Source organism: Flagellimonas sp. CMM7, from assembly GCF_021390195.1.
Lineage (GTDB): Bacteria > Bacteroidota > Bacteroidia > Flavobacteriales > Flavobacteriaceae > Flagellimonas.
Genome location: NZ_CP090003.1, coordinates 3,664,180 through 3,721,850 on the forward strand (window position 1 = coordinate 3,664,180; position 57,671 = coordinate 3,721,850).

General features: G+C 36.8%; 55 protein-coding genes and 1 other RNA gene (2 of these 56 only partly in view). 21 read left to right on the forward strand and 35 right to left on the reverse strand.

Features of this window, described 5'->3' with window-relative positions; genetic code table 11:
- From LV704_RS16555 to LV704_RS16575, 5 genes are all read left to right on the forward strand, one after another.
- Positions 1-162, forward strand: the 3' end of a protein-coding gene (locus LV704_RS16555) for a glycosyltransferase family 2 protein (RefSeq protein WP_163422650.1). 846 nt of this gene lie to the left of the window's left edge; 162 of the gene's 1,008 nt are visible here — the last part of the coding sequence; its start codon lies beyond the left edge, outside the window; its stop codon occupies positions 160-162.
- A gap of 3 nt (positions 163-165) precedes the next feature.
- Complete coding sequence (locus LV704_RS16560; RefSeq protein ID WP_163422649.1) at positions 166-1,122, forward strand: CdaR family protein; 957 nt, start codon at positions 166-168, stop codon at positions 1,120-1,122.
- Positions 1,119-1,706: a dephospho-CoA kinase gene (coaE, locus tag LV704_RS16565; RefSeq protein ID WP_163422648.1), complete on the forward strand. Its 588-nt coding sequence runs from the start codon at positions 1,119-1,121 to the stop codon at positions 1,704-1,706. Before LV704_RS16560 ends, coaE begins: the two co-directional genes overlap by 4 nt.
- Before the next feature lie 77 nt (positions 1,707-1,783).
- Positions 1,784-3,367, forward strand: coding sequence for a sensor histidine kinase KdpD (locus LV704_RS16570; protein ID WP_163422647.1), 1,584 nt, complete (start codon positions 1,784-1,786; stop codon positions 3,365-3,367).
- Positions 3,368-3,373: 6 nt separating this feature from the next.
- Positions 3,374-4,090 carry a response regulator transcription factor gene (locus LV704_RS16575; protein WP_163422646.1) on the forward strand — a complete coding sequence of 239 codons (717 nt, stop codon included), beginning with the start codon at positions 3,374-3,376 and terminating at the stop codon, positions 4,088-4,090.
- 51 nt (positions 4,091-4,141) lie between these two features.
- Here LV704_RS16575 and LV704_RS16580 read toward each other — a convergent pair whose 3' ends face one another.
- Genes LV704_RS16580 through LV704_RS16620 form a run of 9 tightly spaced genes read right to left on the reverse strand, consistent with a single transcriptional unit; the run spans position 4,142 to position 12,884 of the window.
- A complete protein-coding gene (locus LV704_RS16580) occupies positions 4,142-5,479 on the reverse strand; it encodes a GntP family permease (protein ID WP_163422645.1) in 1,338 nt (445 codons plus the stop codon).
- A complete protein-coding gene (locus LV704_RS16585) occupies positions 5,476-5,970 on the reverse strand; it encodes a gluconokinase (RefSeq protein ID WP_163422644.1) in 495 nt (164 codons plus the stop codon). Before LV704_RS16585 ends, LV704_RS16580 begins: the two co-directional genes overlap by 4 nt.
- Positions 5,963-6,886 (reverse strand): tRNA (adenosine(37)-N6)-dimethylallyltransferase MiaA, encoded by a 924-nt coding sequence (miaA, locus tag LV704_RS16590; RefSeq protein ID WP_163422913.1) that lies wholly within the window; start codon positions 6,884-6,886, stop codon positions 5,963-5,965. Before miaA ends, LV704_RS16585 begins: the two co-directional genes overlap by 8 nt.
- On the reverse strand, positions 6,883-7,722 hold the full coding sequence (locus tag LV704_RS16595) for an ion transporter (protein ID WP_163422643.1): 840 nt from the start codon (positions 7,720-7,722) through the stop codon (positions 6,883-6,885). The genes miaA and LV704_RS16595 overlap by 4 nt, the downstream gene beginning before the upstream one ends.
- Positions 7,719-9,080: an exonuclease domain-containing protein gene (locus LV704_RS16600; protein WP_163422642.1), complete on the reverse strand. Its 1,362-nt coding sequence runs from the start codon at positions 9,078-9,080 to the stop codon at positions 7,719-7,721. The genes LV704_RS16595 and LV704_RS16600 overlap by 4 nt, the downstream gene beginning before the upstream one ends.
- Before the next feature lie 24 nt (positions 9,081-9,104).
- Complete coding sequence (locus LV704_RS16605) at positions 9,105-9,764, reverse strand: YggS family pyridoxal phosphate-dependent enzyme (RefSeq protein ID WP_163422641.1); 660 nt, start codon at positions 9,762-9,764, stop codon at positions 9,105-9,107.
- Between the two features lie 20 nt (positions 9,765-9,784).
- Complete coding sequence (locus LV704_RS16610; protein ID WP_163422640.1) at positions 9,785-11,020, reverse strand: DUF1015 domain-containing protein; 1,236 nt, start codon at positions 11,018-11,020, stop codon at positions 9,785-9,787.
- A gap of 6 nt (positions 11,021-11,026) precedes the next feature.
- Positions 11,027-11,914 carry a 3-hydroxyacyl-CoA dehydrogenase family protein gene (locus tag LV704_RS16615; protein WP_163422639.1) on the reverse strand — a complete coding sequence of 296 codons (888 nt, stop codon included), beginning with the start codon at positions 11,912-11,914 and terminating at the stop codon, positions 11,027-11,029.
- A gap of 4 nt (positions 11,915-11,918) precedes the next feature.
- Entirely contained in the window at positions 11,919-12,884 is a 966-nt protein-coding gene (locus LV704_RS16620; RefSeq protein WP_163422638.1) for a Gfo/Idh/MocA family protein, read from the reverse strand.
- A gap of 115 nt (positions 12,885-12,999) precedes the next feature.
- Between LV704_RS16620 and LV704_RS16625 the strand changes: the two genes are divergently transcribed.
- Positions 13,000-13,641 carry a protein-L-isoaspartate(D-aspartate) O-methyltransferase gene (locus LV704_RS16625; RefSeq protein ID WP_163422637.1) on the forward strand — a complete coding sequence of 214 codons (642 nt, stop codon included), beginning with the start codon at positions 13,000-13,002 and terminating at the stop codon, positions 13,639-13,641.
- 2 nt (positions 13,642-13,643) lie between these two features.
- On the opposite strand, the gene smpB is transcribed toward LV704_RS16625, so the two are convergent.
- Positions 13,644-14,105 carry an SsrA-binding protein SmpB gene (gene smpB, locus LV704_RS16630; RefSeq protein WP_163422636.1) on the reverse strand — a complete coding sequence of 154 codons (462 nt, stop codon included), beginning with the start codon at positions 14,103-14,105 and terminating at the stop codon, positions 13,644-13,646.
- A gap of 81 nt (positions 14,106-14,186) precedes the next feature.
- On the opposite strand from smpB, the gene LV704_RS16635 reads away from it, so the two are divergent.
- Positions 14,187-14,930 (forward strand): DUF6503 family protein, encoded by a 744-nt coding sequence (locus tag LV704_RS16635; protein WP_163422635.1) that lies wholly within the window; start codon positions 14,187-14,189, stop codon positions 14,928-14,930.
- On the opposite strand, the gene LV704_RS16640 is transcribed toward LV704_RS16635, so the two are convergent.
- Positions 14,927-15,460: a phosphoglycerate mutase family protein gene (locus LV704_RS16640; RefSeq protein ID WP_163422634.1), complete on the reverse strand. Its 534-nt coding sequence runs from the start codon at positions 15,458-15,460 to the stop codon at positions 14,927-14,929. The two genes, LV704_RS16635 and LV704_RS16640, sit on opposite strands and share 4 nt — an antisense overlap.
- A gap of 74 nt (positions 15,461-15,534) precedes the next feature.
- On the opposite strand from LV704_RS16640, the gene LV704_RS16645 reads away from it, so the two are divergent.
- The gene (locus LV704_RS16645) at positions 15,535-17,022 is read left to right on the forward strand and encodes a PorP/SprF family type IX secretion system membrane protein (protein WP_163422633.1); all 1,488 of its coding nucleotides are present in this window, start codon (positions 15,535-15,537) and stop codon (positions 17,020-17,022) included.
- A 9-nt stretch (positions 17,023-17,031) separates the two neighbouring features.
- On the opposite strand, the gene LV704_RS16650 is transcribed toward LV704_RS16645, so the two are convergent.
- Positions 17,032-17,628: a TetR/AcrR family transcriptional regulator gene (locus tag LV704_RS16650; protein ID WP_163422632.1), complete on the reverse strand. Its 597-nt coding sequence runs from the start codon at positions 17,626-17,628 to the stop codon at positions 17,032-17,034.
- Between the two features lie 121 nt (positions 17,629-17,749).
- Positions 17,750-20,350 carry an ATP-dependent chaperone ClpB gene (gene clpB, locus LV704_RS16655; protein WP_163422631.1) on the reverse strand — a complete coding sequence of 867 codons (2,601 nt, stop codon included), beginning with the start codon at positions 20,348-20,350 and terminating at the stop codon, positions 17,750-17,752.
- A 147-nt stretch (positions 20,351-20,497) separates the two neighbouring features.
- Here clpB and ytxJ point away from each other — a divergent pair, with 147 nt between their 5' ends.
- Positions 20,498-20,887 (forward strand): bacillithiol system redox-active protein YtxJ, encoded by a 390-nt coding sequence (gene ytxJ, locus LV704_RS16660; protein ID WP_163422630.1) that lies wholly within the window; start codon positions 20,498-20,500, stop codon positions 20,885-20,887.
- 90 nt (positions 20,888-20,977) lie between these two features.
- Here ytxJ and LV704_RS16665 read toward each other — a convergent pair whose 3' ends face one another.
- On the reverse strand, positions 20,978-22,183 hold the full coding sequence (locus LV704_RS16665; RefSeq protein ID WP_163422629.1) for a hypothetical protein: 1,206 nt from the start codon (positions 22,181-22,183) through the stop codon (positions 20,978-20,980).
- Between the two features lie 250 nt (positions 22,184-22,433).
- Between LV704_RS16665 and glyA the strand changes: the two genes are divergently transcribed.
- Complete coding sequence (gene glyA, locus LV704_RS16670) at positions 22,434-23,708, forward strand: serine hydroxymethyltransferase (protein ID WP_163422628.1); 1,275 nt, start codon at positions 22,434-22,436, stop codon at positions 23,706-23,708.
- A 45-nt stretch (positions 23,709-23,753) separates the two neighbouring features.
- On the opposite strand, the gene LV704_RS16675 is transcribed toward glyA, so the two are convergent.
- The 9 genes from LV704_RS16675 to LV704_RS16715 all read right to left on the reverse strand — a co-directional run bounded on the left by LV704_RS16675 (position 23,754) and on the right by LV704_RS16715 (position 31,909).
- Complete coding sequence (locus tag LV704_RS16675; protein ID WP_163422627.1) at positions 23,754-24,410, reverse strand: hypothetical protein; 657 nt, start codon at positions 24,408-24,410, stop codon at positions 23,754-23,756.
- Between the two features lie 176 nt (positions 24,411-24,586).
- Positions 24,587-25,255 carry a response regulator transcription factor gene (locus LV704_RS16680; RefSeq protein ID WP_163422626.1) on the reverse strand — a complete coding sequence of 223 codons (669 nt, stop codon included), beginning with the start codon at positions 25,253-25,255 and terminating at the stop codon, positions 24,587-24,589.
- A gap of 25 nt (positions 25,256-25,280) precedes the next feature.
- Complete coding sequence (locus tag LV704_RS16685) at positions 25,281-27,377, reverse strand: ATP-binding protein (RefSeq protein WP_163422625.1); 2,097 nt, start codon at positions 27,375-27,377, stop codon at positions 25,281-25,283.
- A 106-nt stretch (positions 27,378-27,483) separates the two neighbouring features.
- Entirely contained in the window at positions 27,484-27,663 is a 180-nt protein-coding gene (locus LV704_RS16690) for a hypothetical protein (protein WP_163422624.1), read from the reverse strand.
- 65 nt (positions 27,664-27,728) lie between these two features.
- Positions 27,729-27,887: a hypothetical protein gene (locus tag LV704_RS16695; protein ID WP_163422623.1), complete on the reverse strand. Its 159-nt coding sequence runs from the start codon at positions 27,885-27,887 to the stop codon at positions 27,729-27,731.
- Between the two features lie 139 nt (positions 27,888-28,026).
- A complete protein-coding gene (locus tag LV704_RS16700) occupies positions 28,027-28,761 on the reverse strand; it encodes a LytTR family DNA-binding domain-containing protein (protein WP_163422622.1) in 735 nt (244 codons plus the stop codon).
- A 129-nt stretch (positions 28,762-28,890) separates the two neighbouring features.
- Positions 28,891-30,420 (reverse strand): hypothetical protein, encoded by a 1,530-nt coding sequence (locus LV704_RS16705; RefSeq protein ID WP_233782071.1) that lies wholly within the window; start codon positions 30,418-30,420, stop codon positions 28,891-28,893.
- A gap of 23 nt (positions 30,421-30,443) precedes the next feature.
- Positions 30,444-30,839 carry a thioesterase family protein gene (locus LV704_RS16710; RefSeq protein ID WP_163422621.1) on the reverse strand — a complete coding sequence of 132 codons (396 nt, stop codon included), beginning with the start codon at positions 30,837-30,839 and terminating at the stop codon, positions 30,444-30,446.
- On the reverse strand, positions 30,839-31,909 hold the full coding sequence (locus LV704_RS16715) for a glutaminyl-peptide cyclotransferase (RefSeq protein ID WP_233782072.1): 1,071 nt from the start codon (positions 31,907-31,909) through the stop codon (positions 30,839-30,841). Before LV704_RS16715 ends, LV704_RS16710 begins: the two co-directional genes overlap by 1 nt.
- A gap of 75 nt (positions 31,910-31,984) precedes the next feature.
- On the opposite strand from LV704_RS16715, the gene ffs reads away from it, so the two are divergent.
- The 4 genes from ffs (at position 31,985) to fsa (ending at position 34,170) form a co-directional block, all read left to right on the forward strand.
- Positions 31,985-32,083, forward strand: an RNA gene (gene ffs / locus LV704_RS16720) — signal recognition particle sRNA small type.
- A 59-nt stretch (positions 32,084-32,142) separates the two neighbouring features.
- Positions 32,143-32,952: an SDR family oxidoreductase gene (locus LV704_RS16725; RefSeq protein WP_163422620.1), complete on the forward strand. Its 810-nt coding sequence runs from the start codon at positions 32,143-32,145 to the stop codon at positions 32,950-32,952.
- A gap of 33 nt (positions 32,953-32,985) precedes the next feature.
- The gene (locus LV704_RS16730) at positions 32,986-33,402 is read left to right on the forward strand and encodes a hypothetical protein (RefSeq protein WP_163422619.1); all 417 of its coding nucleotides are present in this window, start codon (positions 32,986-32,988) and stop codon (positions 33,400-33,402) included.
- Positions 33,403-33,513: 111 nt separating this feature from the next.
- Positions 33,514-34,170 (forward strand): fructose-6-phosphate aldolase, encoded by a 657-nt coding sequence (fsa, locus tag LV704_RS16735; RefSeq protein ID WP_109662770.1) that lies wholly within the window; start codon positions 33,514-33,516, stop codon positions 34,168-34,170.
- A gap of 58 nt (positions 34,171-34,228) precedes the next feature.
- On the opposite strand, the gene LV704_RS16740 is transcribed toward fsa, so the two are convergent.
- Positions 34,229-35,617 (reverse strand): transaldolase, encoded by a 1,389-nt coding sequence (locus LV704_RS16740; RefSeq protein WP_163422618.1) that lies wholly within the window; start codon positions 35,615-35,617, stop codon positions 34,229-34,231.
- A gap of 170 nt (positions 35,618-35,787) precedes the next feature.
- Here LV704_RS16740 and LV704_RS16745 point away from each other — a divergent pair, with 170 nt between their 5' ends.
- Positions 35,788-37,419, forward strand: coding sequence for an ABC-F family ATP-binding cassette domain-containing protein (locus LV704_RS16745; RefSeq protein WP_163422617.1), 1,632 nt, complete (start codon positions 35,788-35,790; stop codon positions 37,417-37,419).
- Between the two features lie 3 nt (positions 37,420-37,422).
- Here the strand turns inward: LV704_RS16745 and LV704_RS16750 are convergent, their stop codons facing one another.
- Positions 37,423-38,142: a hypothetical protein gene (locus LV704_RS16750; protein ID WP_163422616.1), complete on the reverse strand. Its 720-nt coding sequence runs from the start codon at positions 38,140-38,142 to the stop codon at positions 37,423-37,425.
- Between the two features lie 224 nt (positions 38,143-38,366).
- Here LV704_RS16750 and LV704_RS16755 point away from each other — a divergent pair, with 224 nt between their 5' ends.
- The gene (locus LV704_RS16755) at positions 38,367-38,906 is read left to right on the forward strand and encodes a fasciclin domain-containing protein (RefSeq protein WP_163422615.1); all 540 of its coding nucleotides are present in this window, start codon (positions 38,367-38,369) and stop codon (positions 38,904-38,906) included.
- Between the two features lie 3 nt (positions 38,907-38,909).
- On the opposite strand, the gene pheT is transcribed toward LV704_RS16755, so the two are convergent.
- Complete coding sequence (gene pheT, locus LV704_RS16760) at positions 38,910-41,333, reverse strand: phenylalanine--tRNA ligase subunit beta (protein ID WP_163422614.1); 2,424 nt, start codon at positions 41,331-41,333, stop codon at positions 38,910-38,912.
- Between the two features lie 127 nt (positions 41,334-41,460).
- On the opposite strand from pheT, the gene LV704_RS16765 reads away from it, so the two are divergent.
- The gene (locus tag LV704_RS16765; protein ID WP_163422613.1) at positions 41,461-42,699 is read left to right on the forward strand and encodes a peroxiredoxin; all 1,239 of its coding nucleotides are present in this window, start codon (positions 41,461-41,463) and stop codon (positions 42,697-42,699) included.
- Here the strand turns inward: LV704_RS16765 and leuB are convergent.
- Both leuB and LV704_RS16775 read right to left on the reverse strand, forming a co-directional pair.
- Positions 42,692-43,810 carry a 3-isopropylmalate dehydrogenase gene (gene leuB, locus LV704_RS16770; RefSeq protein WP_163422612.1) on the reverse strand — a complete coding sequence of 373 codons (1,119 nt, stop codon included), beginning with the start codon at positions 43,808-43,810 and terminating at the stop codon, positions 42,692-42,694. The genes LV704_RS16765 and leuB overlap by 8 nt on opposite strands.
- 35 nt (positions 43,811-43,845) lie before the next feature.
- Positions 43,846-45,018 (reverse strand): 2-isopropylmalate synthase, encoded by a 1,173-nt coding sequence (locus tag LV704_RS16775; protein WP_163422611.1) that lies wholly within the window; start codon positions 45,016-45,018, stop codon positions 43,846-43,848.
- A gap of 146 nt (positions 45,019-45,164) precedes the next feature.
- Between LV704_RS16775 and LV704_RS16780 the strand changes: the two genes are divergently transcribed.
- Positions 45,165-46,709 carry a hypothetical protein gene (locus tag LV704_RS16780; protein WP_163422610.1) on the forward strand — a complete coding sequence of 515 codons (1,545 nt, stop codon included), beginning with the start codon at positions 45,165-45,167 and terminating at the stop codon, positions 46,707-46,709.
- Here the strand turns inward: LV704_RS16780 and LV704_RS16785 are convergent.
- Both LV704_RS16785 and panB read right to left on the reverse strand, forming a co-directional pair.
- Positions 46,706-47,428, reverse strand: a complete 723-nt coding sequence (locus tag LV704_RS16785) for an RluA family pseudouridine synthase (protein WP_163422609.1) — start codon at positions 47,426-47,428, stop codon at positions 46,706-46,708. The two genes, LV704_RS16780 and LV704_RS16785, sit on opposite strands and share 4 nt — an antisense overlap.
- Positions 47,415-48,233 (reverse strand): 3-methyl-2-oxobutanoate hydroxymethyltransferase, encoded by an 819-nt coding sequence (gene panB, locus LV704_RS16790; RefSeq protein ID WP_163422608.1) that lies wholly within the window; start codon positions 48,231-48,233, stop codon positions 47,415-47,417. The genes LV704_RS16785 and panB overlap by 14 nt, the downstream gene beginning before the upstream one ends.
- 70 nt (positions 48,234-48,303) lie before the next feature.
- Here panB and LV704_RS16795 point away from each other — a divergent pair, with 70 nt between their 5' ends.
- Positions 48,304-48,780 carry a nuclear transport factor 2 family protein gene (locus LV704_RS16795; RefSeq protein WP_163422607.1) on the forward strand — a complete coding sequence of 159 codons (477 nt, stop codon included), beginning with the start codon at positions 48,304-48,306 and terminating at the stop codon, positions 48,778-48,780.
- A gap of 90 nt (positions 48,781-48,870) precedes the next feature.
- On the forward strand, positions 48,871-49,740 hold the full coding sequence (locus LV704_RS16800) for a hypothetical protein (protein WP_163422606.1): 870 nt from the start codon (positions 48,871-48,873) through the stop codon (positions 49,738-49,740).
- 152 nt (positions 49,741-49,892) lie between these two features.
- On the opposite strand, the gene LV704_RS16805 is transcribed toward LV704_RS16800, so the two are convergent.
- The 5 genes from LV704_RS16805 to LV704_RS16825 form a co-directional block, all read right to left on the reverse strand.
- The gene (locus LV704_RS16805) at positions 49,893-50,552 is read right to left on the reverse strand and encodes an SCO family protein (RefSeq protein ID WP_163422605.1); all 660 of its coding nucleotides are present in this window, start codon (positions 50,550-50,552) and stop codon (positions 49,893-49,895) included.
- 3 nt (positions 50,553-50,555) lie between these two features.
- Positions 50,556-52,286, reverse strand: coding sequence for a M48 family metallopeptidase (locus LV704_RS16810; RefSeq protein WP_163422604.1), 1,731 nt, complete (start codon positions 52,284-52,286; stop codon positions 50,556-50,558).
- Between the two features lie 42 nt (positions 52,287-52,328).
- On the reverse strand, positions 52,329-54,011 hold the full coding sequence (locus LV704_RS16815) for a lipopolysaccharide assembly protein LapB (protein WP_163422603.1): 1,683 nt from the start codon (positions 54,009-54,011) through the stop codon (positions 52,329-52,331).
- Positions 54,012-54,250: 239 nt separating this feature from the next.
- Positions 54,251-54,493, reverse strand: coding sequence for a VF530 family DNA-binding protein (locus LV704_RS16820; protein ID WP_163422602.1), 243 nt, complete (start codon positions 54,491-54,493; stop codon positions 54,251-54,253).
- Positions 54,494-54,521: 28 nt separating this feature from the next.
- Positions 54,522-55,946: an L-serine ammonia-lyase gene (locus LV704_RS16825; protein ID WP_163422601.1), complete on the reverse strand. Its 1,425-nt coding sequence runs from the start codon at positions 55,944-55,946 to the stop codon at positions 54,522-54,524.
- Positions 55,947-56,113: 167 nt separating this feature from the next.
- On the opposite strand from LV704_RS16825, the gene dnaK reads away from it, so the two are divergent.
- A protein-coding gene (dnaK, locus tag LV704_RS16830) for a molecular chaperone DnaK (RefSeq protein WP_163422600.1) crosses the window boundary here: on the forward strand, positions 56,114-57,671 show its 5' portion. The gene runs 362 nt beyond the window's last position; only the first 1,558 of its 1,920 coding nucleotides appear in the window; its start codon is at positions 56,114-56,116; its stop codon lies beyond the right edge, outside the window.

The window sequence follows — 57,671 nt, forward strand, 5'->3', positions numbered from 1 at the left end:
ATAAAAAATAAAAGCGTGAAAGTGGCTTTGTTGGCAATTTTTGCGGCATTAACACAGTTTACAGGATACGGGATAGGTTTTCTAAAATCCACAATCTTGGTTAATTTTAGCAATAAGGAACCTGAAATATTGTTTCCGAAATTGTTTTTTAAAAAAAAGTAGCAAGTGTTCAAAAAGGCATTTAGTGGACTTAATAAAAGGAAGGTAAAAGTATTTTTCCTCTTTTTGATATGTTCATTTCTTGCTTGGTTTTTGAGCAATTTGTCAGAGCCTTATGAATCCAGGGCCAACTTTAACTTGAACTATAAGAATTTACCGGACACTTTGTTATTGGGCAATAACGCTGTCAATTCCATTGAGGCGAAACTAAGGACCAGTGGGTTCAAGTTTCTCTATTACAACTTTGTAAATAAAAGGGTGGAGGTAGATTTATCTCAAGTAGTGATCGATAATGGAAACTATATTTTAACGGAAGATGCTTTAAAAAAACAAATGGAGCGTCAACTGTCTAAGAGCATCTCCTTGATTGATTTGGATAGGGATGAACTTATTGTAGATCTTTATCAAGTTGCAGCCAAGGAGGTCGCAATTAAAGCAAATTTAGACGTACAGTTTCAGCAGAATTATATTCTGGAAGGTGAACCAATTATTACACCAAATATGGTTTTGGTGAAGGGACCTAAAAGTGAAATAGACACGCTCAATACAATTTACACCTCAAAAATAGAGTTGGCAGACGTTTCTTCTGATTTTTCAAAGGACGTTTTACTGGTTTTTCCTAAAAACCTATCCAATAGTACCTTTTCAATTAATAGGGCTAATGTATCGGGAAAAGTGGTAAAATTTTCTGAGAGGGTTTTTGATGTTGAAATTCAAGTATTAAATTTCCCAAAAGGATACCAAGTCAATACATTTCCCAATTCTGTATCTGTACTTTGTAAAGCCACCATTGAACAGTTGAAATCGATAACGGTGGAAGATTTTGAGGTTATCGCGGATTACAAGCAGTTGAACGGTTCAAATAATAACATGTTGTTTTTAGAAATTACGCAGAAACCTGATAAGGTTCATGGTGTAAGGTTGCTTGAAAATAAGGTTAACTTTGTTTTGGAACAAAAATGATTATTGTTGGTCTAACAGGAGGAATAGGAAGCGGAAAGAGCACTGTTGCAGGCATGTTCAAAGATCTAGGAGTACCTGTGTATGACTCTGACTCTGAAGCAAAACGTCTTATGATGGCTTCTGCCGAGTTAAAAATGGCCATAATTAAATTGCTTGGAGAAGAAGCATATCATGGCAAAACTTTGAACAAAAGGTTTATTGCAAACAAAATTTTTGAAAACCCTGAAACCCTACAAAGGTTAAACAAAATTGTTCATCCTGCCGTAAGAGAAGATTTTTTGGAGTGGACAAAAACTCAAGAAGTACCATATGTTATTCAGGAAACCGCTTTGATTTTTGAAAATGATGCTCAAGACAATTACGACTATGTAATTTTGGTTAAGGCACCAGAAGATTTTCGCCTTAAAAGAGTAATGGAAAGGGATGGGGCAAACAAGAAGGAAGTTCTGGGTCGTATGAAAAACCAGATGAGTGATGATGATAAAGTAGCTCTTTCAAACTTTTGTATTGACAATATTGATTTGGAAATTACCAAAAAAAGGGTTGATGAACTTCATCAAAGGCTTGTAAGACAAGCAGATTGACCAGTAATTTTAACATTTTTGTTAAGGTTAGGTTAAACGGTCAAAGGCCTAAATGTTAAATTTCTAATTTTACCCCGATGAACAAGAAGCTATTCGTTCTTCTCGTCATTCTTATGAGTTTATCCCTTACTGGGATAATTTTTGTTCAAGTGTATTGGATAAGAACATCAGTGGACGACAAGGAGGAGCAATTCTCAAGAACGGTAACAGACATACTGGATAAGGTTGCCAGCAGGGTGGAGAAGAGGGAGATGAAGGACTATTCAGATCGTTTGGCTTCATTGGTAGATAGTATTGGACAACCTAAAACCACTCAGTTCAGAAATTTTTTATTTGTTGATAGAGATTTAAATTCAGATGAGATTCTCTTTTATTCACATGGAATTCTAGAAGAAGATTATAATATAACATCAACGTTCTTTGATAATTTAAGTGGGGATGACGATACCACAACGATTAAAAACTTCACAAGTAAGCGTACCAAGGCCGTCTTTAAAGAAGAATTTGGGTTAGATGGTAAAAGCTATAGCCTAACGCCTATTCAAAAGGCAGAAAAGATTGGGGGACTATCTAAAATTGATAAGGCAGCTTGGGAAGATGTTTTTATGGAGTATGCCAAAAGTAGGCCAATACATAAAAGGGTATCCAAACAAGAATTAGAATTGCTGTTAAGTCAGGAATTGGGCAATAGAAATATTGATATAGATTACGAATACGGAGTGTACAGCCAAGGTTATCCCACCAAGGTAAAATCTAAAAAATTCAAATTTTCTGAATCTAAGATGTACAGGGCTCCAATTTTCAAGGATAGTGAAGGAAACACGAGCTTTTCGTTACTACTAACTTTTCCTAAGATGAAGAAGTTTCTTTTTCAATCTATAATGAGCATGGCGTTGTTGTCATTGATTTTTACATTGGTGATTATGATTGCTTATTCCAGCGCAATCTATCAGTTGATAAAGCAGAAACAGATATCTGAAATAAAAACAGATTTCATCAACAACATGACACATGAGTTTAAGACTCCAATTGCAACAATAAATCTTGCGGTTGAAGCTATCCGAAACCCTAAATCCATTGATGATAAAGAAAAAGTATTACGTTATTTGGGAATGATTAGGGATGAGAACAAACGTATGCATGCACAGGTAGAGAATGTGCTTAGAATATCCAAATTGGAAAAAAATCAGTTGGATATCCGTAAGGATAGGGTGGATGTTCATGACATAATAGTGGATGCTATAGCGCATATAGAGTTAATAGTTGAGGATAGGGGTGGATATGTAAAATCGAATTTGAATGCAGAAAGATCAGAGGTTCTGGCTAATGATGTGCATTTTACCAATGTGATTGTAAATATTCTGGACAATGCGGTAAAGTATTCAGTAGAATCCCCAAAAATTGATGTTTTTACCGAAGTAGTTAAAAACAGTATAATTATCAAAGTACAAGATCGTGGAGCTGGAATGAGCAAAGCAGTGCTTAAAAGAGTTTTTGAAAAATTTTACCGGGAACATACCGGAGACATACATAACGTAAAGGGTCATGGGTTAGGATTGGCCTACGTAAAACGAATTATAGAAGATCATCAGGGCGAAGTTTATGCGGAAAGTGAAAAGGGAAAAGGAAGTACTTTCTTTATAAAACTACCTTTAATTTAGAAAACTATGGAGACAGAAAAAAAGAAAATACTATTGGTTGAAGATGATCCCAATTTTGGGATTGTATTAAAAGATTATTTATCCATGAACGATTTTGATGTTGTTCTGGCTAAAAATGGAATGGAAGGTTTTGAAAAATTCAAGAAGGATAATTATGATGTCTGTATTCTGGATGTTATGATGCCATATAAAGATGGATTTACCCTAGCTAGGGAAATAAGGGAGAAAAATGAGAATGTGCCTATCATTTTCCTTACTGCAAAAACCATGAAAGAAGATGTTCTTAAAGGATACAAGGCAGGAGCTGATGATTACTTGAACAAACCTTTCGATTCTGAAGTGCTTTTAATGAAACTTAAAGCAATACTTCAAAGGAAAGCATCTAGCACATTGGCTGATAGTAAGCAATTTGAATTTGAAATTGGTAATTTCCATTTAAATTCGAAGCTTCGTTTCTTAAAATATATGGAAGAGGAGCCTGTAAAGCTTTCTCCTAAGGAAAACGAATTATTAAGATTGCTGGCATTACATGAAAATGATTTAATGCCTAGAGAATTGGCATTGACCAAAATATGGCGAGATGACAATTATTTTACTTCTAGAAGTATGGATGTATATATTGCCAAATTAAGAAAGTACTTAAAACGTGATGATGTTGTAGAAATCTTGAACATTCACGGAGAAGGATTTAGATTGGTTGTTAAAGCTGAGAATAATCAATAGGAGTTACCCCTATATAGATAAATACCAAACCACCTTTTTTAGGTGGTTTTTTTATACAAAAAAGTAAAGAATAGAGACCGTAAAGATTCCAACAAAGGCAAGAATCGTTGTCATCATGGTCCAAGACTTAAATGTTTGCTTTTCCGTAATACCTAAGTATTGACCAACGAGCCAAAAACCACTGTCATTAACATGAGAAAAGATGCTTGCACCCGAAGCGATGGCAATTACCATACAAGCAAGTTCTACAGGACTTAACACCGCGTTTATTAATAAAGGAGACACCAATCCGGCAGCTGTTATCATTGCCACAGTAGAAGAGCCCTGAACAATTCTAACAATAGCGGCGCTTATAAAGGCGAAGGCCAAAACAGGAAAACCCGCATTGCTTAAAGATGTCGCTAGTAATTCCCCAGCACCGGTATTTGTCAAAACCTGTTTAAAAACCCCTCCTGCCCCGGTAAGTAAAATAATGGTACCTGCCGGGGCCAAAGATTTACTGGTGATATCAAAAAGTTGTTGTTTGGTAAATCCTTTTCTGATACCAAAAAAATACCAGGCCAAAATATTTGCAATGATTAAAGCTGAAAAGGGATGACCGACTAAGGCAATTCCATTTAAAACAGTTTTATTGGTTATTCCAAGTGCACCAGTGGATGCTATAGTATTCAAAAGGATAAGAATAATGGGAAAAGCAATAATAAGTAAAGTCTGCCCAATAGGAGGTAATATAGTAGGCTCAACACTATCAACGAGTTTTGGAGCCTCTACAAATATCTTTTTTGATATATAGCGTCCAAATAATAAACCTGCAATCAAAGCGGTTGGGATACCAGTTAAAAAACCAACCAGAATAACCCATCCCAAATCAGCACCAACAATATCTGCAACTGCAATAGGGCCAGGAGTAGGGGGTATAAAGGCATGTGTTATGGCTAATCCTGCCAGCAAGGGTATTGCATATAGCAAAAGTGATTTTCCAGTTTTACGCTGTAACGCGTAGATCATCGGAACTAGAATGATAAATGCAACATCAAAGAAAACAGGTATGGCTATTAAAAACCCAGAAATGACCATAGCGGATGGTGCTTTTTTCAATCCAAACTTAGATACCATAAAATCTGCTATGGTTTTTGCACCACCAGAGGCCTCTAAAATACCTCCGAACATAGCGCCTAATCCAACCACAGTAGCAACAAAACCTAAAGTGCTGCCCATTCCATCCTGAACGGTTTTAATGATTTGATTTGCATCTAAACCTGCAATAAGTCCAACGGTTATACTTCCTATAAGAAGCGCTATAAAAGCGTTGATACGTAGTTTTAAGATTAAAAATAAGAGTACTGCTATCCCCCCTAATACAGCAAAAAGCAAATGGGTTTCTATCATTGTATTTGGTTTGTTATTTCTTGTATAACTTGATCCGGAGTCAAAGAAACGGATACTGTAATTGCTTCAGTTGGTGCCTCAAGGGTATCAAACTGTGATTTAAGTAGTTCTAATGGCATAAAGTGTCCCTTTCTACTTTCTAATCTAGATTTAATAAGTTCAAATGAACCTTCCAAATAAATAAAACCAAGATGATTTTTCATTTCCTTTAAAAGGACTTTCCTATAACTTTCCTTTAGGGCAGAACAGGCAATAATAGCACCCGAAGATTTGTGTTCTTTTGCCAGCTCATTGAGTCTTATAAGCCATCCTTCCCTATCATCATCGTTTAAAGGATTCCCGGCTTCCATTTTTTCTATGTTTTCCTTTGGATGAAAATCATCTCCATCAAAAAAAGGAATCTCCAATGCACGTGATAGGAGCTTACCAATAGTAGATTTTCCGGTTCCAGATACACCCATTATTATATATACTTTTTGAATACTAGGCATGCGGATTTGTTTTAAGTTGGTTGGTTATTTTTTCAAGAATAACTTTTGGTTCAGTATTAAAATCTACCCAAAGAATATTTTTGTTTTTTCTAAGCCATGTCAACTGCCTTTTGGCAAAACGTCTCGTATTTTTTTTGATTTCTGAAATGGCAAAATCAAGAGTGAAGTTTTTATCAAAATATTCAAGCAGCTCCTTGTACCCTACAGTTTGCAAAGCATTAAGGTTTTTGTGTGGGTATAATTTTTTTGCTTCATCCAATAGTCCAGCTTCTATCATTATGTCTACACGCTGATTGATACGTTCATAAATCACCTCTCTATCTGCTTGGATACCGACATAAAAAGAATTGAAATTTCTCTTTTTTCTTTTCTGATTTAAGAATGAAGAGTAAGGTTTTTTGGCAGTTAAGCAAACTTCCAAGGCCCGTATTACCCTATGAGGATTATGTATATCTACCAGATGATAGTATTTTGGGTCTAGCACAAGCAATTCTTCCTGTAAGCATTCTAAACCTTCTTTTTCTAGTTTTTGATTTAAAGAGTCACGCAATTTGGAGTCTATTTGCGGGAATTCATCCAATCCATTTACTACAGCATCAACATAAAGGCCGCTTCCGCCCACCATAACAACATAATCGTTATTTTGGAAAAGTTTTTCTATTTGGGCAATCGCTTCTTTTTCAAAATCACCAACTGAATAGGGTTCAAAAATACTTTTGTGTTGAATAAAATGATGTGGTACGGCTTTTAGTTCCTCTGCAGATGGTACTGCCGTTCCTATGTGCATTTCTTTGAAGAACTGTCGCGAATCTGCGGAAACAATTTCGGTCTTAAAGTGTTTTGCGAGAATAATTGCTAATCTGGTCTTTCCAATAGCGGTTGGTCCCACAACTGAAATCAAAGTCTTAGAGCTCATAGCAAATCTCCGCATTTATAGCAGTTTGCAGCATCATCTCTATGACCTTCTGCCGAGCAGCTAGGACAGGCCTGCGTATTTGTATGTACTAGGCTATTTCCTTTTTTGCCTTTTCCATGTCTTGAGAATTCTACCGTAACAATACCGGTTGGCACAGCAATGATCCCGTAACCTAAAACCATGATGATAGTAGCTAAAAACTGCCCTAAATTGGTTTGAGGAGCAATATCCCCATAACCTACAGTGGTCAATGTTACTATCGTCCAATAGATGCTTCTTGGAATACTGGTAAAACCAGCTTCATCATCTTCAATAAGGTACATGATTGTACCCATGATTACGGAAAGAATTAAAACAACATATATAAAAACCGCTATTTTAGCCCTACTGGCCTTTAATGCAGCTTTTAGTTGAGATGCCTCTCCCATAAACTTTACAAGCTTCAATATTCTAAAAACCCGTAGGAGACGGAACGCTCTTACAGCCAACAAAACTTGGGAACCAGCAAGAATATAGGAAAGATAGAGTGGAATGGTTGATAAAAAATCAATGATGCCATAAAGGCTAAAAACATACTTCAATGGCTTTTTGATGCTAATGAGTCTTGCAATGTATTCCAAGGTAAAAAAAATGGTAACCACCCATTCTAAGGTCAACAGAATCTTATGGTAATGCAAGTCCACTTCTTTTATGCTTTCCAGCATCACAAGAATTACACTAAGTACAATCAGAACAAAAAGGACAATATCAAAAAACTTTCCTAAAGGAGTGTCAGCTTCATAAATAATTTCATGAAGTGTATTTTTCCAACCAGAATGTATTTTATGCTCTTTCAAAGGGCAGGCGTTAATTCTAAAACCTTCAGTTTGTTGTTTTTTCTCAAATAGGATTCAATAATAAAAGAGGTGTTTTCGTCACTCGAAATTGGGGTTATAATCGATTCTAAGATATGAATATTATTTATTTGGTGATTGAGCTCTACGTATCCAAAGCCTTTTAAAGCGCCATTTTTAATTAAGATGAGACTGCGCTCTCCAACCTCCCTACCTTGATCTACTAACGCCACACTCTTGTTAATAACACTGTATTTGTTAAATGCTGCTTCTATTTTTTGATTGTATTCAAAAGCATCTTCAATATCTGTACACCCTTCCATACATCCATTTTTAGCATGTCCACAAGCAACATCAAGTCCCAAGGAAGTTGGGCATAATTCAAATTCTTTACTTATTTTACTTAGAAAACTTTTTGCTGAAGGAATGCCATTAAAACCAATCCTTTGGTCCTTTTGGAATTTGTTTTGCACAATATCCAAGGTAATATGAGGGGTACCATTTTTGGAAAAATTAATTACATGGGAAAAGAGTTTTTTCTTTGTAATTGTATTGTATTTGGGTTTAGTCCGTTTTAGTTCTTGATATTCTTTTAAAATAGCGACCAGTTCGCTGCCAGTAAGTTCGTGACTTACCTTTTTAGTCTCTTTTTGCAACTTTCTTGCCAATTGCCCAACATTGGTAAAATGTTGGTTTACCCTTCGTTTAATATCTTTTGTTTTTCCAAGAAAAATAATATCTCCATCCTTATCATGCATATAGTACACACCAGTTTTTGATGGTAAATCAGAGATAATATCCAATTGTTTCGCCGACAGTTCTCCATGTGTTTCTTCGCGAATAACTTCCTTGATGATGGTTTTTTCCGAATCTTTACCCAACAGAAGCTTAAACAATTTTAAAGTTGCTATGGCATCGCCGTTTGCACGGTGACGGTCACTCATGGGAATACCTAAAGAACGTACTAGTTTACCCAAACTATGGGACTCTGCATCTGGGAGCAGTTTTTTTGATAGATCAACCGTACAAAGTGTCTTACGCTGAAAATCATAGCCTAATCTTCTAAATTCTGTCCGTAATATTCTATAGTCAAATTGGGCATTATGTGCCACTATAACGGCACCATCGGTAATTTCTATAATACGTTTTGCTACCTCATGGAATTTAGGTGCGGAACGTAACATTTTATTATTGATTCCGGTTAGTTTAACCACAAAGGGTTGAATTTCCCTTTCTGGATTTATTAAACCAATAAATTTATCCACCACTTTATGCCCGTCAAATTTGTGGATTGCAATCTCCATGATACCTTCCTCATTGTATTTTCCTCCGGTGCTTTCAATATCGAGTATGGCGTACATGAAAAGTGTCTGAAAAAATATGAATTATGAATAGTTACGGGCTCCAAAGATACTACTTCCAATTCGCACCATGGTACTACCCTCTTCCATGGCAATGGTATAATCTCCACTCATACCCATTGAAAGGACAGAGATATGAGGTAGTTCTTGCTTTAAACTATCAAAAATGGATTTTAAATAAGCAAACTCTTTTCTAATCTGTCTTTCGTCTTTAGTGAAGGTGGCCATGCCCATTAGACCTTCTATTTTTATGTTTTCAAGTGCTGCAAATTCCTCGGAATCGATAATAGTTTTTAATTCTGTATTATCCAATCCAAATTTGGTCTCTTCTTCTGCAATATGCATTTGTAGCAAGCAGGAGATTACACGATCATGTTTTTTTGCTTGCTTGTTAATTTCTGCAAGCAACCTAAAGCTATCCACTCCATGTATTAAAGAAACATATTCGCCCATGTATTTCACTTTGTTACGCTGTACATGACCAATCATATGCCATTCAATGTCCTTGGGCAATGTTTCCCATTTTTGTAACATTTCTTGGATTTTATTTTCCCCAAAAACACGCTGCCCTGCTTCATAAGCTTCCAGAATAGCTTCGTTGGGTTTAGTCTTGGAAACTGCTACCAGTGTTACTTCTCTAGGAAGTTTTTGCTTTATAGCTGTAAGATTATCTTTTATTGACATACGATTTAGTATTCAATTATTTAAAATTCATAAATAGCCAATCCGCTTCTTAATTTAGGCTCTATATAGGTGCTTTTTGGTGGCATCACCAGCCCTGCATCTGCAATGGCCTTGATTTCATTCATGTTGATGGGAACCAAACCAAATCCAACGGCAAATTTTCCGTTATCAATGTTATCCTTCATTTTAATGACATTGTGCTTGCCGTAGCCGTAAGAAATACGTTTGTCATTCCGAAGGTCATGAATTCCCAAGATGGGCTCTAAAATGGTTTTGAACAATATTTGGGTATCCAATTCGCTAAGGGCATCAGTAAATTTGTATACTTTCTTTCGTAAATAAAGTGAGTAAAACTCACCATCCAAATACATGCTGAAATGATGTTTTTGGGTCGGTTTGTAGAGTCCATCATCTTTTTTTTCAATCCTGAAATAGGTATCCAATTTAATCAGGAACTCATTTTTGGAATAACCATTTAAATCTTTGACCATCCTATTGAATTCATAAATCCTGATTTCAGACTCTGGGATAAGATAGGTCATGAAAAAGTTATAGGCTTCCTTACCTGTATGAGCATTATTTTGAGCCTTCATCTTCTTGGCCAGGAGGTTGGATGAAGCACTTCTATGATGACCATCAGCAATATAAAGGGCGTCTATTTTACTAAACTCAGTTTCTAGTTTTTCAATGACTTGCTGATCTGTTATTTTCCAAAGTCTGTGGCTTATTTTATCCGTAGTGGTAAAATTGTATTGCGGCTCTTGCTCGGTTTCGGTTTTTAACAAAGTACTTATTAACTTGTTTTCTGCATAGGTCATTAGCACAGGCTCTGCGTTAAACCCCACAGTGTTTAAATAGTTGGCAAAGAGCTTTTCTCTGTGTTGGATGGTGTCCTCGTGTTTTTTAATAACGTCGTTCTGATAATCCAATACACTGCAAGCACAAAAAAGCCCCAAGGTCTTAAAGCTTCCTTTTGTTATCTGGTAGAGATAAAAAGAAGCTTCCTTATCTTTTTGAAAGATGTTGTCCTCCAAAAACTCCAGATATCTATTATAAACCAACTTGAACCGTTCTTTGCCTTCAATACTTTCGTGGTACTTAAATCCTGGGTTGATAATGTGCAGGAAAGAGAAAGGATTGTACTCAAGTTGAGAATTCAACTCATCTTTAGAATATTCTTCATAGGATCGCGATGCCACAAAAGAGGCCTTATCCTTTGTTGGGCGAATGGCCTTAAATGGTTTTACAAGGGCCATTACAGCTTAGTTAAATTGCGTTGAAACTTTTTCTGCTTTTCTAGATTCTGAATAATCGTAAAATCCTTCTCCAGATTTTATTCCCAATTTACCTGCCATAACCATATTCACCAAAAGAGGACAAGGAGCGTATTTTGGATTCTTAAATCCATCATACATGACATTCAGGATAGAAAGACAAACATCTAAGCCAATAAAGTCTGCTAATTGTAATGGTCCCATGGGGTGCGCCATACCTAATTTCATAACGGTATCAATTTCTTGAACTCCTGCCACACCATTGTATAGTGTTTCAATAGCCTCGTTAATCATTGGCATAAGAATCCTATTGGCCACAAACCCTGGATAATCATTGACCTCAGTAGGGGTTTTGCCCAAGTTGGCCGACAACTCCATAATGGTTTTTGTCACCTCATCCGAAGTACTGTAGCCACGTATAATCTCTACCAGCTTCATGATTGGTACAGGATTCATAAAATGCATGCCAATCACTTTTTCTGGACGATTTGTGGCCGCAGCAATTTGGGTTATGGATATGGAGGAAGTATTTGTGGCCAAAATGGTTTTTGCATCGCAAACCTCATCCAAATCCTTAAAAATCTTCAGTTTGATATTTAGATTTTCTGTGGCGGCCTCAATCACCAAATCTGTTGACGAAACACCTTCTTTTAAATTGGTAAATGTTGAAATATTACCCAGTGTATTCTCTTTATCTTTTTCTGATATGGAAGCTTTGGCCAGCATACGATCTAAATTCTTAGAAATCGTAGCCAAACCTTTTTCCAAAGATGCTTGTGCAATATCAATAAGATGTACTTGAAATCCATTTTGAGCAAAAACATGAGCAATTCCATTACCCATGGTTCCCGCACCGATTACTGCTATAGTCTTCATTAAGTTATTTTTTAAATGATTCTATAATTTGAAGGGCTACACGTAGGGCCTGTGTTCCTTGTTCTAAAGTTACTACTGGATCTGTGTTATTATTGATAGCATCTGCGAAGGTTTCAAGCTCATCCAAAATGGCATTGTTGGCTTCAATGTCGGGATTTTCAAAATAGATTTGTTTTTTTTCCCCTTCCGCATTTTGTAGAACCATGTCAAAATCTCCAGGATTTTCAGGTGCATCTTTCATTTTCACAACTTCGACTTTCTTTTCCAAAAAATCTACAGATATATAAGCATCTTGCTGGAAAAATCTGGATTTCCGCATGTTTTTTAGCGATATTCTACTTGAGGTAAGGTTAGCTACGCAGCCGTTTTCAAATTCGATTCTAGCATTTGCGATATCTGGAGATTTACTAATTACAGAAACCCCGCTGGCATTGATCTGTTTTACTTCGGAATTTACCACACTTAAGATTACATCAATATCATGAATCATTAAATCTAAAACCACGGGAACATCTGTTCCTCTAGGGTTAAACTCTGCCAACCTATGGGTTTCAATGAACATGGGAGTCTCAATATTATCCTTTACGGCCAAAAATGCGGGGTTAAACCGTTCCACATGCCCAACTTGCCCTTTTATGTTATGTTCATTGGCTAATTCCAATAATTCCTCGGCTTCTTTAATAGTGTTGGTAATGGGTTTTTCAATGAAAATGTGCCTCCCTTTTTCAATAGCCTTTTTGGCACAATCAAAATGGGAAAGAGTGGGAGTGACAATATCAACCACATCTACTGCATCAATCAGAGTATTGATGTTTTCAAAATATGAATACCCAAATTCATCTGCTACTTTTTTCGCGTTGATTTCATCTGGATCATAAAATCCTACGAGTTCATAGTTGTTGGATTCGTTTAAGAGCCTGAGGTGAATTTTACCCAAATGTCCTGCACCAAGGACACCAACTTTTAGCATACGTACTGTTTTTGTCAAAAATAAGGATATGGTATCACTCTTCCATAAAAATAAGAAGTCAACTAGCTATAAAAATCGTGGAGAACTTTATAAATTCGTTTACCAGACCAAAAACATGAAAGATACTTTAAAGCATAGGGGTATGCGCAATAAGTTGGCAAAAGTATTGTCAGCTAAAGGAATACAGGATTCAAAAGTCATAGATGCAATAAAAACAGTACCGCGACACTTGTTTTTGGATAGTAGTTTTGAGGATCATGCTTATCAAGACAAAGCGTTCCCCATTGGAGCGGAACAAACTATTTCACAGCCATATACGGTGGCTTTTCAAACAGAACTACTCAATATAAAACCTAATGACACTATTTTGGAAATAGGTACAGGTAGTGGGTATCAAACTGCTGTATTACTTCACTTAAGAGCTAAGGTATATACTATAGAAAGACAGCAGGAACTCTTTAAAAAAACCAAACTGTTTTTCAGTAAAATGAATTATCGGCCTAAGAAAGTCATTTTTGGGGATGGATACAAAGGATTGCCAGGGGAAGCTCCTTTTGATGGGATTATTGTGACTGCCGGGGCTCCAGAAGTTCCAAAACCTTTAATGTCTCAGTTGAAAGTAGGGGGTCGTTTGGTTATTCCTGTTGGGGTTGAAGAGCAAATTATGACGCTCTTCACAAGAAAGTCTGAAAAAGAATTTGAAAAACAAGAATTAGGTTCTTTTCGGTTTGTGCCCCTTTTAGAAAACAAAAACTAATGTTATTGGTTAAAGCTTTTCTTTATTCTTGATAAATCACGCTTGTTGTCCCTATCTTTCATGGTTTCACGCTTGTCGTACAATTTTTTACCCTTAGCCAGGCCAATATTTATTTTAGCCAAACCTCTATCGTTGATAAAAAGATTAAGTGGAATTATAGTAAGCCCAGAAGTGGAAACTTCTTTGTGTAATTTTTTCAGCTCTTTTTTGTTAAGCAACAACTTCCGCTCTGCTTTGGGCAGATGATTGTAGTGTCCACCGTGACTATATTCGTCAACCTGCATATTTATAACAAAAAGTTCTCCCTTGTCATTGAATTCGCAAAAACTTTGGGATACTGAAGCCTTGCCCAAACGGATAGATTTTATTTCGGTACCGCCCAAAACAATTCCAGCTGTATAGGTGTCCAGAATTTCATAATCGAACCTGGCCCGTTTATTTTTTATATTAATATTTTTCTGCATTGTTGACAAAAATAGAAACTCTTCTCCAAGAAAATTGTAATGTTACAATAGATTTTACGATTATCAATGTAAACCAAACTAATGAAAAGATTTTTTGTTGTTGCCTTGTTGCTTTTATCCGTTGCCTGCAAAGAAAAGCCCAAAACGAATTATACCGCCCAAGAAATTGTAGATAAATCCATAGAAGATAGTGGAGGAAGCCTTTATACCAATCACGGTACGTCATTTATGTTTCGAGATAGAAAATATATTTCCGAAAGTATGGAAGGAAAGATGGTGTTGAAGCGAATCTCTTTTTTGGATTCTGTAGTTATAACCGATGTTAAAACGAACACTGATTTTAAACGGTATATGAATGACACCATTGTAAACATATCAGATTCCATTGCAAATAGATATGCCAATTCTGTCAACTCCGTACATTATTTTGCCAGACTTCCTTACGGACTAAATGAAAAAGCCGTTAACAAAGAGCTTTTAGGGGAAGAAAAAATAAAAGGGAAAAATTACTACAAGGTCAAAGTCACGTTTGATCAAACTAATGGAGGTGAAGATTTTGATGATGTGTATGTGTATTGGTACCATACGGAAACATTTAAACCGGACTATTTAGCATATGATTTTCATGTAAACGGAGGGGGTCAACGTTTTCGTGAGGCTTATAATGAACGCTATGTAAATGGTATTCGTTTTGTTGACTATAATAATTACAAGCCAAAAAAGAAAGAAACTTCAGTTCTTGAAACAGGAAGTTTATTTGAAAAAGGAGAATTAGAGTTACTCTCTAAGATAGAACTTTTAGAAATAGAGGTTACCAAAAATTAGTCCATTTTTAGGCGAATATCAGTTGCTACTCCATCAATGATTCTAACAATGAAAAGGCTGCTGTTATCATGGTCGTCCATATGCTCATACTTTTCAATCTCAAGAAGGTTATTTACAAATGTAGGGGTTGAATTACTGTGTCCTACAACCAATACATTAAGTCCTTCGTTTGAAGCTTTAAAGGCTTCAATATCCACAGATTTTGGGTCATAATATTTAACGTCGATGTCCTTCTTTACAGAGGTTGGTGCCGCTGTCATTGAGGTACGCTCATAATTGGTAGAGTATATCACATCCAAATCAATGGGATCAAAAACCTCGGCCCAATGTATGGCCCTCCCCAAACCATCTTGATTTAGTTCTGGGTCATTGTTTTCAGGGTCCGTTCTGTCTTTTTCTGCATGTCTTATAAAATAGAAAGTGGAAACCACTGCTTCTTTGGTATTTTCCATATCTTTATTGGAGTCATTGCAGCTGATACTTCCAACAATAAAAATTGTAATTGCAATTATAAGTTTGGTTGTTCTCATGATTACTTTTCTAAAGGTTCCCTTACTTTATATTTATGATATTTAAATGTAACATTTAATTTTCGTTTTCTTGTATGCTTAAGTCTTTGGTTTGTTTTCTATTGCTTTTTATAACCACATTTATTTGGTCACAAGAGAGGACATTGCCTCCTGACCTTAGACAACATAACCTTACCCAATTCAATGCAAACTTATTAAATGCATCTTATGGAACGGATTGGAACAATCCAAACTCTTTTTCAGTTTGGACACGTTGGCAATGGCAAACAATAGATGGAGATCCAACTAGCATATTTGCCAATTATACCCATCAACTTAATCAAAAATCAGTATTGGGGGTTGGTTTTTTGCAACACAATACGGGAACCTTTCTACATACTGGAGCAAATGTTAATTATGCTTATACTTTCTTGTTACAGGATAATGTTAAACTGATGGTTGGAGCTAATCTTTTTGGATTTCAAGAAAAACTGGCAGATAATCGTTTTGTTCCAAACCCAGATATAGATTTACCGCAATTAGAGAATACCAATCAATTTATGATTCTTTTTTCTCCAGGAGTACGATTACAAGTAAACCAATTTAATTTAGGGTTGGCCGTAGAGAACGCATTGGATTTTAATTTTTCTGAAAATGGAAGGGGGGAAGACCTTAGAATATTTACAGGCACTCTAAGCAATGACTTTCCTGTTACAATATTTTCTGGTGAAGACAGCAGCTTTGTAAGACCTATTGTTTATGTAAGATCAATACCAAATGAAGACACACAATTTGGAATTAACGGATTATTTTCCACTTCCAAATTCTGGGTGCAGGGAGGTTACAATAGTTTCTATGGAGTTTCTGGGGGATTGGGAGCCACTTTTGCAAAACAATTTTCTATTGGTGGATTGTTGGAATTTGGCACGGATACTTTCTTAAGAGATGAGGATCCCACTTTTGAACTGATTGCTTCATATCATTTTGGAAAAACAGATAACCGTAAAAAAGTTATTGGCTTTGATGTTGAAAAAGATGATGCATTAGCTTTGGAACGAATTAAGGTGGAAGAAGAGAAACAAAAGCGTAAGGAACATGAGAAAAAAACAGCCGCCGAACAGGAAAGACTAAAAAAAGAACAAATAGCGGATACCAAAAAAGAACAGGAACTTTTAGCTAAGCAACAATTTGAAAAGGATTCTATAGCCAAAGCACAACTGGTTGCCTTGAAATTGCAAGAAGAACAAAAAAGACGGGATAGCATTGCTGAACTTCAAGAAGCACAAAATGTTCAGGTAAGGCCAAACGAAAAATATGAGGAAGTAGCAAACGCAGAAGGTTTAGAACCAGGGTTTTATTTGATCGCCAATGTTTTTGGTACAAAGAAATATTTTGAAAACTTTATGTTGACCCTTAAGAAAAAAGGATTAGATCCAAAATCGTTTTTCAGAAGTCAAAACAAATACAACTATGTGTACTTGGAGCGTTATAATAGTATGAATGAGGCTCGCAAGGCTAGAGATAGCAAATTCTTTGGAAAATACCCTGACAAAACTTGGATTTTCAGAGTTAGGGGCAAGTAATGGTAGGGGCTATTTTTTTATTTCCTTTTGTACCAGTTGTTCTAAATAGGCAATTGTGTTGACAAGATATTTTCTGTCCCTTGTCATGGTAGACATTGCTATTGCACCTTGAAGCATGGTAAATAATTGTTTGGCAAATTGAAGCGGCGGAACAGGTAAATAGATTTCGCCTTGCTTTATACCGTTTTCTAAAACCAGCGCTATTTTACCCTCTATTTCTTTAATAGTTTCCTTAACAGCTGCGGAAAGTTGGTTGTTGTTGTTTTGCGCATCTACTCCCACATTAAGAATTGGACATCCGCCAAAAGGTAGCGTAAAAACATCATATTGTCTATAGAAACGTATTAAGGAAAAAAGTTTGTCAAGTGAATTACCTTCTACCTTCAATTTTTCATCAACAACAGACAAAAGGTGATTGCGATTATATTCAAAAGCAGATAATGCCAGTGCTTCCTTATTCTCAAAATTACCATAAATAGCACCTTTGGTGAGGCCAGTAGCTTCTGTAAGGTCACTCATGCTAGTGCCAACGTATCCAAATTTATTGAAAATTGGGGCAACCGTCTCTATAATATATGCTGTGGTACGTTCTGCTTTTTTGGTCATAGTGGTTCTGGCTGATACGTGGCTGTTGCTAATATATAAAAAACATATACTGTATGGTATTTTAAAAAGCAAATGCCCTTACTTTTAACAAAATAAGGGCATCAATACGTTGAAAATTAGATTATTTCACCAATTCATTTTGATTTCTAAAGACAAGTTGTTCGTCAAACGAATCAAGAAGAACAATACTATCTGCTTTTATCTTACCTGCAAGTAATTCTTTGGACAAGTTGTTTAGAACCTCTTTTTGGATGAGTCTTTTTACTGGTCTAGCTCCAAATTGAGGGTCATATCCTTTTTCCGCTAGATAATCAATTGCCTCTTCAGTGGCATCCATGCTAATATGTTGCTTGGAAACCATTTTTTTCAATTGTTCTAATTGCAATCTGACAATATCCTTAATATTGGATTTATCCAAAGGAGTAAACATAATAATATCATCTATCCTGTTTAAAAACTCTGGACGAATTGTTTTTCGCAACAACCCCATTACTTCAACACGTGCGGCACTAGCTGCGCTTTCCACGTCAACAGCATCTTCAAACTTTTCTTGGATTATTTGGCTACCCATATTACTGGTCATGATAATAATGGAGTTCTTGAAATCTGCAACCCGACCTTTATTATCCGTCAATCTACCTTCATCCAATACTTGTAAAAGAATGTTGAATGTATCTGGGTGTGCTTTTTCAATTTCATCTAAAAGCACTACAGAATATGGTTTCCTTCTAACGGCTTCTGTCAGTTGACCTCCTTCATCATAGCCAACGTACCCAGGAGGCGCGCCTACCAATCTACTTATGGAATGACGCTCTTGATACTCACTCATGTCTATACGGGTAATGGCGTTCTCATCATCAAATAAATAGGCAGCCAGCGTTTTTGCCAACTCGGTTTTTCCAACCCCTGTGTTTCCTAAAAATAAGAAAGAACCAATAGGTTTTTTTGCATCTTGTAAACCCGCCCGGCTTCTTCTAATAGCATCGGAAACAGCAATTATGGCTTCTTCTTGACCCACAACACGTTTATGTAAAACATCTTCTAACTGTAAGAGTTTTTCGCGTTCGCTCTGCAACATTTTGGTCACGGGAATACCAGTCCATTTGGCTACTACTTCTGCAATGTCCTCATTGGTCACCTCTTCTTTGATAAGTGTTCCGGCACTTTGCTGATTGGCCAACTCATCTTGTAATTGTTCCAGTTTTTCTTGGGATTCTTTTATTTTTCCATAGCGTAGTTCTGCTACTTTGCCATAATCTCCATTACGCTCGGCGCGCTCTGCCTCCAGTTTAAAGTTTTCAATATTCTGTTTGGTTTTCTGTATGTTATCTACAACAGTCTTCTCGCTTTCCCATTTGGCAAAAATCTCGTTTCGCTCTTCTTTGAGATTGGCAAGCTCAAGGTTTAAACTTTGCAGTTTTGCCTTGTCATTCTCACGCTTTATCGCTTCAATCTCAATTTCCAACTGCATAATTTTCCTGTCCAGTACATCCAATTCTTCCGGTTTGGAATTGATTTCCATCCGCAGTTTAGATGCAGCTTCGTCCATAAGGTCAATAGCTTTATCTGGTAGAAAACGATTTGTGATATAACGTTGAGAGAGTTCTACAGCAGAAATTACGGCTTCATCTTTAATACGAACTTTATGGTGTGCCTCATACTTTTCCTTTATTCCTCGGAGAATAGAAATGGCACTTTCGGTATCAGGTTCATCGATAACCACTTTTTGAAACCTACGTTCTAAGGCCTTATCCTTTTCAAAGTATTTTTGGTATTCATCCAAAGTAGTTGCGCCAATAGCTCTAAGCTCACCCCTTGCCAATGCGGGTTTTAGAATATTGGCAGCATCCATAGCACCTTGGCCGCCACCTGCGCCCACAAGGGTATGAATCTCATCTATGAAAAGTACAATATCCCCATCTGAAGAAGTTACTTCTTTGATTACGGATTTTAAACGCTCTTCAAATTCACCTTTATATTTAGCTCCAGCAATGAGTGCTCCCATATCCAAAGAATAAAGGGTTTTGTTCTTAAGGTTTTCCGGTATGTCTCCTTGGACTATTCTATGGGCTAATCCTTCGGCAATAGCTGTTTTACCAACACCTGGTTCACCAACAAGCATAGGGTTGTTCTTTGTTCTTCTTGATAGAATCTGCAAAACCCTTCTAATTTCCTCATCCCTACCAATTACTGGATCAAGCTTTCCACTGTCGGCAAGCTGATTTAGATTTTTTGCATACTTATCTAGCGAGTTGTAGGTGTCTTCAGCGCTTTGCGAAGTTACCTTTCCGCCTTTTCTCAATTCTTGAATGGCAGCGGTCAAGTCTTTTTCCGTAACCCCTTGGTCTTTTAGAATCTGGGCTATTTTACTTTTTGACTTAAAGATTGCAGGCAGCAAATGTTCAATGGATACAAATTCATCACCTTGTTTTTTTGCAATGATACTGGCTTCATTCAAAGATTTACCTGCTTCTCTTGAAAGCATTATTTCTCCTCCAGATACCTTAGAGAAACTTTCTAATTCCTTTTCAAGGATTTGGTTAAGCAATGCTGTGTTAACATTTAATTTTTTTAGAATAAATGGCAATACATTCTCATCTACTTCGGAGATGGCCTTAAATAGATGTTCGTTTTCTATTTGTTGATGTCCATGCCCTTGGGCAAGCTGTTGTGCTTGCTGTATGGCTTCTTGTGATTTTATAGTATAATTGTTGAAATTCATTTTCAAATGTTTTTCTTTCTAACATTTCAAGAACCTTACCATTGGGAAGATACAGTCAAAATGTCGCTAAAAGCCTGAAAATAAAGGACATTTCGTCAGCTTTGTAAGCTTTTTGTTCTTACTCGACAGAACTATTAAATTTGTGACATGGGAATATTTAATAGTGTATTTGGAAAGAAAGGTGATTCGGTAAAAGAGGAAAAACAAATTCCTTGGATTCCTTTGGTATCGATTGAGCAATTAGATGAAATTGCTGAAAAATCCAAAACACGAACGCAACTCATCTTTAAACATTCTACCACTTGTGGCATTAGCCGAATGGTATTAAATATGTTTACAGGATCTTATTCTCTTGGAGACGAAAATGATATTTATTTTTTGGACCTACATGCTCATAGGGATGTCTCTAATGAGGTGCAATATAAGTTTCAGGTCATGCATCAATCTCCTCAGCTTTTGATTATTAAAAACGGGGAAGTAACATACCATACTTCACATGGAGCCATTGCGGATACTGATTTAGCCCAACATGTTTAAGGAAAGAATATAGTTGGTTCGAGCGCAGCCGAGAACTTTATGGAATGAATTTATCCAGTGTTGCCCAACTCCGCTCGCTTCAACCTAAAATTAATCGTTATATTGATTCCTGGCAATAAACTGATTTTGGGTAAGGATTGATTTCAGCCTTGCCTTTAAATCTTCACCAGCGTCATATACCATTTGTTCATTGCTCGGAAATGGCACTGACCTTATATCCAATAAAGGAATCAAATCTATATCCAAAGCTCTTTTGTCTCCTTTATAATTTGCGTACACATGTTCAAAAACAAACTCACTGGATAGGGGATAAGAGTTAATTTCCTGTCCATTGGATAAATCCGTAAGACTTACTTTTGCTCCAATTTGAGCAGCCTTAAATTGCGTAAACTCATAAAAGTTACATCTAACAGTTCTGAACTTGTCCACCTTAATTTGGTTGCCCAAACTATCTTTTACGGCATTCCCTTGCTCATCTAATAAGAACTCATAACCGTCCTTAATCTGTCTTTCTTTTACAATTTGCTTTTCGTTCACACGTTCTGGTGAGATGTTTATTTCCCTAAAGTTTACATTCAAAGCATAATCGTATTTAATGTTAGACAATGGGTTTGCATGGTACTCGGTCCAAAAATCGTTAATACCAAAGGCATTGAAATCCAACAACTCATCTTCCAAACGCTCTGGAATGATTTGTTCTGTTTCATTTCCAATCTCCACTTTAACGTATTCCAATCCTTTAGTATAGGCCTGATCCATTTTGGCAACGGTCTCTTTATATCCAGGATTAATATCTTGCAGATACTTCAATTCGTTATATGCAGACCTGTAATCTACCTTTTCACGAGCAGATGTCAACAAACCAGATGCATTGTTGTACAAATAGTTTGATAACTCATTTTTGGTTGCAAGAATATTTGAGTCATAATTGGCAAATCCAAAAGACGCATTTCTTCCCTCATCTTTAATAAATAATGGTAGAAGGGGTCTAATGCGTTGTTGAAGCCCTTTTAACTTCAAATATTTGTTATAAATAGCTTCCAGATTGGCTGGATTTCCATCTCGTTGTAGAAAAACGATTTCCTCTTCCTCTCGTTGCGCATTCTTTTCAAAAGCGTCTTCAAGCATTAGAATATAAGCTTGGTTGCCCTTTTTTGTCTTGTTTTCAGACAAGTTTTTAATCGCTTTATTCATAGCGGTAACATAGTTGCCACTATTTAAAGCTTCTTGGGTTTTCTTGACACCCCCACAGGCAACAAGTAAGACCATTGTACTAATGAGTAATATTTTTTTCATGGCTTTCTGATTTTATCGGTTTGGTTGTAGTTTTCAACAGCCGTGCCAAAAACCTACTGTTTAATAACGAAAAAGGGCAAAGGGTAGTATAATATCGATGAAATGCACAGAACAGCATTTTTTTATAGGATTTTGGTGAGGCCTATAAATTGTTAATTGCCGTTTGATAAAATCCATTTCTACAACAATTTTTATCGATTTAATTAGCTTTTCTATTCGTAATTTTAGCACTTCTTAATTTTAAATGCAAATGCAAAGAGACCACCAGATTTTTGAGCTTATAGAAAGTGAAAAGGAAAGACAAATTGAAGGAATAGAACTTATAGCTTCGGAGAACTTCACCAGTCCACAAGTTATGGAAGCCGCAGGCTCGGTTTTAACCAATAAATATGCTGAGGGCTACCCTGGAAAACGCTATTACGGAGGTTGTGAGGTGGTTGATGAAGTTGAGCAGCTGGCCATTGATCGTGCCAAGGAGCTTTTTGGGGCGGTATATGCCAATGTCCAGCCGCATTCAGGTTCTCAAGCAAATGCAGCGGTATACCATGCCTGTTTAAAGCCAGGAGATACTATTCTAGGTTTTGATTTGTCTCATGGAGGTCATTTAACCCATGGTTCCCCTGTAAACTTCTCGGGTAGATTATACAATCCTGTATTTTATGGAGTGGACAAAGAAACGGGAACTTTGAATTACGATAAGATTCAAGAGATTGCGACCAAAGAGCAACCAAAGTTGATCATTGCGGGAGCATCAGCGTATTCCAGAGATATGGATTTTAAGCGATTTAGAGAGATTGCGGATAGTGTAAATGCTATACTGCTTGCAGATATCTCGCACCCAGCTGGTTTGATTGCTAAAGGTATTATGAACGATCCTATTCCCCATTGTCATATTGTTACCACAACTACTCATAAAACGTTAAGAGGACCAAGGGGAGGTTTAATTTTGATGGGCGAGAATTTTGAAAACCCTTTTGGGATTCGTCTTAAAAATGGAAATCTGCGTAAAATGTCCGGTTTATTGGACTTGGCTGTTTTTCCAGGAAATCAAGGTGGGCCGTTAGAGCATATTATAGCTGCCAAGGCAATTGCTTTTGGTGAAGCACTTTCAGATGATTTCTTACATTATATGTTGCAGGTAAAGAAGAATGCAGATGCCATGGCAAAAGCATTTGTAAAAAGAGGTTATAAGGTCATCTCTGATGGAACGGACAACCATATGATGCTGATTGACCTTAGAAACAAGAACATTACAGGGAAGGACGCGGAAAAGGCTTTGGAGCTTGCTGCGATTACGGCCAACAAAAATATGGTTCCTTTTGATGATCAATCTCCATTTATTACGTCTGGAATTAGATTTGGAACTCCTGCAATTACAACACGCGGTCTAAAAGAAGCAGACATGGAAACCATAGTAAGCTTTATAGATGATGTAATAATGGATCCTGAGAATGAGGAACATCTTGCACAAATAAGAAAAAAGGTCAATGACTTAATGAAGTCAAGACCTTTATTTAACGCTTAGAAACTGCGGGATGTACTTAGGTTAAGCCTAAGGTTTAAAAATAGTTTAATCCAATAGGAAAAAATCTTCCTTACAAAGCTGTTTTGTTTTAAGGTTATATACGATTACGTCATGTTGTGAGTCATTATCAAAGTAAAGACCCCAGTAATCAAAATAGCCTTTTTTGCTTTTTTCCACAGCCAAAACACTTCGTGTATGATCTTCAAAAACAGGGACAAAAATCTCATACGGCATTTCTGTTAATCCCTTGGTGAGATAAACAAAATGTGCACTTGTTTTGAATATTATAGCAGCCAATTGTTCTGGAATACTATAGTCGCTTATTCTAGAAACTACAATAGAGGTGTCTCTAAAGTGTAATGAAAGCTCTGCAATATCAATGGTATTGTTGTTATCCTTACTCAACTTTTGAAAAGCTGCATCAAATGAAGATATGCGCTTTTCTCCTTCTGCATCACATGTAAAACCGCCCCAATTTCCTTTGTTAAAATGGTGAAGACTTTCCGTGAGACCAAAATTACAATATAGGTCTAGAATTAAATCGGTCTTGCCTTTACCGGTATCATAACGGCACTGCACTTTTACCTCTGCATAAAAATCCTTTTCCAAGATTTTAATAAAATCATCTAGCCCATCAGCGGAAACAAAAGCTTTTAGGCCATCAAGAGGGAAATTAGGTTTGACTTTTTTTTGGAATGGCATACTCAATGGATTGCATAGTTGTTCTTACCCAAAGTTAAAACGAATCTTTTTTTTTGGATTGAAGGAAAACCTTAAAAATTCTGGGGGTTTTCTCCTATTTGAGACTTTTTTGAGGAAAAAAAGCTAAAAAGTGGCTAAAATCTTACCAAAAATAAACTCTTCGGATGCAATAGGAATTATATGAAACCTCTATTTTTAGCTGCTAGGATCAGGGCAAGGTCATTCTCATTTTCAGTGCCAAAAAGTGATTTTAAATGACGCTTTCTATTCTCAATAGAAGAGGGAGACAATCTAATAAAATGTTCCAAATCTTTGTTTTTGGTACCTATGGAAAGATGGTATAGTATCTTTTTGTCCTTTTCATCCAAACTAATATCATTGGTCATTTTCTTCCTAATGGCAGAAAGAGCTTTGGACGAATAATATGGAGGATTTAATGTAATGGTCTTAACAGCATCTTCCAGTGTTTTTGGATCTATATCTGTTTTTACCAAATAACCGTCTGGATCAACGGTTTTAAGGATACTGTTTATTCTATAGTTATCACTAAAAGAGGACATGAACGCAATCTTGGTTTCTGGTACCAACCTACGTGCCAGAACTCCTAAATCTTCCCCTGTATGAGGCTGGTCCTCATTAGGAGGGAACAGTTGTACATCTAAAAATAAAATGTCGTACTTAAAAGAATTGGCAGATTCTTCAATGAGTTTTCTGCCCATTTCATAGGTGTTGGCCGTATCTACAATAATACTATGGCCTTCAAACACAATCCGCTCAAGGATAAATTTATACCCAAGCATGGTCATCTCATGATCATCTATCGCTAATATTCGAAGTGTTTTCATACCGGGTTAATTTAAAAATTCAAAATTAGACATTCATAACTTCTTTATGCTCTACGGCAGCATTTAGAGTATCCAATCTTATGTAATTACTGGGCAATGAAACTGTAACGGTTGTTCCCTTACCTTTTTTACTGTCAATATCTAAAGTTCCTTTTACTTTTTTAACTCTTGAAACCACGTTTCGCAAACCAATACCGCGTTTTCCTTTGTTCATGTCAAAACCAACACCATCATCTTTAATACTCAATATCAACAGGTTATCTTCTGTTCTGAAATCTATTTGAGCATTTTCACACTTTGCATGTTTAACACAGTTTTGAAGTGCTTCCTGGACAATCCTGTAGGCATTGATTTTTATATCACCTTCCAAATCATCCCAATCCACATTTTCGTCATAAGTAAAAGAACATGAAATCCCTGAAGATTCACTTATGGTGTTTATAAGGTCATCCAGTGATACAATAAAGTTATAAAATTTTTGATAAGAAGCATCACTAAGTTCGTGCGAAATCGTTCTTATTTCTTCTTCCAATTCTCTGAGTTTTTCAATAAGACTGGCTCTTTGTTCCACCGATGCTTCATCGTCCTTGTCATTTAATCCGCTAAGAATCAATCTAATGCCCAGCATTTGACCAAGAATTCCGTCATGTAGCTCTTCCGAAACGCGTTTTTGCTCCAATTGCTTACCTTCCTCAAACTTACCCTGTTGCGAAAGCATAAGATTGTAGATTTCTTGATTGCTCTCTTGTTGTTTTTGTTGAAACTTTAGTCTGTTGTTGCTTATACGTTGCCAGATAATGGTAAAAAGGGCAATGCCAAGAAGTATAAGCCCCAAAACAACCCCGATCCATATCTGTTTTTGGCGGGAGAGCAGTTCATTGCGCTGGATGACCTCATCTGTTTCTAAACGGATACGGGCAAACTTATCACGGATGGCCCGTTCCTCATCCTTTATTTTTTCGCTCAACTCATAATATTCGTTAGAATAAGCGACTGCATTTTCGCTATCTAAACTTGTCAATACCTTTAGAACCTCCAGATTGCGGTAATCATTAGAACTTTCTTTTGCTAGTTCACGTGATTCTTTGGCATATTGTGTGGCAATAATTGTATCCCCTTGTGCGGCTAAAATTTCCGCATATAACTGTTTGGCTCTTGCTTGTTGTAGAGAAAAACCAATACTGTCATTTATCTTTATTGCATTTAAAAGAAGGGTACTTGCTTGGGCATAATCTCTTTGGCCTTTGAATAATGCATGGGCTTGACTTATAGTTGCCAGAGAGTATAGCCTTGGATCATCCTTCCTAAAATCCTTGTCCTCAAATAATTTTTGATACTCTTCAAATGCTTTATTATATTCTTTTTTCTCCAAAAACGTACTTGCAATATTGTTTCTATTTTCTCGCACAAACATCATTTTATTATTTGGCTTGAATTTTTTGATAAAAGATTCTGCTTTATAAAAATATTCCAAAGCTTTCTCTTGATTATTTGTGCCATTGGAAATAACCCCTAACATGTTATTGCAATTATAAATCCTTTTATAATCTTCTAAATCTTCGAAAATTCGTAAAGCTTCACTAAGATTTACTTCTGCTCCTAAGTAATCCTTAAAATAATCTTGAATTCTCCCCATGCTATATAATATTCTTCCTCTTAATGAACGAGAGGTGGAGTCCACAGGTAATTCATTAAAACCCTTATGAGCTTTTTTGTAATGGAAGTAAGCACTGTCCAAAACCCCATAGGAACGGAAGAAAGAAGCCAAATCCCAATGGGATTCCCCGAGAGTCATGTATAGCTTATCTTTTTCTGATAACTCCGTAACCCTTCGATTCATTTTTCTAAACTCTAGTGAATCCTGTAATCTTTTATATATGAGAGAAATTTTGGATAGCTGTTCCAAACGCAAAGTATCATTGGAAAACTCACTTATTTTACTTTCAGCTTTTTTTAAGAATTGTTTTCTTTTTGATAACGGAAAATGCGCACTGTCACTAGCTATATTAATCCATTCTTCAACTGTGGCCGCTTTAGAGGTAGTATCGGATTTATTAACAGATAATTGTTTATCGCAACTGGACAAGACAATGAATAATAGTATTAAATATTTGTTTTTCAATTTAATGCGATAAAAAGTCAGCAATTATTTGTTTTCTTTTACTACAAGGTAACAAAAAAGCCCTAAATCAAGATGATTTAGGGCTATGTTTCACATTTATCAAGAACTATAGTTCTCTATCATCATTCATTGCAGATGTCAATCCTATACGGTTGTTTTTTAAAGCAAATTCTTTTATACCGATTTGCTTAATCGTCAATTCATTTACATCCGAAACCTCATTAACTAAATAAGAAGAATCTTCAGGTTCAGAATTTTTAACACATGACAATAAACTTATGATCATTGCGGAAAAAATAACTTTTTTCACTGGTTATGTATGAGTTTTAATGAATTGGTCAATTTGTTTTACTATCTATCGTCAGCTTGAGATGATCCAGAGTCGGTCGAATCCTGATCTTCTAATTCTGCCATTAGGTTTTCCGTTTCCTGAACATCGGTTTCTGCTTCACAAGAAAACATTCCAAAAGTCATTACTGCAATTGCCAAAATACTTAGCGTCTTTTTCATAATATTAGGTTTTAAGGTTAGAACTTTAGGTTCATGGCAGCAAGATATCTAGCACAAACGTGTAGCCGCTCGGTGTTACAAATGTTTTAGTATTTGTAGCAATTGTATTAGAATTCTAAGAAGAACTATGAGAATTAATCTAGTTAAGGGCCTTTATAGATGCTTTGGAGAGCATTTCCTTTAAGGTGTCCACCTTTCCTTTATAGGTCTTGGAGAAAGGGAGCTCTTGTTCGTTCTCGTTGCGAAGCGTGCAAATAGATTTACCGTAATTAATACGAGAGACATATCGACTATTTAAAATATAGCTTTGGTGAATGCGAATAAAACTTTCGGGAAGCTTTTCTTCAAAAGACTTCAACGTTTTAAAAGCACTTACCACATTACCATCTCTCATAAAAAAGTCCGTAGCGTTGTTATCGGACTTTAGGTACAAAATATCATTGGTGTCTAAATAGTGATAATCATTATAGGTTTTTAGACAGATTGTGGAGGGCATATTTTGTTTAGGGTGCATTTTACGTAAGCGCATTACACTCTTGCGAACGTCAAATTCGTTGTGGGGGAGAATCCAATAATCAAAAAAACCACTTTTAATGGCATTATAAGCGTACTTTTTTGTTGTTGAAAAACCAATTATAATGGGAAGCTTCTCCATATACTGGTTTAGCTCCGTTATCATTTGAAAGTAAGCCATGCCATCTTCAACTAGATTGACAAAAACCAAGTCCGGTGTAAATTTTAAAATAGTATTTAATCCATCAGTTGGGTCTTGGGCCGTACCCATGCAGGTAAAATCACCGTACTCTTGCAAATAAAGTTGCAATTGCAGCTTTGTAGTAGCGTTAGAATCTATTATTGCGTAAGTATAGTCCATTTGTAAAGTACTGGGTGCAAGTTACTAACGTGTGAAAAGAACTCATTGCAGTTTTCCCTTAAAAAAACTAGGGGTTTCCCGTAAAATCGATGGTTTTTTGTTAATTAACAGCGAAATTTCGCTTAAAAGCTAATTGTTCACAACATTTTCGTAAGCCCCAATATCAGGGTTTTGGGTTCTATCTACCCCTAAAATGTCTGTTGGAATTAGAGGGATGATATTGAGGTCGGCAGCATCCAACGCAGCAGAATTCATTCCTATTTGAAACTGATTTTCAAAAGGTGCTGTAAAATCTGCATCTTGGTTAAAGATTATATTCTGGTATAAATCAACATCTTCAAAATCGAACAAAGGATTATCTGCAAATTGATTGTTTGAATCATTAAACTGTACGAGGCAGTTTTTAAAACTAAAGTTAAAAGCTGCGTTGGTATCTTGTTGCAATGAAATTTCAATAGACTGGGTGCCATCAATTATACAGTTGATAAAATCGGCATTTTCCAAATCACGTGTAACAATTTCCCCCGTAGCGGATTGCATAAAATTATCCAACACTAAGGTTGCTCCGGAACGGAACCCATTGTTCCAATAGTTGGCCAGGGTACAATGGGTAAAGCTGTACTTTCCGCCAGAATTTCCATGGAATGAAATGTTACCTGCACCACCCAGTACTGTGTTTGCTGCAACTATGCTTGCCTTAGTGGCCCAAAGGTTACTATCTAAACTATTATAAACCTGTGAGTTTACCATTGTTAGGGTAGGAGTGGTCAATACATTGTCACCTTCTACTCGAAGTCCTACTGTTGCATTTTTAAGAGTGAGGTAAGAAATGCTGTTGTTGATGCTTCCTTCCCTTAACCAAATAGTTCCCCATTGTCCTGGTTCGTTGGCATAAGTAGATTCCAATCGGTCACCTTCAAAAATGACCTCGTTTTCCAATAACTCCTGATCCTCACTTAAAAGCCCATTTACTTGTATGGAAGCTCCTGTGTTTACTATAACACCAGAGTTTTTATGAAAATGCACACGGGCTCCAGCTTCAATAGATAATATGCTACCATCAGGCACAGCGGCATAGCCATAAATCACATAGGGTTTTTCATTGGTAAAGAGCAGTTCATCTGGCTCTAGAAGAAAGCCTTCAACTCTAATTTCATTTCCTTCTTCATCTAAACCGAGCACAAGCGTCTCCTTTGTACCATCAGACAATTCTCGTGGATATAAAAAAACGGCATCCTTTACCAAAGTAACCAAAGGAACTTCCTGAGTGCCAGAACCATTGCCAAACAGGATATCATCGGTATACAAAAACTCATTTTCTGGGGTTTGGGAAACATCAAAAGTAGTTTCAATAAAAATAAAGAGACTGTCCTTGGCTAACAATGGTACATCATTGAATTCTTTTCCTGCAGAACCATCAACATTTAGTCTATAACCGCTGCTCTGCCCACTTTCTAATCCAATAAATGGAATTAGAATGTCGTCATTACTTCTGTTGTACACTTTTAGGGTATATGTGCTGCTTCCAATATTGGTGAAAACAGTATCTAAAAAAACAGTGTCTTTAGAAAATTCCAGATTACCGGAACTTGGGGCATAATCAAAATCTTTACGGCAAGAGCTCCATGAAATTGCAAGGGCAAGTCCTAAAACTATCACGATTAATTTTGTATACCAACGATTCACACTTTATTGAATAAATTTTGAATTGATTCCGGTACCCGTTTTGGTCTAAATGATTTAGCATCTAAAAGGCACCATTCTGTAGTAGCGTTAACTAAAAGTTGCCCGGTTTTATTGTTTCTTATCTCCACCACTCGTATGGATAATGGTCCCCTTGTACTTTTTATATGCGTGTTCACTACAATTGGGTCATTGAGCTTCGCTGATTTAGAATAGGTGATATTATGGTTTTTAACTACCCAGACCATTTTAGTTCGGGTAGCTTCATCTACAACGCTCAACCAGTGTTTTTTTGATATATCTTGAATCCATTCCACATACCTTATGTTGTTTACATGGTTAAGGTCGTCAAGATCTTCTTGCACTACCTTAAACGTTTCTTTGTAATGCTGCATTAGCCTTTTTTATGGATTTTCACCTCAAAAAGCTTGTTCCAATTTTTGCCGGTCACAAAAAAGGTGCCTTTTTCTTTATGGTAGGCAACACCATTGAGAACTGAATTGCCTTCATCCCATTGGGGACCTTTATCCACTTTGTTTTTTAGCCCTCCAAAATTTATTACACCTTCAATGGCACCTGAGGTGGCATCAATGATCATCATGCTTTCTTTTTGGTAAACATTTGCATAAATTTTCCCATCTACATATTCCAGCTCATTGGCCATATTAAAAATGGATTTGTTGGTTACGGTTTCTATGTATCCTTGTTCTTCAAGCGTAGTAGGACTTAAAAGCCAAATTTTTTCTGTCCCATCACTTTTATAAAGCTGCTCTCCATCATTACAAAGGCCCCAGCCTTCGCGACTTTCCCCATAGCTGAAATTCTGTATTTTCTCAAGGTTTGAAGGATTGTAAACGTATCCCAATCCACTTTGCCAAGTGAGTTGGTAAAGTTTATCATTCAGCAGGGTAATACCCTCTCCAAACACCGTTTTGTCCAAATCTACTTTTTGAATGATTTCCCCGGTTTCAAAATTTACTTTTCTCACTGTGGAAGCTCCTTTTTTTCCAGTACTTTCGAAAAGTACACCATTGCTAAATTCTAGCCCTTGTGTGTATGCGTTTGGATCATGGGGGTAGGTGTTGACAATTTCATAGGTGTAGATTTCTGGAGCTTTTGCCGCCAAGAGCTTTATTTTTTTTTGAATTTCAATGGTCTGTTCTCCAATTTTAAATTTAGCAACCAGTAGTTTATTGCCCAAAGTGGGCATATCTAGAATTATTTTTCCATTTGCTTGGGTCAGTTGTTTGCCATCAATAAAATAGTCAGGGATAGATATTTCAATGTCTTTCTTATTCTTGATCGCAATACCTACTTCTTGATTTTGTTGAAACTTATTTTTGTTTCCTTCAAGTTGAATATCAAAGAGTTTGGCAGGGTCTTTATCGCCACCGCAAGCCATAAAAAAAAGTAAGAATCCGTAAATTGAAAATAGCTTTATCATAGTTTTTAATACGTGTTTCATATTGAACAAGCTTGGTCATCGAAATTAAGAATGTAATATGATTGCAGCAAATTTAAAAGGTCGTATATTTGTATTTGGCAAGTCCTACACGACCAGCTCCTGTAGAATCCCCCAGGGCGGGAACGCAGCAAGGGTATACGGTCGTAGCGGTGCGATGTAGGTAGCTTGCCTTTTTTTGTTCCCAAAACTCACTTGATTTTAGGAGCATTATTTTACAATTTTAAACCGTGAAAATGGATAGAAAAGTTGTTTTAATAACCGGAGGTTCTTCTGGGATAGGCAAGTCCATAGGAACCTATTTAACTTCCAAAGGTTTTAAAGTTTACGGTACTACAAGAAATCCAAAAAAATATCCGGATTTTGACGCTTTTGAGCTCCTGCAATTGGATGTAAGATTACCTGAAAGTATTCAAAAAACGGTATCAGAAATTATTTTTAAAGAAGGAAAGTTGGATGTTTTGGTCAATAATGCCGGGGTAGGTATTACTGGCCCTATTGAGGAAACCCCACACGAAGAAATTTTAAATGTTTTTGATATTAATTTTCACGGCCCGGTGCATGTCATGAAAGCGGTTTTACCCCAAATGCGCAAACAGGGTGGAGGAAAAGTTATTAATATAACATCAATTGCAGGGTATATGGGCTTACCTTACCGGGGCTATTATTCTGCAGCCAAAGGAGCTCTAGGGATACTCACAGAGGCTTTAAATATGGAGGTAAAGGATTTTGGAATTTCCATATCTAATCTTGCGCCTGGAGACTTTGCAACCAATATTGCTGCCGGAAGATATCATGCGCCGGTTACGGAAGATTCTGCTTACCAGAAGCCCTATCAAAAAACATTGGATTTAATTAACGAGCATGTGGATTCAGCAGGTGACCCTATTCAAGTTGCAGAGAAGGTTTATGCCATAATTCAAAAAAGGAACCCAAAAATTCATTACCCTGTAGGAGAGTTTACGCAAAGGCTTTCGCTTTTTTTAAAGAAAATTTTACCGGACAAATTGTACGAGAAACTTCTCCTTAATCACTACAAGCTTTAAAGTGATGGCATGTTTTTTGATAAATGAAGAAACATGAGACAATCAAAAAGAACCATCGGAATTTTTCTAGTTATCACAGCATCATTTTTCTACGGCTGTGATGAAATTTATGAGTGCATTTTTAATATTGAACCTGAAATACATAATAAGCAACTGCTTATTGGTATAGTAGGGGAGAGATATCAAGACTTTATCACTGCAGAAATAAGCAACGAGGTAAACGATAACGACTACGACTATTTTTTTGATGTTTTAGGAGAGCTCCCACCTGGAATCTTTTATGATGAAAATAGAAGGTCAATAGAGTTTTATGGTACTCCAGAAGTTGCTGGTGTTTATAGGTTTAGGGTAGAATTATTTGTAGAGTCCTACGACTTCGATGGTTTTGATAGCAGCCCTACTTGTTCAGAGTCTACCATTAGGAACTTTACGTTGCAGGTCTTGGAATAGTTTCTGTTTATGGCTGGTTAGTTATTTTTAATCAAAAATTGAAGTCAAGGCTTCTTATTGTTGTAAATTCGTAGTTGATTCTATATACAACTTAAAAACAGCATACTAAGAATGAAATTTTTTATTGATACAGCCAATCTTGACCAAATCTCCGAAGCACAACAACTAGGAGTTTTGGATGGTGTTACAACCAATCCATCGTTGATGGCCAAAGAAGGAATAACAGGAAAAGAAAGCATCCTAAAACATTATGTTGATATCTGTAACATTGTTGATGGTGATGTTTCTGCAGAAGTAGTTTCTACAGATTTTGATGGAATGGTTAAAGAAGGGGAGGAGCTTGCCAAATTGCACGAGCAAATTGTAGTTAAAGTTCCAATGATCAAGGATGGAGTAAAAGCACTAAAATATTTTTCTGATAAAGGAATAAGAACTAACTGTACTTTAGTTTTTTCAGCAGGGCAAGCATTGTTGGCAGCTAAGGCGGGTGCTACTTATGTATCTCCTTTCTTGGGGCGTTTGGACGATATCTCTACGGATGGCCTGAACTTAATATCAGAAATAAGACTTATCTATGATAACTACGGATTTGAAACCCAAATCCTAGCAGCATCCATCCGCCACACGATGCACGTAATTGATTGTGCAAAAATTGGCTCAGATGTTATGACAGGGCCTTTATCTTCTATAGAAGGTCTTTTAAAACATCCACTTACCGATATAGGTTTAGAAAAGTTCCTAGCGGACTATCGCAAAGGGAACGGATAAAAAAAAAGAAATTGAATATAAAGAGCTCTAAAAACAGATGTTTTTGGAGCTTTTTTGTTTAGAAGGAAGTATACAGATTTGCAAATGCATCAACAATTAGGGTATCCTTGGCTATAACGCATTTGTTTAAACCATCTATAATCATGGTAGTTTGTATTTCTTTGAAGTTTTCTCCATGAAATTGGCTGCTTTTATCTAGATGATATTCTTCAACCATGGTTAGCCACTGTAGGTAACTTGTTCTTAAATTAATACCTACAAAATTGTAATCAGGATACTTGACCTTTAATCTAGAGACATGGTTGGTCACATTTTTAAAGCGTCTTTTGTGGGAGGCTGTCCAAAAATAGAAAACAGTTTTTTTGCCTTTACTGACTTCTTTTAAAGAAACCTTATTATTGTTTGCATCAGTAATGATTAAATCAGGGAGGTTATTGTTTGGCTGTAGGTTTTGAATTCCTTGATATACATGAGCAATTTCTTCTTTATGCTCTTCATTGGAGGATAGCGAACGAAACTTATCAATAAAAACCTGACATTCCATGTTTGTGGAGTTACGTTCTTTTAACAGATAATCCATGGCGATATTTCTAAACAGAATATCCCTGAGCTCCGTTTCTTTAACCAAACTGTCAACAAGACTGAGCTTATGCTTGTTAAAATGTAAATGATTGTTGACCGCTGCTTTGTTTTCTGTTCCACAGTCTTTCATACATGCCATATAAGACAAGTTGCCAAAGTGGTACTTCATAAAATCAAAGTAGGGTCTAAAATAGGTTAAATCCCTACTATTTAAATCTAAGGTTTTTCTATAGTCATAAAAGCCATCTTCTAAATCATGGATGGTTTCTTCACCAGTTTTCTTTTTGTGGTAGAAGGGATATTTCTCTTTATGGATGTAACTGTTGTAATCAATTGAAGCTTTGGCAATGGATAATGCTCTGTCTGTTAATTGACTGTCCTGAATCAGTTCTTCTAGGTGTTTTATCTTCAAAAGCCTCAAAGAATCAATTCTTTTATTGAAAACCTTAGGGTCAAGTTTGTAGTAGCTGTGTATTAAAGATTCTTCATTTTCATATGCAAGGAACGTTTCAATCAAAAAATTGTTGATTTCACTTCCTTGACCGGAAAAAACAAGAGACTCATCAAATTCCATTGTATTCAGTCTAACAAGAATACTATCGCCTTCCTGAAGGTATAAGTATTGTAGTTCTGGACTGTGGTCAAAATGATAAAGACCCTCTTCAATCCCTTGAAGATTAAAAGCAAAACGATTGCCTTCATCCAATTTGACAGAGTCTATGTAACTATCATTTCTATAAAGAACAACATAGTCGCTAGTGGGGTTAACAATTTCCCCTCCAAAAAAAACAGAAGGACACCCATCTGATTTTTCAGAACACGCCAAAGTAGAAAGAAGAGAGAGGCAGAGTAAAAATCTTATCATATAAAGGAAACCATATGTTTGATCATCAAAATTAAGTATACCATATAGTGAACCTTGTTAACAGCTAGTTAAATGTTGTAAAACACTGTATTTGTGTAGTTTAATAATGTGTTTTTAAATTAGTAATAAGGGTCTGTTTTAGTTATTTTTGCAAAAAAATAAATAGTTGCATGTTATCAGTATCTAATTTGTCTGTTCAGTTTGGAAAAAGGGTTTTGTTTGATGAAGTAAATGTGACCTTTACCCATGGAAATTGCTATGGTATCATTGGTGCCAATGGGGCAGGAAAATCCACATTTTTAAAAATTATAGCTGGGCAAGTAGATGCCACTTCTGGAAACGTACATTTAGAACCAGGAAAGAGGATGTCCATCTTAGAACAGAACCATAACGCTTATGATGAAGTTCCGGTGCTAGAAACAGTGGTAATGGGGAACAAGCCCTTGTTTACCATAAAAAAGGAAATAGATGCACTCTATGCGGATTATACTGATGAGAATGCGGAAAAAATAGGTGAACTTCAAGTACAGTTTGAAGAAATGAATGGATGGAATGCCGACAGCAACGCCGCTGCGCTTTTGTCCAACTTAGGAATTGCTGAAGAGTTACATTATACCAATATGGCAGATATGGACTCCAAGTTAAAAGTACGTGTGCTTCTGGCCCAGGCCTTATTTGGTAATCCGGATTTATTAATAATGGATGAGCCTACAAACGACTTGGATTATGAGACGATAAGTTGGTTGGAGAACTTCTTGGCCAATTATGAAAACACTGTAATCGTTGTATCTCACGATAGACACTTTTTAGATGCTGTTTGTACCAGTATTGCCGATATAGATTTTGGTAAAATCAATCTTTTTTCCGGAAACTATACATTCTGGTATGAAAGCAGTCAGTTGGCAGCCCGTCAACGTGCGCAGCAAAATAAAAAGGCTGAGGACAAAGCAAAGGAACTCCAAGAGTTTATAATGCGATTTAGCGCAAACGTTGCCAAGAGCAAACAAGCAACATCGCGTAAAAAAATGTTGAGTAAACTTAAAATTGAAGATATAAAGCCTTCAAGCAGAAGGTACCCTGCCATTATTTTTGAACGCGAAAGAGAAGCTGGAGATCAAATCTTGAATATAGAGAAGCTCTCCGCCACGTCTGAAGATGGAGATTTGCTGTTTCAAGATATCAACATAAACCTTGCAAAAGGGGATAAGGTTGCCATCATTTCCAAAGATTCAAGAGCTACCACGGCTTTTTATGATATTATCAATGGAAATGCAAAGGCTGACAGTGGATCCTATCAATGGGGTATAACCACAACACATTCCTATTTACCTGCTGATAACGATTCTTATTTTGAAAACAATATCAATTTGGTAGATTGGCTTCGTCAATGGACAAAAACAGAAGAAGAACGAGAAGAAGTATACGTAAGGGGCTTTTTAGGAAAGATGTTGTTTAGCGGCGAAGAGGCGTTAAAGAAAAGTACCGTGCTTTCAGGAGGCGAGAAGGTGCGCTGTATGTTGAGTAGAATGATGTTATTACGTGCAAATGTGTTGCTTTTAGATGAGCCTACAAACCATTTGGATCTAGAGAGCATTACTGCTTTCAACAATTCTTTAAAGAATTTTAAGGGCACTATTTTACTTACTACCCATGATCATGAGTTTGTGCATACTGTGGCTAATAGAATTATTGAATTAACCCCTAAAGGCACTATCGACCGCTACTTGACTTTTGACGATTACATGTCAGACAAATCAATTAAAGCGCAACGCGAGAAAATGTATGCTTTGGCCGCGGTTTAAGAGCTAAGCGTTAAAATACTTACTGTTCCAGATAGCTGGGTTAAAGTTTTTGCCCAAAGCAAAACCATAAAAAATAACCACTGAGGCTATACATTTAAACATAAAAAAGAAAATAATCAAAAACTCCGCTGTGGAATTGTTTTTTGAAAAAAGACCATTGGGAACCATAAGGGCAACCACATAGCTGATCAAGAAAACAAAAAAGGTAAGGTTGACAATGTTTTTAAATGGCCAAACCAATAATTTGCGGAGTGGGTGCAAATCGTTGCCCCATTTAGCGATAAGATAGAAATAGTCATTCCCAATTGGAGCAAAAAGCAATGGATCATCCTTATCTTCTAATTTAAAAAGTTTAGAAGGCGCCATGATTTTAAATCCCTTGACTTCAATATTATGAGTGATTTCTAAATCTCTAATGCTAGAAGTGGCCTTTTTAGGTATTTTTCCTTTGAAATACCTGCTATCTAAAAAACGGAGTCGATAATCAATACAGATTTCCTTTATTTGATCTATATGATAGATGCGATTTGTCTCTAATAGGTCAAAATCAAAATCATTACTGCCAGAAGGATTTTTTGAAGCAAGAACTACATCAATATTGGTCTCTTTTTCAATATTTTGAGATAAAATACGCTGTACTTCTTCTAGAATTTGAAGTTCTTTTTTTTGTTTATTTCGGCGAAGGTGAAGTTCGCGCTCAATATCCGTGTTTTTAAACATCATGTCCTTTTTTCTTAGCAATCCCTTCAAAGTTAGTGAATTGTGTTTTTGATTCTAAAAACTGGGAAAAATACAAATGTTAATATTATGTTAAATTCGATGACGGTGTTTAAAAAAAAAGTGGATTTCCTTAAAAAGATGTAACTTATCGAAGATTTTGGCATTTAAACGTCTAAACACACTTTTAAAGCGTATTAATTAAGGTAGTCCCAAAGATTAGAACATCTATGAAACCCCCATTCAAGAAAACCCTACTTGGTCTATGTTTTGCCCTTTCAGTATGTGCATATGCTCAAGAGACCAACTCTTCGGAAACTAAATCTATAACACAAAATACAATTGAATCTGATCATCATAAAATTCTCTTTGCTGCGGTAAAAGCAACTGAAATGGAGGATATTTTAGATAAATCCGGTCCTTTTACTGTTTTTGCACCCTCAGATGCTGCCTTTAGAAAATTTTCCAATTCCAAAATGGAAAAATTAATGAATTCCAATGATAAGAGTGAACTAAAATCGTTGGTTGGTTATCACATAGTTGCGGGCAACTTATCTGCTTCCAATATTTTACGTGCCATGTGTCGTGGAAACGGTAAGGCTAGCTTTACCACTATACAGGGAAAGAAATTATCTGCCCATTTGGTAGGGTATGATATTGTATTGACTGACCCTGTCGGTAACACTGCACGAATAACGTTAGCAGACGTAAATCAAAAGAATGGTGTTATACATGAAATAGATAGTGTAATACTACCCACTAGAATGTAGTAATCAACGTAGTTCCGCTCCTAGTTCTTTTTCGTATCTAGATAATAGTTTTGACATTAGTTTGTCAATCTGTTTATCCGTCAATGTTTTTTTCTCATCCAATAACGTAAAACTAACCGCATAGGATTTCTTTCCCTCGGGTAATTTATTGCCTTTATAGACATCAAATAGATTCACGTTTTTTAGAAGGTTTTTTTCTGTGCTCCAGGCAAGATCATAAACTTGCTGAAATGTAGTGCCTTCATCTAATTGCAATGCAAAATCACGGGTAACTTCAGGAAATTTTGGTATTTCCCTGAAAAGCATATTCCCTGTATTAATAGACTCTAGGATGGCATCCCAGTCAAAATCAGCATAGAATACATCTTGTTTTAGATCAAATTCCTTTAATATCGTTTTGCTGACTAATCCATAGGTTCCAAGTTCTTTGCCATTTAGGCTACAACTTAAACCTTCTGAGTAAGAGGCGTCACTATAGGGTTTTGTATCAACATCTTTAAGGCCCAATCTTGTGAAAATGGTTTCTACAATGCCTTTCAAAAAGAAAAAGTCAGTTTTTTTGGAAGTCAATGCCCAGCTGTTTTCTGAGCGATTCCCTGAAACAAAAATTGATAAATGCTGTCTTTCTAGATTCTTTTTGCCATTTTTATGGTAGGTCTTTCCAAATTCAAAGAGCTTTAAATCTGCCTTTTGTCTATTGTTGTTATAACTAACAGTTTGAAGCCCTGAAAATAACATTGATGTTCTTAGAACAGATAGATCTGAACTTAGGGGGTTCAACATTTTGACCGCTTTTTTATCCAAATTCTCTAAGACGTTTTGGGTGCCTGCTGCCACAAGACTATTGGTCATTATTTCATAAAAACCTTGCGCAGCAAGCATATTGCCCACAATATCTTGAATTCTGTAGCTTTCAAATTTTGAAGTTTGGGCAATGGACGCAGTAAGCTTTTCTTTGTAGTCTATGTTGTTGTAACCAAAGACTCTTAGAATTTCTTCAATAACATCTACCTCACGTTCCACATCAACTCTATACGTTGGAATGGTTAAACCAAGACCCGACTCTGTAACGTTGTTAACTTTAATCTCTAGTGACGCAAGAATAGATTTAATAGTATCCCTTGGGATTTCCTGCCCAATTAAAGAGTTGATTTTATCAAAAGTTAAAAAGACTTGTCTTTCCTGAGCTTTCTTTGGGTATAGATCAACAACTTCAGAACTAATCTCACCACCAGCAATTTCACGTATCAAGAGTGCTGCTCTTTTTAAAGCATACTCCGTAATATTAATATCTATTCCGCGCTCAAACCTGAAAGAAGCATCTGTGTTTAAACCATGTCTTTTTGCTGTTTTTCTAATAGAAACAGAATCAAAATAGGCGCTTTCTAGAAATATGGAAGATGTATGTTCCGTAACTCCTGAATAGACTCCGCCAAAAACCCCTGCAATACACATTGGTTTCTCAGCATCACAGATCATCAGGTCTTCCTCATGAAGTTCACGTTCAACATCATCTAAAGTTCTAAACTTTGTACCGGTAGGTAAAGTCTTTACCTCAATTTTTCCTCCTTTAATTTTTGCGGCATCGAAAGCATGCAATGGCTGACCCAGTTCATGAAGTACATAGTTGGTAATATCCACTATATTGTTGATAGGGGACAGGCCTATGGCTTTTAAACGGTTTTTTAGCCAATCAGGTGATTGTTGAACAATGATATTGCTAATAGTTACACCGCAATACCTTGGGGCCAGTTGAATATCATCTACCTCAACATCTATTTTGAGAGATCTATTATCAATAGAAAAGTTACTTGTAGACGGCGTAACCAATTCTTTTTGGATTTCCAGTTGCTCCAATCCAGCTTTTAAATCGCGGGCAACTCCAAAATGGCTCATGGCATCAGCGCGGTTAGGGGTAAGTCCAATTTCAAAAACTTCATCGTTTTCAATTTCAAACACTTTTGAACATGACGTACCTGGTTTTAAAGTATCACTCAAAACCATTATTCCATCATGACTCTCTCCTAAACCTAGTTCATCTTCAGCGCAAATCATACCTTGACTTTCCTCGCCTCTGATTTTACCTTTTTTAATTTTCCAGGCCTCACCTTCCTTTGTATACAATGTAGTGCCAATGGTTGCGACAGGAACTTTTTGCCCAGCGGCTACATTTGGTGCACCACAAACGATTTGCAAAGGAGTTTTATCCCCAACATCCACTGTGGTCAATTTAAGTCTATCCGCGTTCGGATGTTTGTCACATGTAAGTACATGTCCAACAACAATTCCCTGTAACCCTCCTTTAACCGATTCAAAGCTGGAAATGCCTTCGACTTCAAGACCTAAGTCTGTCAATAGTTCTCCCGTTTTTTGCGCATTCCAGTCAATTTGCAAAAATTGCTTTAACCAGTTGTAAGAAATCTTCATACCCCAAATTTAAAGTGGACAAATATAAAACAATAGGGCAACAGATTCAATGTAAATTCTTTCATACAATGGTGTTATTGTAAGTTTTGGGTCGTATTTTAGATTTTTAGGATAAATCTTTCAAATTATGAACAGAATTTGGTTTTTATTTATTGGCATAATAGTACTATTTACATCTTGTGAAACTAAAAAAAAAGAATTGGCCGAAGGGGATTGGTTGGCTAAACTGGATGTTTCTCCAAATGAGGTGTTACCTTTTAATTTTTCATTAGCGAAACATGAAGATGGATCTTACCGCATGGAAATGTACAATGCAGAAGAAGTGGTAACTGTTGATGATATTGAGATGTGGAATGATTCCATACGTATTAAAATGCCAATTTATGAAGGCTATATTGCTGGTACTTTTTCTGAAAATGAAATCAGCGGTAGTTTTATCAAAGAAAGCTTGAATAGGATTGTTCCTTTTGGTGCCAAGCATGGAAAACAAGATAGGTTTGATGTGAAAATGGAACCAAACATAAATCTTTCTGGAGTTTGGGAGGTCAATTTTGATGTTGGAACGGATAATGAGTACCCAGCTAAGGGAATTTTTATGCAAAATAACAATGTGTTAAAAGGTACTTTTAGAACAAAAACCGGGGATTATAGGTATTTAGATGGGATTGTATCTGGAGATACCCTTAAACTTTCCGCCTTTGATGGAGCCCATGCTTTCCTGTTTACGGCAAAAATATCGGATAGTACATTGAACGGTTATTTTTATTCCGGGAACCATTCCGTTGAAAAATTTGTTGGCAAACGTAATGAAGCCTTTGAGTTACCTGATGCGAACACTTTGACCTTTTTAAAAGAAGGTTATGGTGGGTTCGATTTTTCATTTCCAAATGAAACAGGCAACATGGTAAGCTTGTCAGATGTTCAATTCAAAGACAAGGTGGTTTTGGTACAAATTATGGGTACATGGTGCCCCAACTGCTTGGACGAGACCAAATTCTATGTTGATTATTTAAAAAGAAATCCAGATTTGGATGTTCAGTTTGCAGCATTGGCTTTTGAGTATGCTAAGACAGAAGAAAAGGCATGGGGTGGTATTGAAAGACTTAAAACTAGAGTAGGAGTGGAGTACCCCATTCTATTGGCACAATACGGAACCTCGGATAAGCATAAGGCAAATGAGAAATTACCAATGCTGAATCATGTATTGTCTTATCCTACCACTATTTACATTGATAAAATGGGAGAGGTGCATAAAATACATACGGGGTTTAACGGACCTGCAACGGGCGAAAAACATGAAGCGTTTAAAAAAGAATTTGACGAGACAATCAACTTGCTTACTTCGGCAAGTATGGAGGCTAAATAATTGTTGATTTCCCTAAATCAATATTCTCATCATTCATATTAATGTCATCTTCGCTATCCACAATATTGTTGGCAATAAAGTCACCAACTTGATTAGTGCCATACTGGCTCTTTTGATTTAGGTCTGGAGTAACAATACCTTTTTTTAGAGATTTGTCTACGGCCTCTCTAACCGCCATTGCCTCTTCAAAAAGACCAAAATGCTCTAATAACATGGCCGCGGAAAGGATAGAGGCAACAGGATTTGCAATGTCTTTTCCTTTTGCTTGTGGATATGAACCGTGAATAGGTTCGAACATGGCATTTTCATGACCAACAGATGCAGAAGCCAGCAGTCCAATAGAACCACCGATCACACTTCCTTCATCAGAAATAATGTCACCAAACATATTTTCGGTCAATATAACATCAAACTGACTTGGGTTTAGAATAATTTGCATTGCGGCATTGTCAACAAATAGAAAATCTAAAGCAACTTCAGGATAGCTTTGTCCAATTTTGGTTACAACCTTCCGCCATAATCTAGAAGATTCCAAGACATTTGCCTTATCTACAAGGGTGAGTTTATTTCTTCTGTTTTTTGCAGCTTTAAAAGCTAGGTGGGCAATTCTGCTTATTTCTTTTTCAGAATACTCGCAAAGGTCAGAAGCTACGGTACCTTCATCGTTTAATTTTTTCTCTCCAAAGTAAATCCCCCCGGTCAATTCCCGATAGATCGTAAAATCGGTACCAGAAATAATTTCCTTTTTCAAGGGTGAATTATCAATTAAGGTAGGGAAAACCTTGACAGGTCTAATGTTAGTGAACAAACCAAGTTCTTTCAGCAGTTTTAAAAGGCCTTGTTCCGGCCTAACCGTAGCATTTGGATTGTTGTCGTATTTAGGATCACCAATGGCTCCAAAAAGCACAGCATCTGCTTCCCTACAGAGTTTTAAAGTGTTGTCTGGAAGTGGATTTCCCTTTTTGTCAATAGCAATAGCACCTACTAAAGCTTCTTTATAAATAAAGTTATGATTAAAAGTTTCTTCAACGGCTTGAAGACATTTAACAGCTTGGTCCAATACTTCTGGTCCTATACCATCTCCAGGTAGCAAAGCTATATTCAGATTCATGTAATGGTAATTTGAAGTTTAAAAGAAGAGGGCAGTTAAGCCAAACTTTCAATGGTGATATCACTAGTTTCTATGATTTGATGAATATCGTCATCTAAAATTTCTTTCTTACGATCGGCAAATTTCAGGAAGTTGTCATACACTACATCTAACTGTAGTTTCGTTAGTTCATATCCCACATTTTTTGCTCTATAGGCTAAAGCGGCACGTCCGCTTCTTGCTGTCAACACAATAGAAGATTCGCTTACACCAACATCTTTTGGGTCCATGATCTCATATGTCTCACGCTGTTTAATGACACCATCTTGATGTATTCCCGAACTGTGGGCAAAAGCGTTGGAACCAACAATTGCCTTATTAGGTTGCACTGGCATCCCCATTTTATGCGAGACCATCTGGCTGGTATCTAAAAGTAGGGTGCTGTTGACATCAGTGTCCAAATCTAGATACGGATGTTGTCTTAATATCATAACCACTTCTTCCAATGAGGTATTTCCGGCACGTTCGCCAATACCATTAATGGTACATTCAATTTGTCTTGCACCATTGATTACACCGGCAATGGAGTTTGCCGTAGCCAAGCCTAGATCATTGTGGCAGTGACAGGAAAGAATGGCCTTGTCAATACCGGTAACGTTTTCTTTCAGGTATTTCATTTTTGCACCATACTCTTCAGGCAAGCAATATCCTGTTGTATCTGGAATATTTAGCACTGTAGCACCTGCTTTAATAACAGCTTCGCAAACTTGTGCTAGAAAATCATTGTCCGTACGCCCTGCATCTTCAGCATAAAACTCTACATCTTCTACAAAAGTCTTGGCATATGCAACGGCATCTACTGCACGTTCTATGATTTTTTCGCGAGTTGTATTGAACTTGTATTTAATATGGGAATCTGAAGTGCCGATTCCCGTATGGATTCTTGGTCTTTTGGCAATTTTAATAGCTTCAGCTGCAACTTCAATATCTTTTTTAACGGCTCTGGTCAATCCACATACAGTTGCGTTTTTTACTAATTTGGCAATTTCAAGTACCGAGTTAAAATCACCAGGGCTTGAAATAGGAAAACCGGCCTCAATGACATCAACGCCCAACTCATCTAGACGTTTGGCAATGACCAATTTTTGTTTTGTATCCAATTTACAACCGGGAACCTGTTCTCCGTCCCTGAGTGTAGTATCAAAAATTTGTACCTTATCTTTAGCCATTGTTTTAGTCAGTTTTATCTAAGCTATACGAAGATATGATAGGAGTTTGCAAGAACTAAAAAATGATAAAAATCATTACAACGTTAAATAGTATTTCATATTATTCAAATAGCTGAATTACAGTAATTTAAATTATATTTTTTACGATGACAAATGCCCATAAGGACACCTTATTTGTGTTGATTAAGTCGCTTTCTAAATCGGAAAAACGTCAGTTTAAGCTTTATGTGGGTAGACTAGGGGTAAATACTGATGCTAAATTCTTGGCGCTTTTTAACCTTATGGATAAAATGCGGATGTATGACGAACGGCAAATTTTGGATAGCGGAATTGTAAAAAAAGCGCAATTATCCAACTTAAAGGCGCATCTATACAAACAGATATTGGTAAGCCTGAGGTTGAATCCTGTAAACCAAAATATACGAGTTCAAATACGGGAACAATTGGATTTTGCAACCATTCTTTATCAAAAAGGGCTTTACAAACAAAGCTTAAAAATTTTGGATAAGGCCAAGAATTTGGCCATTGAGAATGAAGAAAAGAATGTAGCCTATGAAATTGTAGAGCTAGAGAAAATAATTGAAACCCAATACATTACTAGAAGTATTCCGGATAGGGCGGATGAACTTTCCGTGCAAGCAAAACAACTTTCTGCACATAATGTAATGACGAGTAAACTCTCTAATCTATCCCTGCAGCTATATGGAATGATGCTGAAAGTTGGTTATGTACGTAGTGATGAGGATTTACAGAGCGTACAAGATTATTTTGAGACGCATTTACCTGCGTACAACCTTGAGGATTTGGGTTTCCGTGAAAAGTTATGGCTTTATAAAGCCCATTTGTGGTATAGTTTTTTGATCCAAGATTTTTTGTCTTCCTATAAATATGCCAGTAAATGGGTAGATCTTTTCTATGATAATGAAGAGATGATCACCCTGAATCCCGTATTCTTTTTAAAAGGAAACCATTATCTGTTGGAATCTCAGTTTTTTGTAAAATACAGTTCACAGTTTAAGGAAACGTTGGAAAGAATGGAAGCGCAGGTGCACAGTCCTAAGTTTCCACAAAATGATAATATTACCTCACTTGCTTTTTTATATATCAATTCCAATAAATTAAACCTTCATTTTTTGGAAGGTACGTTTGATAAGGGCCTATACCTTGTCAACATTGTTGAGTATGGAATTAAAAAACATAGAGATAGAATCGATGAGCATCATATAATGCTCTTGTATTACAAGATAGCTTGTTTGTATTTTGGAAATGGAGACAACAAAAATTGTATTGTCTACTTAAAGAAAATTATCTCCAACAAAAACTTAAAAATGCGTGAAGATTTAATGTGCTTTGCTCGGGTATTGAGTTTGGTGGCACATTATGAAGCAGGAATGGATTATCATTTGGAAGTACAACTTAAAAGTACATACAAGTTCTTGTTGAAAATGAATGACTTACAAGCTGTTCAGAAGGAGATGATCAAATTTTTACGAAGCCTAGGAGATATCTATCCAAATGAGCTTAGAAACGAATTCCAAAAGCTGTACAATGAGCTTAAGAAATATGAAAACCATCCTTATGAAAAGAGAGCTTTTCTATATTTGGATATTCTTTCATGGTTGGAAAGTCACCTGCAAAACAAGCCTGTAGGACAAATTATTAGAGAGAAGGCAATGGCCATTACTCGTTAGAAGCAAGCATTCCAAATGGCGTCATCTGGTGGTTTAGCTATAATTTTTATTGGTTCTTTTTTTACAGGATGTTCAAATGCTAAACTTCTCGCATGTAAATGGATACCTCCATCTTTATTACTTCTGTTCGCGCCATACTTCAAGTCTCCTTTTATAAAACAGCCCATAGTTGCAAGTTGCGCTCTAATTTGATGATGTCTTCCTGTTTTTAGATCAATCTCCAAGAGAAAATAACTATTCAATTTTTTCAGGACCTTGTATTCCAGAATCGCCTTTTTACTATTGGCAATCTCTTTTTTATATGCATATGATTTGTTTTGCTTTGGATTGCGGACCAACCAATGAGTCAAGACACCGCTTTCATTTTCTGGAGCCTTTTTTACAACAGCCCAATAGGTTTTTTTAGTTTTTCCTTCAGCAAACAGTTTGTTTAAACGGGGTAACGCTTTAGACGTTTTGGCAAATAGCACGATACCAGAGGTAGGCCTATCCAATCTATGCACAACGCCCAGATAAACATTGCCAGGCTTATTATATTTCTCTTTAAGAGACTGTTTAACCACATCGCTTAACGGAACATCACCAGTTTTATCTCCTTGAACAATATCACCGGGTCTTTTATTGACCACAATAAGATGATTGTCTTCATGTAGAACATCTAGATTGGAAGGGCTTGAATGAGGGACTTTATCTGTCAAAGGAATATTAGTATTGCTCATCTTCATTAGGGAAATCCTTGCTCTTAACGTCGTCAACATATTGGGAGATGGCACCACTCATTTCCTCATATAAGTTCATATATCTACGAAGAAAACGAGGGTTGAATTCATGCGTCATCCCCAACAAATCATGCACTACCAAAACTTGTCCGTCAACACCATTCCCTGCACCGATTCCGATTATGGGAATAGAAACGCTTTCTGCTACTTCTTGAGCCAATTTTGCCGGAATTTTTTCAAGAACAATCCCAAAACAACCAAATTTCTCCAGCATCTTGGCATCTTCTTTTAGTTTTTGGGCTTCTTGTTCTTCCTTGGCCCTCACGGTGTAGGTGCCAAATTTATATATTGATTGTGGGGTAAGTCCCAAATGTCCCATCACGGGGATACCAGCTCCTATAATTCGTTTTACAGATTCCTTTATTTCACTGCCACCTTCTACTTTTACGGCATGTGCTCCACTTTCTTTCATGATTCTGATAGCGGAACGCAGTGCTTCTTTAGAATCACTCTGATAGCTTCCAAAAGGAATATCAACAACCACCAAAGCCCTTTTTGCGGCCCTAACTACAGAACTGGCATGATAAATCATCTGATCCAAAGTAATGGGCAGAGTGGTCTCATGACCAGCTATTACATTACTGGCCGAATCACCCACCAAAATAACATCTACGTTGGCAGCATCCACAATTTTTGCCATGGAATAATCATAGGAGGTGAGCATGGAAATTTTCTCACCATTTTGTTTCATTTCGATCAGGGATTTTACTGTGACCCTTTTATACTCTTTTTTGGCAACTGACATTTGGTTTGCTTTTGATGGCTAAATGTAAGCAGATTTGTTTAATTTGGGTTCTAATCAAAAAACTAGAAAAATGAAAAAATCAATCTTTTTGATCATACTTATCACTTTTTTAAAAGTGAATGCGCAAGGCCCAAATGCTTCAGAATATGACAAACAAGCAGTTAAGGATGTTGTGGAAACTTTTTTTGATGGTTTTCATAAGCAAGATTCCATAATTATGAAAAGCACGTTAGCAGAAGATGTTGTGCTGCAAACTACAGCTCGCAACAAACAAGGAAAGACATTATTTAAGACAGAAAAGATTGAAAAACTGATAACATCTATAACCAGTATCCCTGATAGTATAAGTTTTGAAGAAAAATTGACCTCATTTTCAATCCAAGTGGATAGAACAATGGCCAACGCTTGGGTAGGTTATGAATTTTGGTTGAACGATAAGTTTAGTCATTGTGGCATAAACTCTTTTCAACTTATCAATTTTGATGGGGAGTGGAAAATTATTTATTTAATCGATACAAGGGGTAAGGCAGGCTGTCTTGAAGATTAGCTCAAAAAAAATAGGATTCACCTCTTTTCTTTTAAACACAATATTAGTCGCTAAATTAAGTTTGAAAAAGATACTGATCAAGTGATGATTATGAATTATAGATTGCTCCTTTTGGTTTATCTTTTTATACTTAACCTTAGTTGTAAGAAAAATGATGAAAAACAGCTGGTTTTGCTAGCTGAAACCCAAAAAGAAAAGATTCAAGAAAAGCCAAGAACACTCTATTTACCTGATTTTGGCCTTTACTTAAATAATTGGCCCCAAAATTGGGTATTGGCCAACCATGGTAATGGATGTCAAACAGGTAGTAACAGTGTCAGTTTTGTTTTTGGTACTGCCTATGAAACAGAAGGTATTTTAGAAATAGAGACGGTTGGCGATTTAGGTGAAGATTATTTTTCAACTTTAGAGTTAAAGCAACGTAGTCTTTGGCGTGATAAAAAAAGAGTTGACCTCGATTTGGAAACTGTCGACGGTGGCAAGGTGAGGCTTAAATTTCTGAACCTTAACAAAAGGCATGAAAAATGGGTTGTTGAAAATGTGGCCTTTTTAGCTCCATTTGAAGATGTAATCATAGATGAGGTTACTTTTCCAAGCTTTCCAATATATGGGCCACAAAAAAAACAACGAATCAACATAATTTTTGATTTTAATATACTATCCTCTACCCGTGATTATCAAATGACCTTCCAAAATCAAACCTCTAGACTAGGTGTTAGTTGCTCCTTGCGAAATGAAATTAAAGGGAATGTGGAAACATCAATAGGGAAATCAAGTAAAGGGTTTGGTATTGGAGATATTGTTTACATTGATGCCAAAGAAGAAAATGTAAGTTGGAAAGTGGTACAAGAAAAAGGAAAATTGGTTGTTTTTGAAAAAGAGGATGGAAAGACAAAGACGCTTTATGAAATTCCAATTTCTGAAGACTATGATTTTACGTTTTATGCCAATGCAGAATAGTAATCAGTAAAACACCTCTATCCCTATCTATTAACCGTTTAAGCAATGCTTTAAGATTCGCTACCGGCTTAATCCTACAAATAAAAATCAAGGACGTTTTCAAAACATCTTTTCTATTACCTTTTAAATAACGGTTTAAACAGGTTAAATGATTAATTCGATAAAATATTAATATCATCAATTAATCGAAGGATTTCATCATTGTTGGTTCCATCATAAACTCCCCGTATTTGTTTGGCCTTGTCCACAAGTATAAAATTGGGAGTATGGATAAAATCCTGCAACCCACCATCACCCTGGTCTACAACGGCAAAATAGCTTTTACGGGCCAAATTGTATATGTGCTTTTTGTTGCCTGTAGTTATGTTCCATTTAGAATCGATGACACCTTTGTCAGTTGCATACTTTCTTAGAACAGGAACACTATCCATTTCTGGTGTTACAGACATTGATAAAAACATGACATCATCATTATTCAAGAAAGCCTGTTGCAATTTTTCCATATTGTTTGACATGATAGGGCAGATGCTGGGACAGCGGGTAAAAAAGAAATCAGTTACATAAATTTTATTGTCATAATCTGACTGTGTAATAACTTCTCCATTCTGATTTGTCAATTTAAAATCAGCTACCGTATGATGGTTTTCCACATTTTGTAGGCTTACATCCACTAATTCCGGATTAAAATCTTGAGGACTATAAACGGGTAATTCCGAACTTCTTCTTGAAAGGAAGAAAACAACAGCCAAAATACCAATTACAGCAAGCGCTATGGGTATTTTGGATGATTTCAACTTTTTAAAGGAGGTCATTTATTATAGGATTGACGTTTCAATTTCAATATCTGAATGCTCCCAAGCCTTTTCAAATTCTTGCTTTATTGCCTGAGCTTCTTCAAGCTTCCCCTGAGCTTTTAAACTGTTGTGCAAACCCATTAATGACCATCCGTTTTGTCTAAGCACATCTAAATCTTCTTTGTAGATTTTTTCAGCCTCTTCATATTTTTTGGCATTCATTAATATAGCTCCTAAGTTTTGTCGTGTTGGAATGTGCCATGCCGCTGGTTCTGTATAAGTAAGACCATCCTCAAATTCCACGGCTTTTTCAAGGTGCTTTATGGCTTTGGAAGTGTCACCGTTCAATGCAGCCAACTCCCCGGCAACAACTTCGTATGCTATGTTCGCCGAATGAACAGAGGCATTGTTCGCTGTTGCAACCAAGTTCTCTAATTCAGGGTCATTCTTTAGCATTGCAATGGCATCCAATTCTTCTTGAGCTTCTTTGCTGTTTCCTTTACGGATAAAGGCAATTCCTCTAGCATAATGCCTTATCAAATTCAAATGTTTAATTTCTGGGTTAGGTGCGGGTATGGTCAAAACTTCATTCCATTTACCAAATCTAGTATAAGCCAACATTGGGGTGGCTGCAAAGTCTTGTAAAAAAGGCATGGTGATAAACTCTCCAACAGGTACTTTTTCGGCAGTTTTTTTAGCGGCATCAATGGCAATATCGCTATCACCCAGTAAGCTGGCTGCTGACCATAGAAAATGAATGTTATGGGGATAATATCCTAAAGGATATAACCCTTGCGAATAACATTGAGAGATGTAGTCTTCATCTGCCAAAATTGCTTTTTGATTTGCCTTTACCGCATCTAGATAACGTCCAACTCGGATATATATGTGTGAAGGCATATGAACAATATGTCCAGCAGCGGGCATTAGCCCTCCTAATTTATCCGCACTTGCAACACCTAGATCTGGTTTAGGTAACTCTACCATATGTATATAATAATGGTGTGCTCCTGGATTGTTTGGGTTTATTTCCATGGCCTTTTCCAGGGCCGCCTTGGCCTCAGCAATATTAGGGGAAGGGTTTCCTTCTTCATCCCAGTAATTCCAAGGAACTGTATTCATGACTGATGCTGCATAAAGAATTTGGACTTCGGCATCTTCTGGAAATTCTTTTAGCACTTCGGCCATAGCATTCATATATGCTACATTTAGCTCCTCTATATCTTTGGTCAAATCTTCGCTATATCTTGTAGTTAAGGCGTTTATTAATGCTTGCTCTTTAGGAGTGGCATTCGCACTTAAATTTCTGGCTTTGGCCATAGCCTCATTGGTTTTTATTTTGCGATCATCCGGAGGCAGTGGGTCATTGATGTTAGGACCCAATGCATAAGCTTGACCCCAATAGGCCATGGGAGAGGTTGGGTCTAAGCGAGAAGCTTCCATAAAAGATCTATGCGCCTCAGCATGATTAAATGCGTAGGTGAGTTTTAATCCTTGGTTAAAGAAGGTTTGCGCACGCTCATTTTTAGTAGTGATTGTAAAACTTAAATCTCCCAAATTTTCAAAAAGAGGTGAAATTTGTTGCGTAGAGTCCACCACTTCCAGTAAATACTTGGTGGGCGTACATTTAATGAAACTAAAAGATGCTTTCTGATAGTTTTTAGGTGTTCCTGTAGAATTATTCTTGGTTAAAAAATGAATCGATACTAATACTCCTAACACTGTTATGGCCAGTCCTAATTTTGTTTTCATGATGTTCTTATTATAATGTGTTCTTAATACCTTGGATTAAAATCAGCTCGCATATTGTTGGACAAATGCTTTGGCCTCTTTTATTTCAGGTCGTTCACTATTAGAATTCTTGGTCAGTTCAATAAGTTGATTAAAGTAGTCTACAGCTATCTCATTTTTATCTGATTCTTTTGCTGCAATTGCAGCACCATAGACACCATTAAACCTATTAGGGTGCCCTTTTAAATTTACCTCATAAGCTTTTAGTGCCTCAACAGGTTTGTTTAGTGCCAAGAGCATATCACCTAAAAGTTCATCAGCAGGTAGCACCTCGCCTGGAGTTACAGGATGTTTTGAAGTTTCACTTTCTAGTTTAGCTGCTGTTTTCATCAAACTAAGCGCATCTTCTTTATTGCCTTTTGCCAATTCTATCCAAGCCTTGGCTGAATGTACTTGTACATTTACTTGGCCTGCCTTGTAGGCCTTTTTTGAATCCAGAAGGTTTTGGTGCAGATGCTTTAAGGACGCAAGTTCTCTCTCTGCGGATAATATATCTTTCGTATGCGAATAACCCAATGCCTTGCCAAAATGTAACATTGCCTTTTCCCAATGTAAATCCTCCCAAGGAAAATTAATCGTTGGTAATTCAAGTTTAGAGGCCTGATCCCAGTTTTTATTTTCTAAAGCCATTCTTACGGGCATGGCTGCCAAAGCATAAGTAGCTGCAAAATGATCTTTAGGGAAGACATCTTTAACAGCTTGCATTTCCTTTAATTGTTCGGCCGCTTTTTCATTGTCTCCCATCTGTAAATAGCCATATACCAAATAATCCACAGCATGAATTTCCTGTGCCCAATTAGCAGTTGGATTAACACTTTCTGCATAGCATGTTGCAGAGGATGCAGAATTTATGTTGGTATTGATAGATTCATCCCAAAGGCCTAAACGTGTGAATATGTGTGAAGGCATATGCTGCGCATGCGCAGAAGCAGGGGCAATTTCAGCATAACGCCTTGCCGTAACCAACGCCTTTGCTGCAAGTTCTGGATAATCGTAATTATGAATAATATAATGTGCAATACCGGGGTGGTTGGGTTGTTCAACAAAGAGGTCCTCTAGGATTTTTCCTGACTTTTTTTGTCTGGAATAACTTTTATCATTGGGGTCTGCGGCGGCACGGATGGCCAACGCATAGAAAACTGCAGCTTCAGTATCACCTTCATGTTTATTATATAGCTCCTCCATTTTTTTTTCATACATTCTTTGTCTGGTCAACTTGTCAATGCTATCCCAATCTTTATAGAAGACACTGATCGCATCCAAATAATCCTTTTCCAAATCGGATTTTGGTAATTTATTTGCCAGTTTTAATAGTTTCTCGCCCTTTTCTAAATAACTTAGGTCAGATTGCATCCAAAGCGATTGAAAAATACTCATTGAAACCCCCCAATATGCCATTGCGCAATTTGGATCCATATCAATTACTTTCACAAATGCTTTTTCAGCTTCGGCATATTCAAAAGAATGTAACAATGACAGCGCTAAATCAAAGGTAGCCCTAGTTTCATAACTACATGATAATGAAAAGTTTACTTCCCCAAAACTTTCTGTGCTGCATAATAGGAGTTCTCCTCTTTTAAGGTCGATGGAGGCTAATGCAGGGTTTGGTTTTTTGTTTTTACAGGCAAATAAACAGACTGTCAGAATTGTGCTTACTGCCAACCATACCTTTTTTGAATGTTTCATGAATTTAATAGATTAAATAAAATGTTCCTTTTTATGACGGGGAATCAAATAGTACTTAATGTGTCAATATTACGGTGCTGTCTCGGGAGATGGGAATCACGGCACCGTAGGCCTGAATGGATAATTGTAACCAATAGTTGGTTGCAAATCAGGGCGTAAGGTAACAAAAGTTATGGGATGTTAGCGATAAAGATGTTCTATATGCTTGTTCTTAATATATTTTGGTGCGTTTTGCTGTATTATTTACCAGTAATCAATTTAAGATAAAGACGTTCAACTTTATCTCTAGCCCATGGGGTTTTCCTTAAAAAGGTAAGACTGGATTTAATTGAAGGGTCTTTTTTGAAACAATTGATATTGATTCTGTTTGCCAACTCATCCCATCCGTAATGTTCTTCTAAAAGGGCCAATATATCTACCAATTTTACACCATGTAATGGGTTGTTGGGTTGTTCTCGATTGGATTTTTTTTGATTCTCCATATAGACTATTAAGGTGAGTGGATTAAGGTCAACAATCACTTAGAAATACTCCAACTGCCAACCCACCTTCTGAGGTTTCCTTGTATTTAGAGCTCATGTCCTTAGCAGTTTCCCACATGGTGTTTACTACCTTGTCTAGCGGTACTTTTGCTTCTTTAGGGTTGGTGTCCAACGCCAATTCCGCAGCATTTATGGCCTTAATTGCCCCCATGGAATTTCGTTCAATGCAGGGAACCTGAACTAATCCTCCTATGGGGTCACAGGTGAGACCTAGATGATGTTCCATAGCAATTTCTGAGGCGACCAACACTTGTTCTGGTGTACCACCAAGTAATTCTGTTAATGCGCCAGCGGCCATGGCAGACGAAACGCCTATTTCTGCTTGACAACCACCCATGGCGGCAGATATCGTGGCACCTTTTTTAAAGATACTTCCTATTTCACCAGCTACAAGCAAGAATTTTTTAACGTGTTCAAAATCTGCTTTGTGATTTTCAATGACCATATAATACATGAGAACAGCCGGAATTACACCAGCACTTCCGTTAGTTGGTGCGGTGACTACTCTTCCCAATGCAGCATTTACTTCATTTACACTTAAGGCAAAACAACTTACCCACTTGAGAATCTGCCTGAATTTGACTTCGGTCTTTCGGATTGTTTGTAACCATTCTGAAGGATTGGAATAGGGGAGTTCCCCTTTTAGTTTTTGATGCATTTCAAAGGCTCGGCGACGGACATTTAATCCACCCGGCAATGTACCTTCAGTATGGCAACCCAAATACATACATTCCAGCATGGTATTCCAAATCCGTTCCAATTCTGCATCAATTTCAGAACCTGTTCTTAGCGAAAGTTCATTCTCTAGAACAATGGCAGAAATAGATTGATTTTTTTCTTCGCAATAGCGAAGTAATTCAGCACCAGTTTTTATAGGGCAAGGAAAAGCTTTGAACACTGCCTTGTTTTCTTTGGAATGAACCAACTCCTCTTTTACAACAAAACCTCCGCCAATGGAATAATATGTTTCTAGAATGGTGCTACCTGATGACAAAACTGCCTCAAATTGAATACCGTTGGAATGAAAGGGAAGAAATTCTTTTTTAAAGATGATGTTTTTGGTGAAATCAAAAGGTATTTTGTGCCTTCCTCCAAAGTTTAATAGTTTTTCGGTCTTTAAATTTTCAATTGTTGGATCTATACTTTCAGTGGGGATGGTCTCAGGATCACGTCCTAACAACCCCATAACCACAGCAATATCGGTGGCGTGTCCTTTTCCGGTAAGTGACAGAGATCCGTACAAGTAAACTTTGACATTAATAACAGACTCAAAAACCTTTTGCTTTTTAAGTTCGTTGATCCAACGTTCTGCTGCTCTCCATGGCCCCAGGGTATGAGAACTTGAAGGCCCTACACCAATTTTGAGCATGTCAAAAACACTAATACATTCCATAGTTAGATTGTTATGCAAAGTCAAAGATAAACAGGCATTCTGTAATTAATACTATCCCTTTGTTTTTTAAAATATGACACCTTGTCATATTCTTTGACATGGCATAATCATTGACATTTTTAGAGCGAGACAAAAATGAATTTTCAATAGATATAACTTTAGATACAATGAGCAAAATTATAGGTATAGACTTGGGTACAACAAACTCCTGCGTCTCTGTGATGGAAGGAAACGAGCCCGTAGTAATCCCAAATGCCGAGGGTAAGCGTACAACTCCCTCTGTAATTGCATTTGTGGAAGGCGGAGAGATAAAAGTGGGTGATCCTGCAAAAAGACAAGCAGTTACAAATCCCCATAACACGATTTATTCCATCAAGAGATTTATGGGAAACAAATTCTCAGAATCTTCTAAAGAAGCAAAAAGAGTTCCTTACAAAGTTGTAAAAGGAGATAATGACACGCCAAGAGTGGATATAGATGGGCGCATGTACTCTCCTCAAGAATTGTCAGCTATGATTCTTCAGAAAATGAAGAAAACAGCTGAGGATTATTTGGGTCAAGATGTTACAAGAGCCGTTATTACAGTACCTGCTTACTTTAACGATTCGCAAAGACAAGCTACAAAGGAAGCTGGTGAAATAGCAGGTTTAACCGTAGAGCGAATTATAAACGAGCCTACCGCAGCCTCTTTGGCCTATGGTATGGACAAGAAAGATACAGATCAAAAAATAGTAGTATTTGATTTTGGTGGTGGTACACATGATGTTTCCATTCTTGAATTAGGGGATGGTGTTTTTGAAGTATTGGCAACAGATGGTGATACCCACTTAGGTGGTGATGATGTAGACCAAAAAATTATTGATTGGTTGGCCGAAGAATTCAAAAGTGATGAAGGGCTTGACCTAAGAGAAGATGCAATGGCGTTGCAACGTTTACGTGAAGCTGCTGAAAAGGCAAAAATTGAATTGTCTTCTTCTCCTCAAACAGAAATAAACTTACCTTATGTTACGGCTACTGCTTCTGGCCCTAAACACTTGGTAAGAACATTATCACGTGCAAAATTTGAGCAGCTGATAGATGATTTAGTAAAAAGAACCATTGAGCCTTGTGAAACTGCCTTGAAAAGTGCGGGACTTTCAAAAAGTGATATTGATGAGATTATCTTGGTAGGTGGTTCCACACGTATTCCTGCAGTACAAGAGGCTGTTGAGAAATTCTTTGGAAAGAAACCTTCAAAAGGAGTGAACCCAGATGAGGTAGTCGCAGTTGGTGCCGCAATACAAGGTGGTGTATTAACGGGTGATGTTAAAGACGTATTGTTGTTAGACGTTACGCCACTTTCTCTTGGTATTGAAACCATGGGAAGTGTTTTTACCAAATTGATTGAGGCGAATACAACAATCCCAACAAAGAAATCTCAAGTATTCTCTACTGCTGCTGATAATCAACCTTCGGTTGAAATACATGTGTTGCAAGGAGAACGTCCTATGGCTGCAGATAACAAAACTATCGGTAGATTCCATTTAGATGGTATTCCACCAGCGCCAAGAGGAACACCTCAAATTGAAGTAACCTTTGATATTGATGCGAATGGTATCATTAAAGTATCTGCAACCGACAAGGCTACGAACAAGACTCAGGATATTCGTATTGAGGCTTCTTCAGGTTTGACCGAGGAGGAAATCGAAAAAATGAAAGCTGAGGCTGAAGCAAACGCCGAATCAG

Bases quoted from the DNA above. Each gene is read 5' to 3' on its own strand.
- fsa (WP_109662770.1), top strand. From the start codon at position 33,514: ATGAAATTTTTTATTGATACAGCCAATCTTGACCAAATCTCCGAAGCA.
- LV704_RS16605 (WP_163422641.1), bottom strand. From the start codon at position 9,764: ATGTCAATAAAAGATAATCTTACAGCTATAAAGCAAAAACTTCCTAGA.
- LV704_RS16580 (WP_163422645.1), bottom strand. From the start codon at position 5,479: ATGATAGAAACCCATTTGCTTTTTGCTGTATTAGGGGGGATAGCAGTA.
- LV704_RS16675 (WP_163422627.1), bottom strand. From the start codon at position 24,410: ATGCCATTCCAAAAAAAAGTCAAACCTAATTTCCCTCTTGATGGCCTA.
- LV704_RS16765 (WP_163422613.1), top strand. From the start codon at position 41,461: ATGAACAGAATTTGGTTTTTATTTATTGGCATAATAGTACTATTTACA.
- LV704_RS16600 (WP_163422642.1), bottom strand. From the start codon at position 9,080: ATGTACGCCATACTCGATATTGAAAGCACCGGAGGAAAATACAATGAG.
- LV704_RS16575 (WP_163422646.1), top strand. From the start codon at position 3,374: ATGGAGACAGAAAAAAAGAAAATACTATTGGTTGAAGATGATCCCAAT.
- LV704_RS16650 (WP_163422632.1), bottom strand. From the start codon at position 17,628: ATGACCAAAAAAGCAGAACGTACCACAGCATATATTATAGAGACGGTT.
- coaE (WP_163422648.1), top strand. From the start codon at position 1,119: ATGATTATTGTTGGTCTAACAGGAGGAATAGGAAGCGGAAAGAGCACT.
- LV704_RS16775 (WP_163422611.1), bottom strand. From the start codon at position 45,018: ATGGCTAAAGATAAGGTACAAATTTTTGATACTACACTCAGGGACGGA.
- LV704_RS16755 (WP_163422615.1), top strand. From the start codon at position 38,367: ATGAAACCCCCATTCAAGAAAACCCTACTTGGTCTATGTTTTGCCCTT.
- glyA (WP_163422628.1), top strand. From the start codon at position 22,434: ATGCAAAGAGACCACCAGATTTTTGAGCTTATAGAAAGTGAAAAGGAA.
- LV704_RS16695 (WP_163422623.1), bottom strand. From the start codon at position 27,887: ATGAAAAAGACGCTAAGTATTTTGGCAATTGCAGTAATGACTTTTGGA.
- LV704_RS16635 (WP_163422635.1), top strand. From the start codon at position 14,187: ATGAAAAGATTTTTTGTTGTTGCCTTGTTGCTTTTATCCGTTGCCTGC.
- LV704_RS16745 (WP_163422617.1), top strand. From the start codon at position 35,788: ATGTTATCAGTATCTAATTTGTCTGTTCAGTTTGGAAAAAGGGTTTTG.
- LV704_RS16810 (WP_163422604.1), bottom strand. From the start codon at position 52,286: ATGAAAACAAAATTAGGACTGGCCATAACAGTGTTAGGAGTATTAGTA.
- LV704_RS16805 (WP_163422605.1), bottom strand. From the start codon at position 50,552: ATGACCTCCTTTAAAAAGTTGAAATCATCCAAAATACCCATAGCGCTT.
- clpB (WP_163422631.1), bottom strand. From the start codon at position 20,350: ATGAATTTCAACAATTATACTATAAAATCACAAGAAGCCATACAGCAA.
- LV704_RS16625 (WP_163422637.1), top strand. From the start codon at position 13,000: ATGAAAGATACTTTAAAGCATAGGGGTATGCGCAATAAGTTGGCAAAA.
- LV704_RS16750 (WP_163422616.1), bottom strand. From the start codon at position 38,142: ATGATGTTTAAAAACACGGATATTGAGCGCGAACTTCACCTTCGCCGA.
- LV704_RS16585 (WP_163422644.1), bottom strand. From the start codon at position 5,970: ATGCCTAGTATTCAAAAAGTATATATAATAATGGGTGTATCTGGAACC.
- LV704_RS16740 (WP_163422618.1), bottom strand. From the start codon at position 35,617: ATGATAAGATTTTTACTCTGCCTCTCTCTTCTTTCTACTTTGGCGTGT.
- LV704_RS16640 (WP_163422634.1), bottom strand. From the start codon at position 15,460: ATGAGAACAACCAAACTTATAATTGCAATTACAATTTTTATTGTTGGA.
- LV704_RS16815 (WP_163422603.1), bottom strand. From the start codon at position 54,011: ATGAAACATTCAAAAAAGGTATGGTTGGCAGTAAGCACAATTCTGACA.
- LV704_RS16570 (WP_163422647.1), top strand. From the start codon at position 1,784: ATGAACAAGAAGCTATTCGTTCTTCTCGTCATTCTTATGAGTTTATCC.
- LV704_RS16825 (WP_163422601.1), bottom strand. From the start codon at position 55,946: ATGGAATGTATTAGTGTTTTTGACATGCTCAAAATTGGTGTAGGGCCT.
- ytxJ (WP_163422630.1), top strand. From the start codon at position 20,498: ATGGGAATATTTAATAGTGTATTTGGAAAGAAAGGTGATTCGGTAAAA.
- LV704_RS16615 (WP_163422639.1), bottom strand. From the start codon at position 11,914: ATGAAGACTATAGCAGTAATCGGTGCGGGAACCATGGGTAATGGAATT.
- LV704_RS16680 (WP_163422626.1), bottom strand. From the start codon at position 25,255: ATGAAAACACTTCGAATATTAGCGATAGATGATCATGAGATGACCATG.
- LV704_RS16700 (WP_163422622.1), bottom strand. From the start codon at position 28,761: ATGGACTATACTTACGCAATAATAGATTCTAACGCTACTACAAAGCTG.
- leuB (WP_163422612.1), bottom strand. From the start codon at position 43,810: ATGAATCTGAATATAGCTTTGCTACCTGGAGATGGTATAGGACCAGAA.
- miaA (WP_163422913.1), bottom strand. From the start codon at position 6,886: ATGAGCTCTAAGACTTTGATTTCAGTTGTGGGACCAACCGCTATTGGA.
- LV704_RS16620 (WP_163422638.1), bottom strand. From the start codon at position 12,884: ATGCTAAAAGTTGGTGTCCTTGGTGCAGGACATTTGGGTAAAATTCAC.
- LV704_RS16820 (WP_163422602.1), bottom strand. From the start codon at position 54,493: ATGGAGAATCAAAAAAAATCCAATCGAGAACAACCCAACAACCCATTA.
- LV704_RS16725 (WP_163422620.1), top strand. From the start codon at position 32,143: ATGGATAGAAAAGTTGTTTTAATAACCGGAGGTTCTTCTGGGATAGGC.
- LV704_RS16715 (WP_233782072.1), bottom strand. From the start codon at position 31,909: ATGAAACACGTATTAAAAACTATGATAAAGCTATTTTCAATTTACGGA.
- LV704_RS16730 (WP_163422619.1), top strand. From the start codon at position 32,986: ATGAGACAATCAAAAAGAACCATCGGAATTTTTCTAGTTATCACAGCA.
- LV704_RS16645 (WP_163422633.1), top strand. From the start codon at position 15,535: ATGCTTAAGTCTTTGGTTTGTTTTCTATTGCTTTTTATAACCACATTT.
- LV704_RS16610 (WP_163422640.1), bottom strand. From the start codon at position 11,020: ATGGCCCTTGTAAAACCATTTAAGGCCATTCGCCCAACAAAGGATAAG.
- smpB (WP_163422636.1), bottom strand. From the start codon at position 14,105: ATGCAGAAAAATATTAATATAAAAAATAAACGGGCCAGGTTCGATTAT.
- LV704_RS16710 (WP_163422621.1), bottom strand. From the start codon at position 30,839: ATGCAGCATTACAAAGAAACGTTTAAGGTAGTGCAAGAAGATCTTGAC.
- LV704_RS16780 (WP_163422610.1), top strand. From the start codon at position 45,165: ATGACAAATGCCCATAAGGACACCTTATTTGTGTTGATTAAGTCGCTT.
- LV704_RS16795 (WP_163422607.1), top strand. From the start codon at position 48,304: ATGAAAAAATCAATCTTTTTGATCATACTTATCACTTTTTTAAAAGTG.
- LV704_RS16785 (WP_163422609.1), bottom strand. From the start codon at position 47,428: ATGAGCAATACTAATATTCCTTTGACAGATAAAGTCCCTCATTCAAGC.
- panB (WP_163422608.1), bottom strand. From the start codon at position 48,233: ATGTCAGTTGCCAAAAAAGAGTATAAAAGGGTCACAGTAAAATCCCTG.
- LV704_RS16665 (WP_163422629.1), bottom strand. From the start codon at position 22,183: ATGAAAAAAATATTACTCATTAGTACAATGGTCTTACTTGTTGCCTGT.
- LV704_RS16690 (WP_163422624.1), bottom strand. From the start codon at position 27,663: ATGATCATAAGTTTATTGTCATGTGTTAAAAATTCTGAACCTGAAGAT.
- pheT (WP_163422614.1), bottom strand. From the start codon at position 41,333: ATGAAGATTTCTTACAACTGGTTAAAGCAATTTTTGCAAATTGACTGG.
- LV704_RS16800 (WP_163422606.1), top strand. From the start codon at position 48,871: ATGAATTATAGATTGCTCCTTTTGGTTTATCTTTTTATACTTAACCTT.